Source organism: Bradyrhizobium sp. Unk1 (assembly GCF_059512345.1).
Window position 1 is genome coordinate 1 of the sequence record NZ_JCAMOP010000045.1, and the last position, 56509, is coordinate 56509.

At 64.6% G+C, this 56509-nt stretch carries 55 protein-coding genes (1 of these 55 cut by a window edge); 25 read left to right on the forward strand and 30 right to left on the reverse strand.

Annotation, left to right across the window (positions count from 1 at the left end):
* Positions 1-86: 86 nt before the first annotated feature.
* Positions 87-1160 carry a tartrate dehydrogenase gene (locus AC5ZFO_RS38595; RefSeq protein ID WP_282524730.1) on the reverse strand — a complete coding sequence of 358 codons (1074 nt, stop codon included), beginning with the start codon at positions 1158-1160 and terminating at the stop codon, positions 87-89.
* A gap of 159 nt (positions 1161-1319) precedes the next feature.
* Between AC5ZFO_RS38595 and AC5ZFO_RS38600 the strand changes: the two genes are divergently transcribed.
* Together AC5ZFO_RS38600 and AC5ZFO_RS38605 are read left to right on the forward strand one after the other, a co-directional pair.
* Positions 1320-2096, forward strand: a complete 777-nt coding sequence (locus tag AC5ZFO_RS38600; RefSeq protein WP_496123477.1) for an SDR family oxidoreductase — start codon at positions 1320-1322, stop codon at positions 2094-2096.
* Between the two features lie 114 nt (positions 2097-2210).
* Positions 2211-3629: an amidase gene (locus AC5ZFO_RS38605; RefSeq protein WP_496123478.1), complete on the forward strand. Its 1419-nt coding sequence runs from the start codon at positions 2211-2213 to the stop codon at positions 3627-3629.
* 53 nt (positions 3630-3682) lie between these two features.
* Here AC5ZFO_RS38605 and AC5ZFO_RS38610 read toward each other — a convergent pair whose 3' ends face one another.
* The 3 genes from AC5ZFO_RS38610 to AC5ZFO_RS38620 all read right to left on the reverse strand — a co-directional run bounded on the left by AC5ZFO_RS38610 (position 3683) and on the right by AC5ZFO_RS38620 (position 6361).
* Positions 3683-3865 carry a hypothetical protein gene (locus tag AC5ZFO_RS38610; protein WP_282524732.1) on the reverse strand — a complete coding sequence of 61 codons (183 nt, stop codon included), beginning with the start codon at positions 3863-3865 and terminating at the stop codon, positions 3683-3685.
* Positions 3866-4061: 196 nt separating this feature from the next.
* Positions 4062-5171, reverse strand: coding sequence for an amino acid ABC transporter permease (locus AC5ZFO_RS38615; protein WP_496123479.1), 1110 nt, complete (start codon positions 5169-5171; stop codon positions 4062-4064).
* Between the two features lie 2 nt (positions 5172-5173).
* A complete protein-coding gene (locus AC5ZFO_RS38620; RefSeq protein ID WP_071915770.1) occupies positions 5174-6361 on the reverse strand; it encodes an amino acid ABC transporter permease in 1188 nt (395 codons plus the stop codon).
* 87 nt (positions 6362-6448) lie between these two features.
* Between AC5ZFO_RS38620 and AC5ZFO_RS38625 the strand changes: the two genes are divergently transcribed.
* From AC5ZFO_RS38625 to AC5ZFO_RS38640, 4 genes are all read left to right on the forward strand, one after another.
* Positions 6449-7321 (forward strand): MurR/RpiR family transcriptional regulator, encoded by an 873-nt coding sequence (locus AC5ZFO_RS38625; protein WP_282524734.1) that lies wholly within the window; start codon positions 6449-6451, stop codon positions 7319-7321.
* A gap of 3 nt (positions 7322-7324) precedes the next feature.
* On the forward strand, positions 7325-8674 hold the full coding sequence (locus AC5ZFO_RS38630; RefSeq protein ID WP_282524735.1) for an aspartate aminotransferase family protein: 1350 nt from the start codon (positions 7325-7327) through the stop codon (positions 8672-8674).
* 12 nt (positions 8675-8686) lie between these two features.
* Positions 8687-9700 carry an amino acid ABC transporter substrate-binding protein gene (locus AC5ZFO_RS38635; protein WP_282524785.1) on the forward strand — a complete coding sequence of 338 codons (1014 nt, stop codon included), beginning with the start codon at positions 8687-8689 and terminating at the stop codon, positions 9698-9700.
* A 185-nt stretch (positions 9701-9885) separates the two neighbouring features.
* Entirely contained in the window at positions 9886-10524 is a 639-nt protein-coding gene (locus AC5ZFO_RS38640; protein ID WP_282524736.1) for an aspartate/glutamate racemase family protein, read from the forward strand.
* Here the strand turns inward: AC5ZFO_RS38640 and AC5ZFO_RS38645 are convergent.
* Positions 10521-11168 carry a TetR/AcrR family transcriptional regulator gene (locus AC5ZFO_RS38645; RefSeq protein ID WP_282524737.1) on the reverse strand — a complete coding sequence of 216 codons (648 nt, stop codon included), beginning with the start codon at positions 11166-11168 and terminating at the stop codon, positions 10521-10523. The two genes, AC5ZFO_RS38640 and AC5ZFO_RS38645, sit on opposite strands and share 4 nt — an antisense overlap.
* A gap of 152 nt (positions 11169-11320) precedes the next feature.
* On the opposite strand from AC5ZFO_RS38645, the gene AC5ZFO_RS38650 reads away from it, so the two are divergent.
* The 5 genes from AC5ZFO_RS38650 to AC5ZFO_RS38670 are packed head-to-tail and all read left to right on the forward strand — an operon-like array spanning position 11321 to position 16080.
* Entirely contained in the window at positions 11321-11530 is a 210-nt protein-coding gene (locus AC5ZFO_RS38650) for a ferredoxin (RefSeq protein ID WP_007607931.1), read from the forward strand.
* A gap of 59 nt (positions 11531-11589) precedes the next feature.
* Entirely contained in the window at positions 11590-12810 is a 1221-nt protein-coding gene (locus AC5ZFO_RS38655) for a cytochrome P450 (protein WP_282524738.1), read from the forward strand.
* Positions 12811-12842: 32 nt separating this feature from the next.
* Positions 12843-14165 carry an MFS transporter gene (locus tag AC5ZFO_RS38660; protein WP_282524739.1) on the forward strand — a complete coding sequence of 441 codons (1323 nt, stop codon included), beginning with the start codon at positions 12843-12845 and terminating at the stop codon, positions 14163-14165.
* A gap of 3 nt (positions 14166-14168) precedes the next feature.
* On the forward strand, positions 14169-14831 hold the full coding sequence (locus AC5ZFO_RS38665) for a sulfite oxidase-like oxidoreductase (RefSeq protein WP_282524740.1): 663 nt from the start codon (positions 14169-14171) through the stop codon (positions 14829-14831).
* A gap of 25 nt (positions 14832-14856) precedes the next feature.
* On the forward strand, positions 14857-16080 hold the full coding sequence (locus AC5ZFO_RS38670; RefSeq protein ID WP_282524741.1) for a bifunctional alpha/beta hydrolase/OsmC family protein: 1224 nt from the start codon (positions 14857-14859) through the stop codon (positions 16078-16080).
* A 61-nt stretch (positions 16081-16141) separates the two neighbouring features.
* Here AC5ZFO_RS38670 and pdxR read toward each other — a convergent pair whose 3' ends face one another.
* Positions 16142-17587, reverse strand: coding sequence for a MocR-like pyridoxine biosynthesis transcription factor PdxR (gene pdxR / locus AC5ZFO_RS38675; RefSeq protein WP_496123480.1), 1446 nt, complete (start codon positions 17585-17587; stop codon positions 16142-16144).
* An 82-nt stretch (positions 17588-17669) separates the two neighbouring features.
* Here pdxR and AC5ZFO_RS38680 point away from each other — a divergent pair, with 82 nt between their 5' ends.
* On the forward strand, positions 17670-18584 hold the full coding sequence (locus tag AC5ZFO_RS38680) for a DMT family transporter (RefSeq protein WP_496123481.1): 915 nt from the start codon (positions 17670-17672) through the stop codon (positions 18582-18584).
* Here AC5ZFO_RS38680 and AC5ZFO_RS38685 read toward each other — a convergent pair.
* The 16 genes from AC5ZFO_RS38685 to AC5ZFO_RS38760 form a co-directional block, all read right to left on the reverse strand.
* Positions 18563-19618 (reverse strand): YeeE/YedE family protein, encoded by a 1056-nt coding sequence (locus tag AC5ZFO_RS38685; RefSeq protein WP_282524744.1) that lies wholly within the window; start codon positions 19616-19618, stop codon positions 18563-18565. The two genes, AC5ZFO_RS38680 and AC5ZFO_RS38685, sit on opposite strands and share 22 nt — an antisense overlap.
* Before the next feature lie 121 nt (positions 19619-19739).
* On the reverse strand, positions 19740-20744 hold the full coding sequence (locus tag AC5ZFO_RS38690; protein ID WP_496123482.1) for a quinone oxidoreductase family protein: 1005 nt from the start codon (positions 20742-20744) through the stop codon (positions 19740-19742).
* A 51-nt stretch (positions 20745-20795) separates the two neighbouring features.
* A complete protein-coding gene (paaK, locus tag AC5ZFO_RS38695) occupies positions 20796-22127 on the reverse strand; it encodes a phenylacetate--CoA ligase PaaK (RefSeq protein ID WP_282524746.1) in 1332 nt (443 codons plus the stop codon).
* Positions 22128-22167: 40 nt separating this feature from the next.
* A complete protein-coding gene (paaI, locus tag AC5ZFO_RS38700; protein ID WP_282524747.1) occupies positions 22168-22617 on the reverse strand; it encodes a hydroxyphenylacetyl-CoA thioesterase PaaI in 450 nt (149 codons plus the stop codon).
* Positions 22618-22672: 55 nt separating this feature from the next.
* Complete coding sequence (gene paaE, locus AC5ZFO_RS38705; RefSeq protein ID WP_282524748.1) at positions 22673-23755, reverse strand: 1,2-phenylacetyl-CoA epoxidase subunit PaaE; 1083 nt, start codon at positions 23753-23755, stop codon at positions 22673-22675.
* A gap of 2 nt (positions 23756-23757) precedes the next feature.
* On the reverse strand, positions 23758-24261 hold the full coding sequence (paaD, locus tag AC5ZFO_RS38710) for a 1,2-phenylacetyl-CoA epoxidase subunit PaaD (RefSeq protein WP_282524749.1): 504 nt from the start codon (positions 24259-24261) through the stop codon (positions 23758-23760).
* Positions 24255-25031 (reverse strand): 1,2-phenylacetyl-CoA epoxidase subunit PaaC, encoded by a 777-nt coding sequence (gene paaC / locus AC5ZFO_RS38715; RefSeq protein WP_282524750.1) that lies wholly within the window; start codon positions 25029-25031, stop codon positions 24255-24257. The genes paaD and paaC overlap by 7 nt, the downstream gene beginning before the upstream one ends.
* Positions 25031-25318 (reverse strand): 1,2-phenylacetyl-CoA epoxidase subunit PaaB, encoded by a 288-nt coding sequence (gene paaB / locus AC5ZFO_RS38720; protein ID WP_282524751.1) that lies wholly within the window; start codon positions 25316-25318, stop codon positions 25031-25033. The genes paaC and paaB overlap by 1 nt, the downstream gene beginning before the upstream one ends.
* Positions 25319-25329: 11 nt before the next feature.
* Positions 25330-26322, reverse strand: a complete 993-nt coding sequence (paaA, locus tag AC5ZFO_RS38725; protein WP_282524752.1) for a 1,2-phenylacetyl-CoA epoxidase subunit PaaA — start codon at positions 26320-26322, stop codon at positions 25330-25332.
* Positions 26323-26398: 76 nt separating this feature from the next.
* The gene (paaX, locus tag AC5ZFO_RS38730) at positions 26399-27265 is read right to left on the reverse strand and encodes a phenylacetic acid degradation operon negative regulatory protein PaaX (RefSeq protein WP_282524753.1); all 867 of its coding nucleotides are present in this window, start codon (positions 27263-27265) and stop codon (positions 26399-26401) included.
* A 209-nt stretch (positions 27266-27474) separates the two neighbouring features.
* A complete protein-coding gene (locus tag AC5ZFO_RS38735) occupies positions 27475-28245 on the reverse strand; it encodes an esterase/lipase family protein (RefSeq protein ID WP_282524754.1) in 771 nt (256 codons plus the stop codon).
* A gap of 201 nt (positions 28246-28446) precedes the next feature.
* Positions 28447-29733 carry a DUF445 domain-containing protein gene (locus AC5ZFO_RS38740; protein ID WP_282524755.1) on the reverse strand — a complete coding sequence of 429 codons (1287 nt, stop codon included), beginning with the start codon at positions 29731-29733 and terminating at the stop codon, positions 28447-28449.
* Positions 29734-29895: 162 nt separating this feature from the next.
* The gene (locus AC5ZFO_RS38745; RefSeq protein WP_496123483.1) at positions 29896-30351 is read right to left on the reverse strand and encodes a phasin; all 456 of its coding nucleotides are present in this window, start codon (positions 30349-30351) and stop codon (positions 29896-29898) included.
* A gap of 222 nt (positions 30352-30573) precedes the next feature.
* Positions 30574-31167 carry a GNAT family N-acetyltransferase gene (locus AC5ZFO_RS38750; RefSeq protein WP_496123484.1) on the reverse strand — a complete coding sequence of 198 codons (594 nt, stop codon included), beginning with the start codon at positions 31165-31167 and terminating at the stop codon, positions 30574-30576.
* Positions 31164-32246 (reverse strand): alpha/beta fold hydrolase, encoded by a 1083-nt coding sequence (locus AC5ZFO_RS38755; RefSeq protein WP_496123485.1) that lies wholly within the window; start codon positions 32244-32246, stop codon positions 31164-31166. The genes AC5ZFO_RS38750 and AC5ZFO_RS38755 overlap by 4 nt, the downstream gene beginning before the upstream one ends.
* Complete coding sequence (locus tag AC5ZFO_RS38760) at positions 32243-32626, reverse strand: hypothetical protein (RefSeq protein ID WP_282524759.1); 384 nt, start codon at positions 32624-32626, stop codon at positions 32243-32245. Before AC5ZFO_RS38760 ends, AC5ZFO_RS38755 begins: the two co-directional genes overlap by 4 nt.
* A 168-nt stretch (positions 32627-32794) precedes the next feature.
* Here AC5ZFO_RS38760 and AC5ZFO_RS38765 point away from each other — a divergent pair, with 168 nt between their 5' ends.
* Positions 32795-33709, forward strand: a complete 915-nt coding sequence (locus tag AC5ZFO_RS38765; protein WP_282524760.1) for an alpha/beta fold hydrolase — start codon at positions 32795-32797, stop codon at positions 33707-33709.
* A gap of 13 nt (positions 33710-33722) precedes the next feature.
* Here AC5ZFO_RS38765 and AC5ZFO_RS38770 read toward each other — a convergent pair whose 3' ends face one another.
* The 6 genes from AC5ZFO_RS38770 to AC5ZFO_RS38795 form a co-directional block, all read right to left on the reverse strand.
* Complete coding sequence (locus AC5ZFO_RS38770; protein WP_282524761.1) at positions 33723-34397, reverse strand: polyamine aminopropyltransferase; 675 nt, start codon at positions 34395-34397, stop codon at positions 33723-33725.
* A 30-nt stretch (positions 34398-34427) separates the two neighbouring features.
* Positions 34428-37664 (reverse strand): bifunctional cytochrome P450/NADPH--P450 reductase, encoded by a 3237-nt coding sequence (locus tag AC5ZFO_RS38775; RefSeq protein WP_282524762.1) that lies wholly within the window; start codon positions 37662-37664, stop codon positions 34428-34430.
* Positions 37665-37796: 132 nt separating this feature from the next.
* The gene (locus AC5ZFO_RS38780) at positions 37797-38792 is read right to left on the reverse strand and encodes an alpha/beta fold hydrolase (RefSeq protein ID WP_282524763.1); all 996 of its coding nucleotides are present in this window, start codon (positions 38790-38792) and stop codon (positions 37797-37799) included.
* Positions 38793-38802: 10 nt separating this feature from the next.
* Positions 38803-40353 carry a WS/DGAT/MGAT family O-acyltransferase gene (locus AC5ZFO_RS38785; RefSeq protein WP_282524764.1) on the reverse strand — a complete coding sequence of 517 codons (1551 nt, stop codon included), beginning with the start codon at positions 40351-40353 and terminating at the stop codon, positions 38803-38805.
* 46 nt (positions 40354-40399) lie between these two features.
* Positions 40400-41200, reverse strand: a complete 801-nt coding sequence (locus tag AC5ZFO_RS38790; protein ID WP_282524765.1) for an esterase/lipase family protein — start codon at positions 41198-41200, stop codon at positions 40400-40402.
* On the reverse strand, positions 41201-41458 hold the full coding sequence (locus tag AC5ZFO_RS38795) for a DUF6489 family protein (protein WP_028146839.1): 258 nt from the start codon (positions 41456-41458) through the stop codon (positions 41201-41203).
* Between the two features lie 293 nt (positions 41459-41751).
* Here AC5ZFO_RS38795 and AC5ZFO_RS38800 point away from each other — a divergent pair, with 293 nt between their 5' ends.
* The 12 genes from AC5ZFO_RS38800 (at position 41752) to AC5ZFO_RS38855 (ending at position 55513) form a co-directional block, all read left to right on the forward strand.
* Positions 41752-43347 carry an ABC transporter substrate-binding protein gene (locus AC5ZFO_RS38800; RefSeq protein ID WP_282524766.1) on the forward strand — a complete coding sequence of 532 codons (1596 nt, stop codon included), beginning with the start codon at positions 41752-41754 and terminating at the stop codon, positions 43345-43347.
* Between the two features lie 104 nt (positions 43348-43451).
* Positions 43452-44432 (forward strand): ABC transporter permease, encoded by a 981-nt coding sequence (locus AC5ZFO_RS38805; RefSeq protein WP_282524767.1) that lies wholly within the window; start codon positions 43452-43454, stop codon positions 44430-44432.
* A 10-nt stretch (positions 44433-44442) separates the two neighbouring features.
* A complete protein-coding gene (locus tag AC5ZFO_RS38810; protein ID WP_282524768.1) occupies positions 44443-45414 on the forward strand; it encodes an ABC transporter permease in 972 nt (323 codons plus the stop codon).
* 28 nt (positions 45415-45442) lie between these two features.
* On the forward strand, positions 45443-46429 hold the full coding sequence (locus AC5ZFO_RS38815) for an ABC transporter ATP-binding protein (RefSeq protein ID WP_038942057.1): 987 nt from the start codon (positions 45443-45445) through the stop codon (positions 46427-46429).
* Positions 46426-47415, forward strand: coding sequence for an ABC transporter ATP-binding protein (locus AC5ZFO_RS38820; RefSeq protein WP_496123486.1), 990 nt, complete (start codon positions 46426-46428; stop codon positions 47413-47415). The genes AC5ZFO_RS38815 and AC5ZFO_RS38820 overlap by 4 nt, the downstream gene beginning before the upstream one ends.
* Before the next feature lie 87 nt (positions 47416-47502).
* The gene (locus AC5ZFO_RS38825) at positions 47503-49308 is read left to right on the forward strand and encodes a gamma-glutamyltransferase family protein (protein WP_496123487.1); all 1806 of its coding nucleotides are present in this window, start codon (positions 47503-47505) and stop codon (positions 49306-49308) included.
* Positions 49309-49317: 9 nt separating this feature from the next.
* On the forward strand, positions 49318-50028 hold the full coding sequence (locus AC5ZFO_RS38830) for a DUF1028 domain-containing protein (protein ID WP_282524771.1): 711 nt from the start codon (positions 49318-49320) through the stop codon (positions 50026-50028).
* Positions 50025-51014 carry an ABC transporter ATP-binding protein gene (locus tag AC5ZFO_RS38835; RefSeq protein WP_282524772.1) on the forward strand — a complete coding sequence of 330 codons (990 nt, stop codon included), beginning with the start codon at positions 50025-50027 and terminating at the stop codon, positions 51012-51014. The genes AC5ZFO_RS38830 and AC5ZFO_RS38835 overlap by 4 nt, the downstream gene beginning before the upstream one ends.
* The gene (locus AC5ZFO_RS38840) at positions 51014-52114 is read left to right on the forward strand and encodes an ABC transporter ATP-binding protein (protein ID WP_496123488.1); all 1101 of its coding nucleotides are present in this window, start codon (positions 51014-51016) and stop codon (positions 52112-52114) included. The genes AC5ZFO_RS38835 and AC5ZFO_RS38840 overlap by 1 nt, the downstream gene beginning before the upstream one ends.
* A 23-nt stretch (positions 52115-52137) precedes the next feature.
* Entirely contained in the window at positions 52138-53649 is a 1512-nt protein-coding gene (locus AC5ZFO_RS38845) for an ABC transporter substrate-binding protein (RefSeq protein WP_282524774.1), read from the forward strand.
* Between the two features lie 31 nt (positions 53650-53680).
* Positions 53681-54622 (forward strand): ABC transporter permease, encoded by a 942-nt coding sequence (locus AC5ZFO_RS38850; RefSeq protein ID WP_014496956.1) that lies wholly within the window; start codon positions 53681-53683, stop codon positions 54620-54622.
* A 3-nt stretch (positions 54623-54625) separates the two neighbouring features.
* Positions 54626-55513: an ABC transporter permease gene (locus AC5ZFO_RS38855; RefSeq protein WP_282524775.1), complete on the forward strand. Its 888-nt coding sequence runs from the start codon at positions 54626-54628 to the stop codon at positions 55511-55513.
* A 217-nt stretch (positions 55514-55730) separates the two neighbouring features.
* Here AC5ZFO_RS38855 and cnbZ read toward each other — a convergent pair whose 3' ends face one another.
* The gene (gene cnbZ, locus AC5ZFO_RS38860) at positions 55731-56477 is read right to left on the reverse strand and encodes a 2-amino-5-chloromuconate deaminase CnbZ (RefSeq protein WP_282524776.1); all 747 of its coding nucleotides are present in this window, start codon (positions 56475-56477) and stop codon (positions 55731-55733) included.
* Positions 56478-56486: 9 nt separating this feature from the next.
* On the reverse strand, positions 56487-56509 hold the final stretch of the coding sequence (locus AC5ZFO_RS38865; RefSeq protein ID WP_282524777.1) for an adenylate/guanylate cyclase domain-containing protein. 1228 nt of this gene lie beyond the right edge of the window; 23 of the gene's 1251 nt are visible here — the last part of the coding sequence; its start codon lies beyond the right edge, outside the window; it ends in the stop codon at positions 56487-56489.

The following is a 56509-nucleotide window of genomic DNA, read 5'->3' on the forward strand; positions in this document are numbered from 1 at the left end:
GCTACCCTCCAAGGCTTTGCCCGAGGGAATCACAATTGACGAATTACGCAACAGGCCCACAAGGGGAGAGGGGAAGATCTGCCGCCTCAATCCACCATATCCGCAACCGCCTTGCCGCAGGCGGTGGTGTCGGCGTTGCCGCCGAGGTCCTTCGTCCGCAGCGTGCGTTCGGCGAGCGTGCGCTCGATCGCATCGACGATCGACTTGCCGGCTTCCTTCTCGCCGAGATGCTCGAGCATCATCGCGCCGGACCAGATCGCGCCGATCGGGTTGGCGATGCCCTGCCCCGCAATGTCGGGCGCCGAGCCGTGCACCGGCTCGAACACCGAGGGGAAATCGCCCTCGGGATTGATGTTGCCTGATGGCGCGATGCCGATGGTGCCGGTGCAGGCCGGGCCGAGATCGGAGAGGATGTCGCCGAACAGATTCGAGCCGACCACGACGTCGAACCAGTCCGGATGCAGCACGAAGTTCGCGGTCAGAATGTCGATGTGGTACTTGTCCCACTTCACGCCTGGGAATTTCTTGGCCATCGCCTCCACGCGCTCGTCCCAATAGGGCATGGTGATCGAGATGCCATTGGATTTCGTCGCCGAGGTCAGGTGCTTCTTCGGCCGCGACTGTGCGAGCTCGAAAGCGAATTTCAGGATGCGGTCGACGCCGGTGCGGGTCATCACCGTCTGCTGCGTCACGAACTCGCGGTCGGTGTCCGGGAACATGCGGCCGCCGACGGAGGAATATTCACCTTCAGTGTTCTCGCGCACCACCCAGAAATCGATGTCGCCGGGCTTGCGGTTCGCCAGCGGCGACGGCACGCCGGGCATCAGCCGCACCGGGCGCAAGTTCACATACTGGTCGAACTCGCGGCGAAACTTGATCAGCGAACCCCACAGCGAGACGTGATCCGGAATCTTGGCCGGCCAGCCGACGGCGCCGAAATAGATCGCGTCATGCTTGCCGATCTTCTCTTTCCAGTCGTCGGGCATCATCTGGCCGTGCTTCTCGTAATAGTCCCAGGACGAGAAGTCGAAATGGTCGAAATGCAGGGACACCCCGTGCTTCTTCGCCGCTGCCTCCAGAACGCGCAGGCCCTCGGGCATCACTTCCTTGCCGATGCCGTCGCCGGGAATGACTGCAATCCGGTATTGTTTCTTGCTCATCGAGAACGTCCTTGGTTGGTCCGGCAGCCGCCGCCTTTTTGACCGCACTGCAATGGACCAAACTCGGCAGCAGTGCAACGCTGCACTGCAATGTTGACCGTGGCGCGGCCGAGCGCCTACTGGTTTGATCCTGATGTTCCCACCGAGCGAGTACCCTTCATGGATCTGCATCTGCGTGGCAAGCGCGTCCTGATCACAGGCGCGTCCAAAGGCATTGGCGCAGCCGCCGCCGAGGCGTTTGCCGAAGAAGGCGCAAACCTCCTGCTCGCCGCCCGCAGCGGCGACCAGCTCAAGGCGCTGGCGGACCACCTGCGCTCCGCACACCAGATCGACGCCGCGACGAGCATCGTGGACCTGCGCAAGGCCGAGGACGTGGCGCGGCTCGCGCGGGAAGCCGCCGACATCGACGTGCTCGTCAACAATGCCGGCGACATCCCCGGCGGCTCGATCGACAAGATCGACGAGGCGACCTGGCGGCACGCCTGGGAATTGAAAGTGTTCGGCTACATCAACCTGACGCGGCAGATCTACGCGCAGATGAAGGCGAAGGGCGGCGGCGTCATCGTCAATGACATCGGTGCGGCCGGCGAAAAATTCGACGCCAATTACATCTGCGGCAGCGCCGGCAACGCCGCATTGATGGCCTTCACCCGCGCGCTCGGCGGCAAGAGCCTAGCCGACAACATCCGCGTGGTCGGCATCAATCCCGGCCCGGTCGGCACTGATCGCCACGTCACCCTGCTCAAGACGCGGGCAAAGCACCAGTTCGGCGATGAGAGCCGCTACAAGGAATTCCAGAAGAGCCTGCCGCTCGGCCGTCCCGCGCATGCGCGCGAGATCGGCGATCTCATGGCGTTCCTGGCGTCTGATCGCGCCGGATATACGTCGGGGGTGATCTACACCGTCGATGGCGGCATCAGCGCCGGATGGGGCTAAGTATCTCCGTCATTGCGAGCGCAGCGAAGCAATCCAGGAACGCATCCGCGGTACCAGTCTGGACTGCTTCGCTGCGCTCGCAATGACGACACAATAATCACAGGAGTAAAATAGTTGTCTCAAGACCTGATCCGCGAAACCGCCTGCGCCGTCGTCGACAAGCTGCGCTCCGGCGACGTCTCGCCGCTCGAACTGCTGGATGTGGTGGAGAAGCGCATCGGTGAGGTCGACGGCAAGGTCAACGCGCTGCCGACACTGTGCTTCGATCGCGCGCGGGACAACGCCAAGACGCTGATGCAGAAGCCGGCCGGCGCGCGCGGGCTGCTCGCGGGCCTGCCGGTGCCGATCAAGGATCTCACTGACGTCGCCGGCGTGCTGAACACGCAGGGTTCGCCGATCTTCAGGGACAATGTGCCCAAGCAGTCCGATCTCATGGTCGAGAACCTCGAAGGCAATGGCGCGGTCGTCTACGCCAAGTCGAACACACCGGAATTCGGCGCCGGCGCCAACACGTTCAACGAAGTGTTCGGCGCGACGCTCAATCCCTGGGATACGACGAAGTCTGCGGCCGGCTCCTCCGGCGGCGCGGCGGTGGCGCTGGCCACCGGCATGGCCTGGCTCGCCCAGGGCTCCGACATGGGCGGCAGCTTGCGCAGCCCCGCGGCCTTCTGCGGCGTGGTCGGCATGCGGCCGAGCATCGGGCGCGTCGCACATACGTCCAAATCGGCGATCGACCGCAATCTCGGCGTGGTGGGACCGATGGCACGCAACGTCGAGGATCTTGCGCTGCTGTTGGATGCCATGAGCGGCGACTATGCAGACGACCCGCTCTCGCTGCCCGCACCTGCGACCTCGTTCCTGTCGGCGGCGCAGTCAGGCAAGAAGCCGAAGCGCATCGCCTATTCGCCCGATCTCGGCATCACGCCGGTCGATCCCGAGGTCAAGGCGATCACGCGCAAGGCCGCGGAACGCTTTGCGGAGGCTGGCGCGATCGTGGAGGAAGCGCATCCGGACTGGCGCGAGGCGCATGAATGCTTCCACGTCCTGCGCGCCTTCGATTTCGCGATCACCAAGGCCAATCTGCTGCGGACCAAGCGCGACCTCCTGAAGCCCGAGGTGATCTGGAACATCGAGGAAGGCCTCAAGCTCACCGTCGAGCAGCTCGCGCGCGCCGAGGCGCAACGCGTCGGCATGACCGCGCGCGCGATCGAGTTCTTCAAAAACTACGACCTGCTGTTGACGCCGACCACGATCGTGCCGCCCTTCCCGATCGAGCACCGCTATGTCGCCGAATGCGCCGGCAAGAAGTTCGAGAACTATGTCGAATGGCTCGGCATCGTCTACGCCATCACGCTCGCCTGCTGCCCGTCGCTGTCGCTGCCCTGCGGCTTCACGGCGTCTGGCCTCCCGGTCGGCGTACAGGTCGTCGGTGCCCCGCGCGCGGATGCGCAGGTGATCGCCGGCGCGAAGGTGTTGGAGGATATTCTGGGTCTGCGCGGCTCCACGCCGATCGATCCCAAGGTGAAGGCATAACGCGAGCCGCACCGGCGGGGACTTGACCGTCCCCGCCGTGCGCCGGTCAGACCCTAGTCGTTCGCTTTCGGCCCGCCGTGATACTGATGCGCATCGTATCCGGCCTCATCCGTTGGAGCGGCGAAGGCGAAGGAGTTCGGATGCGTTTCCGACATCTGGACGGTGGCCGCCGAAGCCATGTGCGAGTGATTCATTGCCTCGTGGGCAGAGGCGGCGGAGCAAAGCGCGACCAGCATGGCCGACGCTGCGAGAACTGATTTTATCATGATGTGACGTGCCTCTTGTGAGTGCCACCAGCAAATTGCAGATGGATCTCGCCGCGTAGGATTGCCAGTTTGAATCCAGGCACGCGTTATAGGCGCGGCATAAGCATTTCGCGCTCGAGTATAGGCTTCCAGCGCTTCTGGCCCGCTCCCGCGGCGGAGAAGCTGCCTACCTCGAGGCGGTATTCGCCTCCAGGCCGCGACTGTACCGCGACATCGCGAAGCAAAAGACAAAGTAGATCGCGGCGACGAAGATGTAGACCTCGACCGAGAATTGCTGCCAGGCTGGATCGATGATCGCGGTCTTGGCCGTCGTCAGCAGGTCGAAGATGCCGATGATCAGGACCAGGCTGGTGTCCTTGAAGAAGGCGATGAAGGTGTTGACCAGCGGCGGGATGACGTGGCGGATCGCCTGCGGCAGCACGATCAGGCGATGCTTGCGCCAGTAGGACAGCCCCAGCGCATCGGCGGCCTCATATTGCCCGCGCGGCACGGCCTGGAGCCCACCACGGATGACTTCGGCAAGATACGCGCCCGCGAACAGGATGATGGCGATCTGCGCGCGCAGCAGCTTGTCGATATTGAAGCCACTCGGCATGAACAGCGGAAACATCACGCTCGCCATGAACAACAGGCTCACCAGCGGCACGCCGCGGATCAGTTCGACGTAGAGCACCGAGAGCGAGCGGATCGCCGGCAGCTTTGAACGCCGGCCGAGCGCAACGAGGATGCCGAGCGGGAAACCAAAGGCCAATCCAAACGTCGCCAGGATCAACGTCACCGGCAAGCCACCCCAACGGTCCTGCGAGACGAAGGAGAACCCGAACACCCCGCCCCACATCAGCACGCTGATCAACGCCAGCGCGCCGATCCAGATATAGGCCAGCTCGCGCCGCCACAGGGCGCGGCGGGTGGAGAGATAGAACAGCGCGATGAACAGCACAACCGACAGCGCCGGCCGCCACTGTTCGTCGAACGGATAGGTGCCGAACAGGATGAAGCGATACTTTTCGGGGATGATCGCCCAACAGGCGCCAAGGCCCCGCACCGCCTTGCAGGCGCTGGAGTCGTTTGCCGGCGTGAGCCAGACCGCGTTCGCGATGCCCCACTGCACGAAGCTGAAGATGCCCTTGGCGAGGATCGCCAGCAACACGACCGAAAGAATGGCGTTCGGGATCGACGAGAACAAATTGGTACGGAGCCAGCGCAGCACCGGGTTGCCCATCTGCGGGCGGCGGGCAGCGCGCGGGGCGTCCGGAATGTCGGTGATCGCCGTCATGATCAGCGCTCCACCAGCGCGATGCGCGAATTGTACCAGTTCATGAAGAAGCTGATGCCGAGGCTGATGGTCAAGAACACCGCCATGATCAGCGCGATCGCCTCGATCGCCTGCCCGGTCTGGTTCAGCGTGGTGTTAGCGACTGAGACCACGTCCTGGTAGCCGATCGCGACCGCGAGCGAGGAGTTCTTGGTCAAATTGAGATACTGGCTCGTCATCGGCGGCACGATGACGCGCAGCGCCTGCGGCAGGATGATCTGCCGCAGCATGAAGCTGCGGCGCAAGCCTAGCGCATTGGCGGCATCCCATTGTCCGCGCGGCACGGACTGGATGCCGCTGCGCACGATCTCGGCGATGAAGGCCGAGGTGTAGGTCACGAGCGCGATCAGCAGCGCGAAATATTCCGGCGCGAGCGTCAGCCCGCCGACGAAGTTGAAGCCGCGCAGCTCCGGCCATTCGATCTTCCAGGACACACCAAGCGCCACGGACATCGCCGCCGGCAGCGCGACGATGAGGCCAACCGCAAAGGGCCACGCCGGCCGCGGCTTGCCGTCGCGCATCTGCTGCGCGATCAGCCATCGCCTGATGAGATAGAACACGGCAAGCCCGAGCACGGCTGTACCGAGCACCCAGAGCTGCGGCGAGCCGACCGGAATCGCCGGCAGGATCAGGCCGCGATTGGACAGGAACACGCCCTCGACCGGCCGCCAGGCCGCACGCGCGGCCGGCAGCGCCTGCATCAACACGTACCAGAACAGAAGCTGCAGCAGCAGCGGGATGTCGCGGAGCGTTTCGACATAGACGGCGGCGAGCCGCGACAACAGCCAGTTGGCGGAGAGACGCGAAATGCCGATCAGCGTGCCCAGGATCGTCGCGAGCACGATGCCGATCACGGCGACGCGCAAGGTGTTGGCGATGCCGACGACGAAGGCCCACAGATACGTGTCCCTCGGATTATAAGAGAGCAGGCTGTCGGCGATCGGCATGCCGGCTTCGCGGCCGAGGAAAGCAAAGCCGGTCGTGATGCGGCGGGCCGAGAGATTGGTGACGGTGTTGGACCAGAGGAAGGCGACAACCCCAAGCACGATTCCGACGACGAGCACCTGCCAGAACAGGCCTTGCAGCTCTCGGCGGCCAAATCCGCCGAAGAAGCGACGGCGGGGCGGCGGTCTTGGACTGTCTGAAGTCACAGCACAAAAATCCTTCTGGCGAGCAACGATTTCCGGCGGCGCACGTCAACTGTTGCACCAATCCGAAAAGCGTGCAACAAATGTTTCATGGCCGAGCCCGCGAAATCCTCGCCCTTGAGCGAACTGCGCATTGCGTTGCCATCGCTCCCCCTGCGCCTGCAGGAGGTCGGCCGCTTCGTCGCCGCCAATGACTACGACGCCACCACCCGTTCGATGCGCGATCTCGCCGCCGAGGCCGGCGCCGACCCGGCCGCATTTACGCGGCTTGCCAAGGCGATCGGCTATTCCGGCTGGGACCAATTGCGCGCGGCGCTCACCGAAGCGCGGCGGCCGTCGCAGATCTCACCTTTCTCCGGCCGCGCCAAGAGCCGCCGTCACGGCCCGAACGCCGATGTCGCGCTGGTCACCGACAAGCTCGAGGCCGAGGGCGCCGGCCTTTTGCGCATTCCGGCCCAGCCGATTGCGGATGCCGCCCGCGCGCTGCACGACGCCAAGCGGATCTGGATTGCCGGTTACCGAAGCTGCCGGAGCGTCGCGGAGCTCTTGAACTACGAGCTCCGGCTGTTCCGTCCCGAACAGGTGCAACTCGTCGGCGCATCCGGCCCCGACGATCTCGATCTGGGCGCCTTTCGTCCCGGCGAGGCCGTCATCGTCATCGGCTTCCTGCCCTACACGCATGCGAGCGTCCGTGTTGCGCAGGCCGCCCATCGTGCCGGCACAGCGCTGATCGCGATCGCGGACAGCCTCTCGGCGCCGATGGCCGAAGGCGCCGACCACGTGCTGCTGTTTGAGGCGGCCTCGTCCCCCGGCTTCTTCCCGAGCCTCACCGGCGCCATCGCGATTGCGCAATCGCTCGCGGCGGTAACATTCTCGCTCGGCGGCACGACCGCAAAGAAGCGCCTGGAAACCACCGAGGCGCGGCTCGCCGCGGCCTCCACTTACGTCCCAGAGAAAGGTTGACCCATGGCCGCTCGCACCAGCCGCGTGCTGCACCGTTCGTTGCGCGAAACGCCGCCCAAGGCGATCGGCGGCGAAGGCGTCTATCTCTTCGCCGAGGACGGGCGGCGCGTGATCGACGCCTCCGGCGGCGCAGCCGTCTCCTGCCTCGGCCATCAGCATCCGCGCGTGATCGCGGCGATGGCAAAACAGGCCGCGACGCTGGCCTATGCGCACACCGCCTTCTTCTCCTCCGAGCCGGCCGAGGCGCTGGCCGAGACGCTGGTCGGGCACGAACCCGGCGGTCTCGCCTACGCCTATTTCGTCAGCGGCGGATCGGAGGCGATCGAAGCCAGCATCAAGCTCGCGCGGCAATATTTCATCGAGCGCGGCGAGCCGCAGCGGCAGCACTTCATTGCGCGGCGGCAGAGCTATCACGGCAACACGCTCGGCGCGCTAGCCGCCGGTGGCAATGCCTGGCGGCGCGCGCCCTATGCGCCCCTGCTGTCCGGGGCCTTCAGCCATGTGACGCCGGCCTTTGCCTATCACGAGAAGCACCAGGGCGAATCCGATGCGCAGTTCGTGGCGCGACTGGCCGCTGAGCTCGAAGCCGAATTTCAGCGGCTTGGCCCCGACACCGTCGCCGCGTTCCTCGCCGAGCCCGTCGTCGGTGCCACCGCCGGTGCGGTGACGGCACCGGACGGCTACTTCAAAGCCGTGCGTGACATCTGCGACCGACATGGCGCGCTGCTCATCCTCGACGAAGTCATGAGCGGCATGGGCCGCACCGGCACGACGCACGCCTGGGAGCAGGAGGGCGTTGCTCCTGATATCCAGGCGATCGCAAAGGGCCTCGGCGGCGGCTACCAGCCGATCGGCGCGATGCTCGCGAGTGGTAGGATTATCGACACCATCCGCGCCGGATCGGGCGCGTTCCAGCATGGCCACACTTATCTCGCGCATCCCCTCGCCTGCGCGGCCGCGCTCGCGGTGCAGGACGTCATACGCGAAGACCGCCTGCTCGACCGCGTCAAGGAGCGTGGCAAGCAGCTCGAGCAGCGCCTGACCGAGCGCTTCGGCAATCACCGCCATGTCGGCGATATCAGAGGCCGCGGCCTGTTCTGGGCGATCGAGCTCGTCGCCGACCGCGCCAGCCGCACCTCGTTCGATCCCGCGCTCAAGCTGAACCAGAAGATCAAGGCGGAGGCCTTCGCCAACGGGCTCGGCTGCTATCCCGGCGGCGGCACCGTGGACGGCGTCCGTGGCGACCATGTGCTGCTGGCGCCGCCCTACATCGCTTCGGCTGACGAGATCGACCTGATCGTCGACAAGCTCGGCACGGCCGTCGACAACGTGTTGCGTAGTGTCAATCACTGAGGGGAGAGTCATATCATGAGGAAAGTGGTTATCGCGGCGAGCATGCTCGCGGCATCGACGGTTGCCGCGTCGGCGGCGACGCTCGACACGGTGAAGAGCCGCGGCACGCTGATCTGCGGCGTCAGCGCCGGCTTTGCCGGCTTCTCCGCGCCGGACTCGCAGGGCAATTACAAGGGTCTCGACGTCGATTATTGTCGCGCGCTCGCAGCCGGCGTGCTCGGCGACGCCAGCAAGGTGCGCTACGTCTCGCTGACCGCGCAGAATCGCTTCACCGCGCTGCAATCGGGTGAGATCGACGTACTCTACCGCAACTCGACCCAGACCTATCTGCGTGGCGTGACGCTGGGCCTGCGCCAGGGTCCGATCAACTTCTACGACGGCCAGGGTTTTGTCGTGAAGAAGGACCTCGGCGTCAAGGAGCTGAAGGACCTCAAGGGCGCCACGGTCTGCGTCGCGCAGGGCACCACGCATGAAGTCACGCTCGGCGACTACGGCCGCGCCAACGGCATCGACTGGAAGCCGCTGGTGTTCGACCGCGTCGACACCATGTACCAGACCTTCTTCGGCGGCCGCTGCGATGCCATGACCCAGGATGCCTCCGCGCTCGCTGGCGCCGTGACGACCGCGGCGCCGAATCCCGCCGATTACGTCGTGCTGCCGCAGACCATCAGCAAGGAGCCGCTCGGGCCCTTCACCCGCAATGGCGACGAAGTCTGGAGCGACATCATCACCTGGTTGCATTACGGCCTGATCGAGGCCGAGGAGCTCGGCGTCGCGCAAGGCAATGTCGATGAGATGGCGAAGTCACAGACGCCGGCGGTCCAGCGCCTGCTGGGTGCCTCCGGCGACCTCGGCTCGCGGCTCGGTCTCGACAACAAATGGCTGGTGACAGTGATCAAGGCCACCGGCAATTACGGCGAAATCTACGAGCGCAATGTCGGCAAGGCGAGCCCGCTCAAGCTCGACCGCGGCCTCAACGGCCTCTGGAGCAAGGGCGGCTTGATGTACGCGGTGCCGTTCAAGTAAACGGTGCTTCACCTCTCCCCGCGCATGTCCGCCGAAGCTTTAGCGAAGGCGGATGCGGGGAGAGGTCGGATTGCGATCCGGGTTAGGGGGAGTCTCCTCGAATCCCGCTTTCACCTTTGGTACGGATAGAGCCCCTCACCCCGACCCTCTCCCCGTAAGAACGGGGCGAGGGAGAAGAGACACCGATGCGCATCGCCCTGATCCACGCCCTCAAGCATTCCATCGCCCCGATCGAGGCCGCGTTCGCGAAGGCGTGGCCGGAGGCGCGGCTGATGAACCTGCTCGACGACAGCCTGTCGGCGGATCTGGCCTGCGACGGCGTGCTCAACGATGCCATGACCGAGCGCTTCCTCGCGCTCGGCGACTATGCGGTAGCCACTGGAGCGAACGGAATCCTGTTCACCTGCTCGGCCTTCGGCCCCTGCATCGAGGCCGTCGCGCGCGCACATGCGACGATGCCCGTGCTGAAGCCGAACGAGGCGATGATCGAGCAGGCCGTGAACATGGGCAAGCGGATTGGCCTGCTCTCGACCTTCCCGCCGACACTGGCCTCGATGCCACCGGAGTTTCCGGCCTCGGCCCAGGTCGTGCCGAAACTCGCCGAGGGCGCGCTGGCGGCGCTCGATCGCGGCGATCGCGCCATGCACGACAGGGTGATCGTCGAGGCTTCAAAGGACTTGCGCGATTGTGACGTCATTGCGCTCGCGCAATTCAGCATCGCCGCAACCGCGCCGCTGGTCGCCGAAGCCACCGGCCGCCCGGTCGTGACGACCCCGGACAGCGCGGTCGACAAGCTGATGAGGCTGCTGAAAGCGAAGGCCTAGGCGCCGGACTTTTTCCGACGTCGCGCATCCTTGATCGCAGCAGCGAGCGCGGCCTTCGTTTCGTTCACAAAGTCCTCGACCAGTTCCTCGCGCGTGGCATGCGCGGCCTCGCCGGTGAAGAGGCCCTGTTCGGCCAGCATCACCACGCCATGCAACGCCGCCCAGATCTTGAGCGCTTGCCGCTCGCGCAAAAAGCCGACCGCCGGCGCCTCGAGGGCTTCGATCACCAGCGCGAACGTCTCGCGCGTGGCATCGTGCAGCTCGCTGCCCTTTGCCGCGCATGACACGGTGCGGGAGGCGAACATCAGGCGATAGATGCCGTTGCGGCGCAGACCGAAATCGAGCATCGCCTGCGCCAGCCGCGACAGTTTCGATTGCTTCGACGGCTTCGCCATCGCCTCGCGCAGAAGTGCACTGAGCTGCCGGAACGCCTCCGCCGTCACCGCCGTTAGCAGCGCATCACGGTCGGCAAAATGCCGATACGGCGCCGGCTGCGAGACGCCGAGCTGTTTGGCAAGCGCCTTGATGCTGATCGCCTCGGCGCCGCCCTGCTCCGCCTCGCGCAGCGCGGCCTTGATCAAGGCGTCACGGAGATCGCCATGGTGGTAGGTATTCTCCGGCTTACGGACGAGTTGTGAACGCATGTTACGTCAAGCCTATAAGTTTGCGCTTGACAGGGGAAGCCCGCCGCGAATGTAATAGGATATAACTTAAAGCGGCGGCAAATGCCGCCGATAAAACTCACATGAGGAACGCGCGGCCTTCGGGTCCCGCGCACACGACCGAGGAAGCCGCCATGACAGAGCGACTGAGGGTTCACGTCGATCCCGACAAATGCCAGGGCCACGCACGCTGCAAGGCGCTTGCACCGGAGCTGTTCGAGCTCGACGAATACGGCAACGCCCATGAGGCCGGGGACGGCACCGTGCCGCCCGGCCTCGAAGACAAGGCCTGGCTCGCCAAATCCAACTGCCCGGAAATTGCGATCGATGTGATCGAGGAGTAGCGCGGCTCCTGCCCGCTTGCGTGCTTTCAGCGAACACGAGCCCCAAAGGGATTTCCCGTATGTCCGACGTCAGCCAGCCCGCCGCCCATCCCCCCGTGACCGACTGGGTCCATGATTTCGACCACACCGATCCGCAATGGACGGACGATCCCTTCCCGATCTGGGAGGAGCTGCGTGCCGCGAGCCCGGTCGTGCACACCGACCGTTTTCTCGGCTGCTACATGCCGACGACCTACGAGGCCGTGCGCGAGATCGCCAACGACACCGAGCATTTCTCCTCGCGCCGCATCATCGTCCGTGACGTCCGGCCGGAGATTTCCAGGAACGCGGCGCCGCCGATCACCTCCGATCCGCCCGTGCACAAGCCGGCCAAGCAATTGCTGCTGCCGCCGTTCACGCCGGATGCGATGAAGAAGCTCGAGCCCCGCATGCGCGCGATCTGCAACGAGCTGATCGACGGCTTCATCGCCGACGGCCAGGTGGATGCCGCGGCGCGCTACAGCAAATACATCCCTGTGCGCGCGATCGCCCACATGCTCGGCATTCCCGAGTCTGACAGCGATCTCTTCATCAACTGGATCCATATGATCCTGGAGCTCGGCATCAAGGACGAGAATATGCTGCTCCAGGCCGTGCACGAGATGAGCGACTATTTCAGGACCCATATCGAGGAGCGCAGATCGAAGCCGACCGGCGATCTGATTTCCTATCTGATGAATGCCAAGGACAAGGAAGGCCAGCCGCTGGAAGAGTCCCATGTGCTGGGTTCGCTGCGGCTGCTCCTGATCGCCGGCATCGACACCACCTGGAGTGCGATCGGCTCCTCGCTCTGGCATCTCGCCCGTACGCCGGCCGACCGCGAACGGCTGATCGCCGAGCCCGGGCTGATCCCGACCGCCGTGGAGGAGCTGCTGCGGGCTTATTCGCCGGTGACCATGGCCCGCGAGGTGGTCAAGGAGACCACGATCTCGGGCTGCCCGGTCAAGGCGGGCAACATGGTGCTGCTGTCGTTCCCGGCCGCCAACCGCGACCCCAAGATGTTTCCGGACGCTGACAAAGTCGTGATCGACCGCCGCGAGAACCGCCATGCCGCCTTCGGCCTCGGCGTCCACCGCTGCGTCGGTTCCAACCTTGCACGCATGGAGATGCAGATTGCGCTGGAGGAATGGCTGAAGCGGATCCCCGACTTCGCCCTCGATCCGGCAGGCACGGTGACCTGGTCACAGGGCACGGTGAGAGGCCCCCGCCAGTTGCCATTTCTGCTCGGAAAGGCGATGTAGGCCTTTCCAAGACCAAAGGAGAGAGGCCGGACGTGACAGAGCAAGCAACCCTACCGGCCTCTGACCACATCGACATCGCCGACGCCGAACGGCGGATCAAGATGATCCTCATCGGCTCGATCGGCAACCTCGTCGAATGGTACGATTTCTACGCCTATACGGCGTTCGCGCTCTATTTCGCTCCGGCCTTCTTCCCTGGCAGTGACCCCGTCGTCCAGCAATTGAACGTCGCCGTGGTGTTCGCGGCGACCTTCCTGATGCGCCCGCTGGGCGGCTGGTTGTTCGGCTATATCGCCGACCATTTCGGGCGCCGGATCTCGCTGACGCTGTCGGTCGTCTTCATGTGCTTCGGCTCGCTGATCATCGCGCTGACGCCGACCTATGCCACGATCGGCTTCGCCGCACCTGTGATCCTGGCACTCGCCCGCGTGATCGAGGGCCTGAGCCTCGGCGGCGAATATGGTGCCAGCGCCACTTACCTGAGCGAGGTCGCCGATCCCAAGCATCGCGGTTTCTATTCGAGCTTTCAATACGTCACCCTCATCGGCGGCCAGCTCACCGCGATCATCGTGCTGCTGCTCCTGCAAAAGGTCTTCCTCACGCCGGAGGAGCTGAAGGCCTGGGGCTGGCGCATCCCGTTTGCGATCGGCGCGGCGCTGGCGATCTTTGCCGCGGTGATGCGGCGCAATCTGCAGGAGACCGAGGCCTTCGAGGAGGCCAAGAAGATGGTGAAGCCGACCGGCTCGCTGGCCAATCTGCTACGCTACCCGCGCGAATTGCTACTGGTGGTCGGCCTCACGGCCGGCGGCACCGCGGCGTTCTACACCTTCACCACCTACATGCAGACCTTCGTCAAGCTCTCGGTCGGGCTGACCGAGGACCAGACCACTTTCGTGATCTTCGGCACGCTGATCTTCGCAACCATCCTCCAGCCCATCTACGGCGCGATCTCCGACAAGATCGGGCGCAAGCCGTTGCTGATCTTCTTCGGTGTCGCCGGTACGCTCGCGACCGTGCCGCTGCTGATGACGCTGAAGGAGACCAAGTCGCCTTTCATGGCCTTCATCCTGATCTGCTGCGCCTGGCTGTTCGTCGCCGGTTACACCTCGATCAACGCCGTAGTGAAGGCCGAGCTGTTCCCGACCAATGTCCGCGCCCTCGGCGTCGGCCTGCCCTACGCCATCACGGTCTCGATCTTCGGCGGCACGGCGCCGGCGATAGCGCTCTATTTCAAGAGCATCGGGCACGAGGAGTGGTTCTACTACTATCTCGCCGGCGTCATCTGCCTGTCGCTGATCATCTATTCCACCATGCGTGACACCAAGCACGCCTCCGCGATGCATCGCCACGAGTAGCTCATGGCCGACGACAACGAGCCGCCCGACAGCAAGCTGACGCGCACCAAGGAGAAATGGGCGCGCGAAGGCCGCTTCCTCACCGGCCGCGTTACGCGACCGGAGGATCAGCGGCTGCCGCCGGGCCAGCATCTCACCAAGGACTGGCCGGTGCTCGATCTCGGAGTCGTGCCGCCGGTTTCGCGTGAGCGCTGGCGGCTCGACGTTTACGGTGCGATCGAGACCCCTGTGTTCTGGACCTTTGCCGAATTCGCGGCGCAGAAGCAGGCGCAGATCACCTCCGACATTCACTGCGTGACCACCTGGTCGCGCTACGACAATGAGTGGGAAGGCCTCGCCACGCGCGAGCTGCTTGCGGCTTGCCAGCCGCGCGAGGACGCCCGCTTCGTGGTCCTGCATTCCCATGACGGCTACACCACCAACCTCACGCTGGAAGACTTTGCCGCCGAGGACGCGCTGCTCGCCCACAGCTGGTCGGGTCAGCCGCTGACCGAAGAGCACGGCGGCCCGGTACGGCTCGTCGTGCCGCATCTGTATTTCTGGAAGAGCGCCAAATGGCTTCAGGCCATCGAATTCCTGACCAAGGACGCGCCGGGCTTCTGGGAAGTCCGCGGCTATCATAGCCGCGGCGATCCCTGGGCCGAGCAGCGTTATTCAGCCGATTAGGTTCAAGCAAGGACGGGGGAAGCCCATGCCGACCGAACGCTTTCAATTCACCGGCGAAGGTGGCCATCAACTAGCCGCCGCGCTGGAGCTGCCCGATAGCGAGCCCGCAGCCTACGCGCTGTTCGCGCACTGCTTCACCTGTGGCAAGGACACGCTGGCAGCAAAACGCATCTCGGTCGCGCTTGCAGCCAAAGGCATCGCGGTGCTGCGCTTCGACTTCACCGGACTCGGCTCCAGTGAGGGCGATTTTGCCAATTCGACGTTCTCCTCCAACGTCGCCGATCTCGTGCGCGCGGCCGATCATCTGCGCAAGGTCCGCACGGCGCCGTCGATCCTGATCGGCCACAGCCTCGGCGGTGCCGCGATCCTCGCCGCCGCCGGAAGGATTCCGGAAGCCAAGGCTGTCGTGACCATCGCGGCGCCGTCCGATCCCGCTCACGTCACCGGTCTGTTCAGCGAGCAACTCGACAGCATCCGCGCGCAGGGTGAGGTCGAGGTCTCGCTTGCGGGGCGCCCGTTCCGCATCAAGCGCGAATTCCTCGACGATATCGCCGAGCACGAACTGATGAAGGACATCACCGGCCTGCACAAGGCCCTGCTGGTGATGCAATCACCTGTCGACGATACCGTCGGGATCGACAATGCGACGAAGATCTTCGTTGCGGCCAGGCATCCCAAGAGCTTCGTCTCGCTCGACCACGCCGATCATCTCCTGACCAAGCCGGCCGACGCGCTCTACGCGGCCGACGTGATCGCGGCCTGGGCCAGCCGCTACATCGACATCGCAGAGCCTGCGAAGGCCACGGATGTCGCTGAGGAGCCGCGCAGGGTCGTGGTGCAGGAGACCCGTAAGAGCAAATTCAACCAGACCATTACGGTCGGGCCGCATCATCTAGTGGCGGACGAGCCGATTGCGGCCGGCGGCGAGGATGCCGGCCCCGGCCCCTATGACTTCCTGCTGGCCGGCCTTGGTGCCTGCACCTCCATGACCATGCGCCTCTATGCCGATCGCAAATCGCTGCCGCTCGATCGCGTCACGGTCACGCTGAAGCACTCCAAGATCTACGCCAAGGACTGCGCGGAGTGCGAGACGCGCGATGGCATGCTCGACCAGATCGAGCGCGACATCGCGATCGACGGCGCGCTCGATGCGGAGCAGCGCAGGAAGCTGATGGAGATCGCCGACAAGTGTCCGGTGCACCGGACGCTGACCTCGGAGATACGCATCGTGACGAAGGCCGTGGACTAGCGCGTTATTGTTTAAGCATGATCTTTTCGGAAAACCGCTTCACACTTTTCCGGATCATGCTCTAGAAGCACGACGCCATCGTCCGCACCGCCGTGCTGATCTCATTCTCGCGCCAGGCCGCGAAGCCGAGCAGCAGGCCTTGGTCGCGTGGACGGCCGAGCGCCAGGCTGGACAGGGCCCGTGTTTCGACGCCTGCCTCGACCAGCCGTTGCACCGCCGCCCGATCGGTGCGACCGCGCTTGAGGCGGGCGACAAGCTGGATGCCGCCCGAGGGCACTTCGGCGGAGAGAACTTCGCCCAGATGGCGCTCCAGTCCCTCGACGAGGTGATCGCGGCGCGCGTGATAGAGCCGCCGCATCCGGCGCAGATGCGCGAGAAAATGCCCGTCGGCGATGAACTCCGCCAGCGCTTCCTGGATGTGGCTGGAGGCGATCAGCCCGATGTGCCGCTGTGCGATCTCCAGGGTGCCGACCAGCCCTGGTGGCGCGACGACATAGCCGAGCCGGATATCCGACGTCATCGCCTTCGAAAACGTTCCGACATAGAACACGCGGCCATGGGCATCGAGCCCCTGCAAGGCCGGCACCGGCCGGCTGTCATAATGGAATTCGCCGTCGTAATCGTCTTCGACGACCCAGGTCTCGCCTGGCCTGCTCATGCCCAAGAATTCGGTGCGGCGCGCGAGCGACATCAACCGCCCGGTCGGGTGCTGGTGCGATGGCGTCATGAAGATGAGCTTTGGCGCGGCCATGCCGGGCATCCGCTGCATGCCCTGCTCGTCCAGCTTCATCCCCATCACGCGCGCGCCGGAGGCACGAAAGGCTGCCGCAGCACCGGGATAGCCGGGATCCTCGACCCAGACGTCGTCGCCGGGCGTGATGAGAGCGGCCGCAATCAGGGTCAGCGCGGCCTGCGCGGTCGGCAGGATCAGGATCTGGTCTGCGGTGGCGCGGACGCCCCTGCTGGCGGCCAGATAATGCGCCAGCGCCTGGCGCAGACGCGTCCGGTTGACCGGTCCAAGCTCGCGCTTGGCTGCGCGCACCGCGCTGCGGCGCAGGCAGCGGGCCCACACTTCGTGCGGAAACTCCCGCGCATCTCCATGCCCCGGACGCAGGGGTTTTAGCGGCGCCTGATAGGACATCGGCCAGTCGGTCTGCTTGAGCTTCGACGCCCAGGGCGAGAGCCGCGGCTTACCAGAGCGGACGCTCGGTGCGACGGCGCCCGTCCCTTCGTTACGGCCGCCGTCGACCGTGACCATGGGACGACGACCGTGCGACGCCTCCAGATATCCCTCGGCGGCGAGCTGCTCGAAAGCATAAGTGACGGTGTTGCGCGAGACGCCGAGATCGCCCGCAAGCCGGCGGCTCGACGGCAGCGCACGGCCTTTGCCGAGTCGACCGGTCGCGATCAGGTCTCGCAGCTGGCTCGTCAGTTGCGCCGTCAACCCCTCGTCGTCGGTCCGCTTCAACTCGATCAGGGCGGAGATCACACCTTCCGAAACTGGCACCTTGTTCCTTTCCAATCTGGCACTTTTTCAGGTGCCAATCCGGATGCTATGCGCCGGACTGGACTGCTTCAAGGATTTTGCGATGAACTCCCTCTCCTCCCGCGCGGCCGTCGGCCTGTTCCTCATCGTTGTGCTGGCCTGGGGCGTGAACTGGTCGGTGACGAAGCAACTCGTCCAGTTCCTTCCGCCACTATGGACTTCGGCAATCAGGAGCTGGATCGCGCTGGCCGGATTGTTCGTGATCCTCGGGCTGAGCAACAATCTGGTGATCCCGGAGCGGCGCGACATTCCCGTGATCCTGAGCGTCGCGCTGCTGCACATGACGGTGTTCTCGGTTCTGGTTGCGGCCGGTGTGCGCTTCCTGCCCGCGAGCAAGGCCATCGTGCTCGGCTACACCACGCCGCTCTGGGTCGCGATCGCCGCGCCCTTACTGGGGAAGGATACGCTGACGGCGCCCAAGCTCGCCGGCGCCTTGCTCGGGCTGATCGGCCTTGCCGTGATCCTGAACCCCACGTCGATCGATTGGACCAATACCAACGTCCTGCTGGGGGCCGGCATGGTCGTCCTGGCCGCGATGTCCTGGGCCGCGAACATCATCTATATGAGCGCGCATCGCTGGATTGCATCGCCGCTCCAGCTCCTGATCTGGCAGGTGCTCGTGGCAACCGTTGTGTTGACCGGATCGGCGGTGGTCACGGATGGCCTGCCGCACGCGGAATGGTCGTGGAAGCTCGTGCTGCTGTTCCTGTATTCGGGGCTGATCGGAACGGCGCTGGCCTATTGGGCGATGTCAATGGTCAACAAGAGCATCTCGGCCCTGACAACGTCGCTCGGCACCACCGGGACCCCGCTCGTTGGCATCGCCAGCGCGGCGATCCTGCTGGGTGAGCCGATCGACATGAGCCTTGCTGTCGCGGCCGGACTGATCGTCACCGGCATCGGTCTTGCGACGCTGGGCGACCAGCTGCTGCGCGGTCAGGCCACCGCGAGCGGCTGAACCCGCAGTGCACCGCGCAGGCCGGCCGTCGTGCCGAGCAGCATGCCGGCGACCGCAACGAAGGAGCCCAGAGCGAGCGTCGACACGCCCGTGAGCCCCTGCCCGATCGAGCAGCCGAACGCCATCACACCGCCGATCCCCATCAGCGCCGCGCCGCCGGCCGAGCGCAGCATGTGGCGCGGCGAGGAATAACCTTCGAGGTGAAAGCGGCCCGCAGCGAGCGCGGTGACAAGGCTGCCGGCGAGAACACCGGCCACGGTGGCGATGCCGAAGTTGAGCGTCAGGCCGGTCGAGAGCATGGCGTATTGCAGGCTATCTGCGATCGGCGCGATGAAGGTGAGTGAGGTCACCGGGACGGGATTGAAATCGTCGGCGCCGAGATAGCCGGTGACGAACCAGCCGCAGGCGACCAGAAGGCCGACGACGACGCCGGCCGCAATCTGGCCGGGCGAACGCCGGAATGCCGGGTGTGCGAACGCAAACAGGATCAGCGCAACGACGATTAGGGCAGCGCCCAGCGCGCGCGAGACCGCTTCACCGGGACCGAGCGTCGCCAACAGTGACGGCAGCGAATTGGCGTTGACGGTCGTTTGCGAGGCCTGGACCAGGGCTATGCGGGCCGGCGCGATCAGGCCCTTGAGTGTCATCTGCGCGGCGATGGCGAGCACGATCACGACGACGAAGGAGCGGAGATTGCCGCGGCCGAGCATCACCAGCGCCCGCGAGCCACAGCCGTTCGACAGCACCATGCCGTAGCCGAACAACAGGCCGCCGAGGAACAGCACCGGCACCGAGAAGGATTGTTGCAGATAGATCGACTTGCCGAGATCGACCATGCCGCTACCGGCAAGGAACTGGCTCGCAGCAACCGCAACAGCAATCGCCATCGCAAAGGTCCGCACCAGCCGCCCGTCTCCCTCGGCCAGCCAACCGCGTATGCTGCTCATCAGGCAGAACCCGCTGAGGAGCCCGACGGCGCCATAGATGAGCCCGATGACGAGGCCGGCGAGGATGACAAGTTGGGTGGAATCCATTTTTGGTTCTCAGGTCTCTCGCCATTCTCCGTCATTGCGAGGAGCGAAGCGACGAAGCAATCCAGACTGTCTCCGCGGATACATTTCTGGATTGCTTCGCTGCGCTCGCAATGACGGTGTGTTAAGGCTTCAGGATCACGCGATCCCGCGACGAACCGGCGACCGCGACATAGGCCTCCTTGGCGCGCTCCAGCGGATAGACGGCATTCGGCTTGATCGGGAACGGCTTCAGGTGCCCGCTCGCAAAGCCGGGGCCGAGGTCGCGCAGCACCGCGCCGGTTGCGGCCGAGGACAGCCCGAGCGTGTCGATGCCGACATAGGTGTGTTGCCCGCGGTAGAATTCGAGAATGTTGAACTGCACGATGCGGTCGATCGCGGCGATCAGGATCTGGCGGCCGCGCAATCCGAGCGACTTGTGCGCGGCCTGGAAATAGGGATCGCCGACCGTGTTGAAGACGATGTCGGCCCCCTTGCCGCCGGTCACTTCGCGCACACGCGTGGCGACATCGGTCGCCGAGGAGTCAATCACCTCGATCGGTGCGTTGGCATGGCCCTCAGAGGCTTCCGCCTTGCGCACTACGCCGATGACGCGCGCGCCCTGCCAGGTCGCGATCTGGACCGCGGCCTGACCGACCTTGCCGTTGACGCCGAACACCAGCACGGTTTCGCCGGGCTTTGGAACGCCGGCGCGGCGAAAGCCTTCCATCGCGGTGACGAAGGGCACACCGATGCCGGCAGCCTCCTCCCAGGACACCGTCTTCGGCTTCTCCACCACGGCGTCCGCTTCGACGACGAGATGGCTGGCGTGGGTGCCGTCGCGGCGGATGCCGAGATCGCCGGAGGAGCCGAACACCTCGCGGCCGATCGTATCGGCCGGCCCGTCGATCACCACACCGGCATAATCGCGGCCGGGCGTGCGGGGGAAGACCGCATAGGGCATCAGCCCGGTCGCAGCCTTCACATCGGAGGGGTTGACGGCGGCGGCCCTTATCTCGATCAGGAGATCTTTCGGACCGCGCGTGAGCATATGACGCTCGATCAGCGGCGCGATCGCCGCAGCATTATCGGCCTTGGCATTGAAGCGGACGCAGCGCGCTTCGACGGTTTTGCGATCGGCGGATGACATCGAAAGACCCACGATTTCTCGCGGGCCTTGTCGCCTTTGGGACCGGCCAAGTCAATCCTTCGGCCGCTTGTCGTAGAGGCGCTTGGCCTTGCCCAGCGAGCGCTCCAGCGTGGCCGGCGCGACCACGCGCACCTGGGAACTGATGCCGATGGTGTTCTTGATGTGGGTCGAGATGCGGTCGGCGTGATCGACGAGACCCCTTCCGTCCCAGCTTTCCGGCCGCGCCTCGGCAATGATGGTCAGCTCGTCCATGCGGCCTTCGCGGGTGAGTTCAAGAATGAAATGCCCGCCGCACCAATCAGTCGCGAGCAATACCTCCTCGATCTGGGTCGGGAACAGATTGACGCCGCGCAGGATGATCATGTCGTCCGAACGGCCCGTCACCTTCTCCATGCGCCGCATGCCCGGCCGCGCCGTGCCCGGCAGCAGCCGCGTCAGGTCACGGGTACGATAACGGATCACCGGGAAGGCTTCCTTGGTGAGCGAGGTGAAGACCAGTTCACCCTTCGCGCCGTCCGGCAGCACCGCGCCAGTCTCCGGGTCGATCACCTCGGGATAAAAATGGTCCTCCCAAATGTGCAGGCCGTCCTTGGTCTCGATGCATTCCTGCGCGACGCCGGGGCCGATCACCTCCGAGAGGCCATAGATGTCGGTCGCGTCCATGTCGAAGGCGTCCTCGATCTCGCCGCGCATCGCATTGGTCCAGGGCTCGGCGCCGAAGATGCCGACCTTGAGCGAGCATTGGCGCGGGTCGAGCTTCTGACGCTTGAACTCGTCGAGGATCGCCAGCATGTAGCTCGGCGTCACCGTGATGATGTCAGGCCGGAAGTCGTTGATGAGCTGCACCTGCCGCTCGGTCATGCCGCCGGAGATCGGCACCACGGTGCAACCAAGTTTCTCGGCGCCATAGTGCACGCCCAATCCGCCGGTAAACAGGCCGTAGCCATAGGCGTTGTGAATGATCATGCCGGTGCGGCCGCCGGCGGCGCGAATCGAGCGCGCCATGACCTCCGACCAGGTGTCGATGTCGCGTTGCGTATAGCCCACCACGATCGGCTTGCCTGTGGTGCCGGAGGACGCATGCACGCGCACCAGCTTTTCACGCGGCACGGCGAACATGTTGAAGGGATAATTGTCGCGCAGATCCGTCTTCACCGTGAACGGGAATTTCGCGAGATCGGAGAGTTCGCGAAAGTCGGACGGATGCACGCCGGCCTTCTCGAAGGCCTGGCGGTAATGTGCGACGTTGTCGTAGGCGTGCTTCAGCGACCAGGCCAGCCGCTGCGTTTGCAGCGCCATGATCTCGTCACGTGACGCGCGCTCATGCGCGTCCATCTCGGCACGATAGGCGCTGCCACCTTCCTTGAGCCTCGTCAGAGCCATCCTCGTTTCCCTACATTGGTTGGTTCTTTTTATTGGACTCTTACTGTTCTTGCGTCGGCAGCCACGTGCCGGGAATGACGCGCGAATGCCCCCGGAATTCCGCGATGACGGTGTCGCCCGCTGTCACGCGCACGTCGTAGATGCCTGAGCGTCCGCCACGGCTGACCTCGCGCGCTTTTGCAACGAGGCGGTCACCAAGCCTGCCCGGCTTGATGAAGGTGATCTGGCCCTGTGCCGCCACGACACGTTCATTGTGCGAATTGCAGGCAAAGGCGAAGGCGGAATCGGCCAGCGTGAAGATGAAGCCGCCATGGGCGATGCGCTGGCCGTTGACCATGTCCGGCCGCACATTCATCGCCAGCGTCGCGAAGCCCGGACCGATCTCGACGATCTCCATGCCGAGACCCTTGGAGGCATCGTCCTCCGCCCACATGGCGTCGGCACAGGCGCGGGCAATATCCTCGGGCGACAGGTTGGCTTTGACGTTCACGCGCTTCTCCCGGCCAAATGTTTGGCCACAATGCTCTGCTGCCCGGCCATAACTGTCAAACGTGATCGTAATCGACCACGACCCGCTCCGACGATGGCTTCGCCTGGCAGGTCAGGACGAAGCCGGCCTTCAACTCCCAGGGCTCCAGCGAATAGTTGATGTCCATCGGCGCCTCGCCCTCGACCAGCTTGGCGCGGCAGGTCGAGCACATGCCGCCCTTGCAGGCGAAGGGCAGATCGACGCCGGCGCGCAGCGCGGCATCGAGGATCGCTTCGTCCTCGGCAACCGGCACGTCGCGACGCTTGCCGTCGATGATCAGGGAGGCGATCGCCTTCGGCGGCGCGTCGGGCGCAACGATCTTCTTCGGTCGCGGCTTGCCGCCGAATTCGGAGACGAAGCGCTCTACGTGGATGCGCTCGTCCGCGATACCGAGATCGCGGCAGGTCGCCTCGATCTCCTCGCTCATGCCAAGGGGGCCACAGATGAAGACATGATCGACACTCGCGGCAGGTACCAGGGAGCGCAGCAGCACCCGCACCTTGTCGCCGTCCAGCCGGCCATGCAGGATCGGGATGTCCTGCTCCTCGCCGGAGATGACGTGGAAGATCGAGAGGCGATCGATGAAGCGATCCTTGAGCTCCTCGAGCGCCTCCAGGAACATGATGTTGTCGGTCGCACGATTGCCGTAGAACAGGAAGAAGCGGCTGCCCGGCTCCCGCGCGAGCACGCCCTTGACGATCGACAGGATCGGCGTGATGCCGGAGCCTGCGGCAAAGCCGACATGGATGCGTCCACTATCCGCCGGCGGGATCACGCCGAAGCGTCCGGTCGGCGTCATGACGTCGAGTTCGTCGCCGCATTTGAGTTCATCCGCCGCCCAGCTCGAAAATGCTCCGCCGTCAATCTTCTTCACGGCAATGCGGATCTCGCCATCGTCAGGACCCGAGCAGATCGAATAGGAGCGCCGGACTTCCTCGCCATCCAGCATGGTGCGGAGCGTAAGGTACTGGCCGGGCGCGAAAGCGTAATCGCCCGCGAGTTCGCCGGGGACCGCAAAGGTCATCGACACGGCGTCGGCCGCCTCGCGGCGGAGGTCGTTGACGGTCAGGCGATGAAAGCGCGGTGCGGCTGCGGACATGATCAATGACACTTGAAATAATCGAAGGGTTCGCGGCAGGCCTTGCAGCGCCACAGCGCCTTGCAGGAGGTCGAGCCGAATTCGGACAGCAGCTCGGTCTTGTCAGAGCCGCATTGCGGGCACGCGACGGCTTGCTCGCCGAACAGCGCGCGGCGCGAGCTCGACGCTTGCGGTGGCGCGATGCCGTAGGCGTGCAGCTTGCGGCGCCCCTCCTCGCTCATCCAGTCGGTGGTCCAGGCCGGCGACAGCACGGTGCGGACCTTCGGACGATGGAAGCCGGCGCGCTCCAGCGCGACCTCGATTTCGAGCGCGATCATGTTCATGGCCGGACAGCCCGAGTAGGTCGGGGTGATCGCGACCTCGACATGATCGCCGTCGAGCACGACATCACGGAGCACGCCGAGATCGGCGATGGTCAGCACCGGGATTTCGGGGTCAACGACGCTCGAAGCGGCATCCCAGGCGCGCCGGCGCAGCTCACTGTCGCGTTCAAGCACCGTCACCATGTCTGCCCCGGGAAGGTGCGCTGCATCGATTGCAGCTCGGACAGGAGATGGCCCAGATGCTCGCTGTGCCGGCCGGACCGGCCGCCCTGCTGCATCCAGTCGTTTTGCGGCAGCGTGAGTGTTGCTTCGCTGATGACATCCGAGAGCGTCGTCAGCCAGCGACCGCGCAAGCTGCCGGGATCAATCGCGATACCGGCATGGATCAGGGCACGTTCTCCGTCATCGACGGCGAACATCTCACCGGTGAAGGCCCATAGGTGATCGATCGCGGCCTGCACCCTGGCGTGACTCTCACCGGTGCCGTCGCCGAGCCGAATGATCCATTCCGAGGCGTGGCGCAAATGATAAGCGCTCTCCTTCTCGGACTTGGCGGCAATGGCCGCAAGCGTCGGATCACGCGAGGCCATCATCGCCCGCCAATAAAGGTCGGCGAAGGCGGAATAGAAGAACTGCCGCACCAGGGTCTGGGCAAAGTCGCCATTCGGCTGCTCGACCAGCAGAAGGTTGCGGTACTGCCTGACGTCGCGCAAATAGGCGAGCTTGTCCTCGTCGTTGTCCTTGCCTTCGGCCTTGGCGGCGTAAGTGTAGAGCTCACGCGCCTGGCCGATGAGGTCGAGCGCGATGTTGGAGAGCGCCATGTCCTCTTCCAGCATCGGCGCATGCCCACACCATTCCGACAGGCGATGACCGAGAATCAGCGCATCGTCGGCGCGGCGCAGCGCGTAGAGCACCAGCGGCGTTTCCGCGACCTGGATGTTGGCCACAAGCATCACATGTGCCCCACTTCCTCGGGCACCTCATAGAAGGTCGGATGCCGGTAGATCTTTGTTTCCGCCGGCTCGAACATCATGCCCTTCTCGGCGGGATCGCTTGCGGTGATCGCGGTGGACGGCACGACCCAGATCGACAGGCCCTCACCGCGGCGGGTGTAGATGTCGCGCGCGGCCTGCAGCGCCATGGTGGCGTCGTTCGCATGCAGAGAGCCGACATGCTTGTGCGCGAGCCCGTTGCGGCTGCGAATGAAGACTTCCCACAGCGGCGTGTTCGGCGTGGCCATTTTTGATCTCCCTATTCCGCGGCTTGTGCGGTCTGACGCTGCGCGCGCTTTGCGGCATAGCTAGCTGCCGCCTCGCGCACCCAGGCGCCCTCATCGTGCGACCTGCGGCGCGCGGCAAGCCGATCGCGGTTGCAGGGGCCGTTGCCGGCGAGCACCTGCTTGAATTCGGTCCAGTCGATCTCGCTGTAGCGCCAGTGCCCTTCGGCATCCTGCGTCATGCCGGGATCGGGGATGGCAAGGCCGAGATATTGCGCCTGGGGCACGGTGGCATCGACGAACTTCTGGCGCAGCTCGTCATTGGAGAAGCGCTTGATCTTCCACTTGGTCGACGTGTCGCTGTGCTGGCTCGTCGCATCGGGCGGACCGAACATCATCAGCACCGGCCACCACCAGCGGTTCAGCGCATCCTGCGCCATCGCCTTCTGCTCATCCGAGCCGCGGCACAGCGTCAGCATGATCTCGTAGCCCTGGCGCTGGTGGAAGGACTCCTCCTTGCAGACGCGGATCATCGCGCGTGCATAAGGGCCGTAGGAGCAGCGACACAGCGGGATCTGGTTCATGATCGCGGCGCCGTCGACCAGCCAGCCGATGGTACCGATGTCGGCCCAGGTCAGCGTCGGATAGTTGAAGATCGAGGAATATTTGGCCTTGCCGGCAAGCATGGCGTCGACCAGCTCCTCGCGCGACGTGCCGAGCGTCTCGGCGGCGGCGTAGAGATAGAGCCCGTGGCCGCATTCGTCCTGCACCTTGGCCAGCAGCGCCGCCTTGCGGCGCAGGGTCGGCGCGCGCGTGATCCAGTTGCCTTCGGGCAGCATGCCGACGATTTCGGAATGGGCGTGCTGGGAGATCTGGCGGGTGAGCGTCTTGCGATAGGCCGCCGGCATCCAGTCGTTCGGCTCGATGCGCTCCTCCGCATCGATGCGGGCCTGGAACTGCGCAGCTCTTCCTGCTTCCTCAAGACCGCGATCGTCGGTCTCGGCCGTGTTCAGCGCCTGGGTATACATGCGCATCCTCCCGTTTTATTGGGAGGCAATATATAACAAGAATTACATCATGCAAGATATTTCTGTAACATGTAAATCAGGCCTCGAATCTCCGCTCCAGGAGCTTTCGAGCCGGCGGCAGCGGCCCCTTCTCATTGGTTCCATGGCTATCAAGCCATTGTTCCGACGGCGCAAGCAGCGCGCGATAGACCTCGCCGCAGAGTTCACGTGCGGCCCTGCCGGGCCAATCGCCCGGCAGCAGGCTCTCGGGCAGCAGCGGATCGCGCAACACGACGCGGCGGTAATAGTGGATCAGCAGGATGCGCGCGGTGAAGGCATCGGCCTCGGACAGATCCGCACCGCGCGCGATAGCGGCACGGAGCGGCTCGAACGTCTTCATGAATTTCAGATAGGCGTCGGCGGTGCGGTCCAGCGGCCAGCTCGCGCTGAGCAGACGGCGGCCGCTGTCATCCTCCGCCGAGACTTCGAGGCGGATCGCTCCGGCAGCCTCGTCCGGCACCGGCACGCCTGATGGCGCGACCCACACGCCGGGCAGCGGACTGCCGAAGCCGGCGTTGCGCAGCGCCTCGCGCGAGACGTCGCGATCCTCGCCGTTGCCGATCAGGAGCAGCTCGAAGCGCCCGGTCCAGTCCGGCGATGGCGGATCGTAGATGTGGCGCGTGGCGGCCTCGAAGGTCTGACTTCCCTTGTCGGCCAGGCGATAAAAACTGTTACGGCCAACCTTTTCGCGCATCAGCCAGCCATCGGCAGCAAGGCGCGACATCGCAGTGCGCACCACGCCGGCATCGATGTCCAGCCTCTCGAAGAACTCCAACAGCGTGCCGAGCCACACCGAACCTCCGCGCGGCACGATGGCGTCGCCAAACACGGTGATGACGATGGAGCCCGTGCGTGACGGCTCACGCTTGAGCTGGTCGATGATGCGGGACAATGGATGCGCCATCCGCGAGGCATAGCGCGTTTGATGCGGGCGCGACAATGGACGGGGGCGACGCTTCCTCTTCTCCTTCTCCCCGCTTGCGGGGAGAAGGTCGGGATGAGGGGGAGCCTCCGCGCATTCGGTGAGAGTTGGACTCGTGGAGACTCCCCCTCACCCGGAATTTGCTCTTCGCAAATTCCGGCCTCTCCCCGCAGGCGGGGAGAGGCGAAGCATCACCGATGCGGATCGGGATAGACCATGCTGCGCCAGCCGCTGCGGTTGAACGGCTGCCACTGGCCTTCCTTCTGCGCGAGGCGGTCGGCGACCGCGTAGACGGCGGCGGGATGATGGCCCATGCCGCAATGGCTGCTCTCGACCTCGATGCTCTCGGTCTGCGCGCCCGTCTGCTCCATACAGCCCTGCCAGGCGCAGACGCCGTCGGTGCGGCTGAAGATGGCGGTGGTCGGCACCGGCGGCGGGACGGCGAGCTCGCCGCCGAACTGCGGATCGACCTCGTCGGACTTCCGCCCGCTCGCCCATTCATAGACGCGCCAGGCATTGGTCGAACGGGGATCGCCCGCGAAGGGGCTGCCGAGCGTGATCACCTGGCGCACGCGCGCCGGCATCATCTTGGCGAGCTGGCGCGCATAAAGGCCGCCGAGGCTCCAGCCGACCAGGCTGATCTTGCGGCCATGCTTGTCGCTGAGCTCGTGCACGAGATCGACCATCGCATGCTGCACGCCCTCGCGCAGGCCGTAGTTGCGGCCCTGGCGCCAGCCGCTTGCCGCATAGCCCTTGCTGGTCAGGAACGAGCGCAGCGCGCGCGTCGACGCGTCGGAGGCCACGAGGCCCGGGAACACCAGCACCGGATGCCCATCGCCGCGGGGCGAGAGGCTCAGCAGCGGCAGCGCGCCGAGGAACGCGCCGAACTCGTGGATCGCGCGCCCTTCCAGGAACATCAGGGTACGGGACGGCGGACGCAGAGTCTGGGCAGTAGCGGTCATCAATGGTCCCCTGGGAAGAATTGCTGAAAAGGCTACCGGTTGCGATGCCGGCAAATGGGTACAAATTCCAACAGTCCGGCTTCTTGAACGTTCCGCAACGCAGCATGAATCAGCTAGGCGGCCGGTTCCGGACATTCAAGCGGGTGAAGCCCAAGGCGACAATAGGCCCGCGCGTGAATGCCAGCGTCCGTGACGCAAAAGTCACAACCATCGAAGCAGGAATTCTACGGAGTAGAGCGCAAGACCTGCGAGCCCGCCGATCAGCGAACCGTTGAAGCGGATGTATTGCAGGTCGCGGCCGATATTGATTTCAATCAGCGAAATCAGCTGCGCCATATCCCACGCCTTGACCTGGTCGGAAATGAAGGTCGAGACGCCGCTTTTCTGATCCGCAACGAAGCTGCGCAGCACCGCCACCAGACCCTTGTTGATCTCGCCGCGGAGCTCGGCATCGCCGGCGAGCGCCTCGCCCGCGGAGACGAACATGCCGGCGAGATGATGCTGCAGCACCTGGGTCTCGCCGCTCGCACTGCGCTCGATGAACGAACGCGTGTTGGTCCAGACGGTGCGGGCGAGATCGGCAAGCTCCGGCCGCGCCAGCAGGTCGCGCTTCAAGCTGTCGATACGATCGATATAGGCTTGGTCGGTGCCGAGCCGGTCGACGAAGCTCAGCACCATACGATCGAACTCGCCGCGGAACGGATGCTTGGGATCACTGCGCACCTCGTTGAAGAATGCGGTGGCGGAGGCCACGATCTTGTTCACCAGAAATTTGTCGGCGCGATAGAGATTGAGCAGGGTCGGCAACTCCGCGCGCACCTTCTCGCGGATCATCGCCATCGTCTCTTTCTGGTTCAGCGTCTCGTGCATCACGCGCAGGAGATCATCGAACAGGATCTGATGCCGCCCTTCCGCGACGAAGCCGCGCAGCGTACCGGCCGCGAGCGGCGCAAGGTCGATCGCCTGCAGCTGCGAGGACATGCGGCGAATGATGAAGGTCATCAGACCTGAGCTTTCCGTCGCGGAGACGGCCTCCGGCAGCAGGCGCAACGCGAAACGCGCGAGATCATCGCTGCGCTTGCGGTCGCGCAGCCAATCGGCGACGAAAGAGCCGAAATCGATCTCCCTCAGCTTGGCCTCGACCGGGCCGGCCTCGAGGAAATGCACCTGGATGAACTCGCCGAGCTTGTCGGCGATGCGGGCCTGATTGCTCTGGATGATCGCGGTGTGCGGGATCGGCAGGCCGAGCGGCCGCTTGAACAGCGCGACCACCGCGTACCAGTCGGCAAGCCCGCCGATGGTCGCAGCTTCCGCGAAGGCCGCGATGAAGCCGAACACGGGATGCACTGGCAGAAGCCATTTCGCGACGACGAACAGGGCAAGCGTCGAGGCCAGCACCAGCGTCGCCAGTGCTTTCACGCGGCGAAGCTCCGCCGCGCGTTCGGCGTCACCAGGGCTGTCGAATGAGAAAGTGGCGGGCGGGGTCATCACTGCATCACCCTACTCGTCATTGCGAGTGAAGCGAAGCAATCCAGAGTCTTTCCACCGAGACGGGCTGGATTGCTTCGCTTCACTCGCAATGACGGCAGCGCAAAAACAAAGGCCCGCCGAAGCGGGCCTCAAATTTCAGTTTGTACTCAGGATGCCGTATCAGGCGGTCTTGGTGTAGACCTTGGAAAAATTGTCCTGAGCGGACTTCGCACCGTTGGCGGCGAGCTTGCCGACATAGTCGGCGGTCGCCTTGGCGCGCGAGACGAAGACTTCGCCGCGGGCGCGGAGCAGGCTCGACTGGATCTCGACGGCTTCGCTGATCGACTTGGCGGACGCGAGCTTGTCGATGCCCGAGAAGAACGCCTCGGCGTCCTCGTAGATCGCCTGCTGGATGTTGCGGCTGATCTTGCCGGCCTCGGTGACGGACTCGGTCACCGCGTTCTCGACGGCGGCGGTCACGCGCTCGGAGCCAGCGAACACCTCGGCAGCACGGTCCTTGGCGGTGTTGGCAGACTTCATGACGAACTCGCGGGCGGCCTCGGGAACTTCCAGGTTCTGGATGTTCTTGAAAGCGTCCTTGAAGCCTTCGAAGGCAGTGTTGGTTTCGGTGGTCATGGGGTTCTCTCCATCCTCATTGGGTTGAGCTATGGGCTCACCCCGTCCTCATTGGCCCGGGGCACGGCTTATATGACATAATTAATGGTGCGATGCAATATTCGTATTGCACTGCGATATCACGAAATCGTGAACAGCCTTAATGGGAGGCAATCTGGCGCCTCCCTGGCCAGACGGGTTCCCGGAAAACGCACCGGCGGCCCCTAATGCTGGACGGCGCCTTTAGTGCTGGACGGCGCCTGGCAGCCCGTAAGCCTCCATCTGGGCCTGGACCTGCGCAATATTGTGCCCGAGCACGACGATGTCGTGGGTCTTGCCGTCGACGTCCCGGACATGGTCCCGCAGCAGCGCCTCGGCCTTGAAGCCGAGGCTCTCGAAAAGGGCGATCGCCGCCTGCTGGTCGACTGTCATCTGGACCGAAAGCTTTTCCAGGCCGGCGCCGAGCGCGAGCGCAAAGGTCTCCTGCGACAGCGCCCGCCCCACTCCCTTCCCGCGCACGTCGAGGGAAACAACCATCCGGATCTCGCCGACATGGGGCGACCAGGAATGCGGATCGCGCACCAGCGTGCCACAGCCGACGACCTTGGCGTCCCTGACTGCGAGCAGGCTGGTAATCGCGCCGCGCTCGATCTCCTTGACCCAGGCCGAGAGCACCTTCGGCTCGCTGATGTTGCGCGGCAGGAACAACAGATCATGGGTCGGCAGGCCCTTGCCGAACGCGAGCATCGCGGCCTCGTCCGCAGGCGACATCAGGCGGATGTCGATATCGCCGGCGTCGGTCTTGACCTGACGCGGATAGGAACGCTGCTCACTCATGTCGATCTCTTCCCCAGCCAGGTATCCAGTTTCGGCCACAGCCGTTTCACAGCGTTGGCGCCGGCAACAAGCGAGACGTGACCGCCCTTCAGCATCACCTCTTCCTTGTCATCGGACCCGATCTTCGCGATCAGGTGCTTTGCGGCGTCATACGGCACGATGTGATCGTGCTCGGCGACCGCATGCAGGAACGGCACCTTGATGTCTTCGAGCTTCGCCGCGCGGCCGCCGACCGACATGGTGTCGTTGAACAGCTTGTTGTCCCACATCAGGTCCTTGGTGATGGCGCGGAAATACTCGCCCGCAAGCGGCAGCGTGTCGGTCGCCCAGCGGTCGAACATGCGGTACGACTTCACGAACTCGTCGTTCCAGATGTTTTCCCAGAGCTGGATCTGGCTCACCGTGCGCGAGGCCGGGCGCAGCATCTCGAACGAGGACAGGATCATTTCCGGCGGCACGTTGCCGACGCTGTCGACGAGACGGTCGACGTCGAAATAGCGGCGGTCGGAAAAATTTGAGAACAGCTTCATCTCGCGAAAGTCGATCGGCGTGGTGAAGCAGATCAAATTCTTCATCGGCCCGTCCTTGTGGATCGAGCCGTAGAGCAGCGACAGCACGCCGCCGAAGCAATAGCCGATCACGGAGACGTCCTGCTCGCCGGAATCCGCTTGCACGCGGCGGACGCAGTCCGGGATGAAGTCAAGGACGTAGTCCTCCATGCGCAGGCTCTTCTCCTCGGGCCGCGGCGCGCTCCAGTCCAGCATGTAGACGTCGTAGCCGCGCTTGAGCAGGAATTCGATGAAGCTCTGGCCAGGCACGAGATCGAGGATGTAGCCGCGATTGGTGGTCGCCATCACGATCAAGACCGGCACGCGGTAGATCTCGTCGGACATCGGTCGGTAGTGATAGAGGCTCATGGTGCCGCGCGAATGCAGCACGTCCTTTGGCGTCGAGCCGAGCGAAGGGCCCGAAGTCGAGAAATATTCGACGCCCTTGATGCTGCGCTGGATTGCGCGCTGCACCTCGGACTGGATGCGATCCGGGATCGATGCGAAATCTAGTCCGGTGGCTGCATTCATGTCTGCTCTCCGCCCTCGGACGGCGGACGCTTTGTGCGCGGCGGTCGCAATGCCGTATCGGAGCCCTGAGACACGCCGGAACCTGCCGCCATCTGGGTCAGCAGCCACTTGATCTCACCGATCTGGCCTTCGATGGCTTGCAACCTTTCGGCAAGGCCAGTGACCTGATCGCGGCTGGGCAGGTTCATGGAGACCAGATATTTTTCCATGAGCTCGCCGAGTTGCTTCTGAGCACCTGCAGCAACCCCTCCCGCGCGGTTCATCGCCTGTGAAAATTCGGGCGACGACATGGCCTGGTTGGCGAAGGAGTTGAACCCCTTCTCCATCTCACCCATCATCTTCTGCCACATGGCGACCGGGTCATTGGTCTTGTCGGTCATCGGCGTCCTCCTGGTATCGAGAGCTGCGATGCCCTTCTTTTTTCGCCATACCACACCGTTGCGCGGTGCCGGTCAACCGCCAAGCAGCGGGTGCGCTAATACGCACGCCGCTTCTTTGCGGCGGGAAACCGTGCGATACAGCATCGATCAGCAGGAGGGAACGCGCCCGTGACCACCCATCAGCCACCCCAGACCATCCGCGCCAACGGCATCGACATCTGCTACGAGATTTTTGGCAACGACAATGCCGAGCCGCTGCTGTTGATCATGGGGCTCGGGGCGCAGATGATCCACTGGGACGATGCGTTCTGCGAGCAGCTCGCCGTGCATGGCTTTCGCGTGATCCGCTTCGACAATCGCGACATCGGCAAGTCGAGCCATCTGACGGGCGGCAAACGCCTGACGCCGATCGAGCTGTTGAAGCTGCGCTTCCTCAGGATTCCCGTCGCCGCAACCTACAAGCTGATCGACATGGCGAAGGACACGGTCGGCCTGATGGATGCGCTCGGCATCAAGTCCGCGCATCTGGTTGGTGCCTCCATGGGCGGCATGATCGCGCAGGAGGTGACGCTGTCGTTTCCCGAGCGCGTGCGCTCGCTCACCTCGATCATGTCGACGACAGGCAATCCGCGCGTGCCGCCGCCGACACGCGAGGCCTCTGCAATGCTGATGGCACCGCCGCCGCGCAGCAAGGAGGAGTTCATCGTCCGCTTCGGCGAGACCTGGAAGGTGCTGCGCGCCGGGTCCTTTCCGGAAGAGGAAGCGCTCGACCCCGATCGTGCCGAGCGCGTGTTCGTACGCGGCCTCAATCCGGCCGGCGTCGGCCGGCAGCTCCGCGCCGTGCTCGCCTCCGGCAGCCGCAAGGAGCGGCTGCATGGCGTGAAAACGCCGACGCTGGTCATTCACGGCACCGTCGATCCGCTGGTGCGGCCCGAAGGCGGCAAGGACACCGCAGAGTCGATTCCCGGCGCAAAGCTGTTGATGATCGACGGCATGGGCCATGCGCTGCCGATGCGCTTCTGGCCCGAGATCATCCGCGCCATCGACAAGCACGCCCATGGGGCGGCGGCGCAGGCAGCATAGTCAAAAAGGCGACTTAAGCCTTCCTAGCCATCCAGATCACATGGCGCGCGCCACCGCCTCTGCCGGTGGCGCGAACATTGACTTCGTTGACGTCGAAGCCGGCGCTGCCGAGGCGCTTGGTGAAGGCCGGGTTGGGTCCCGACGACCAGACGGCGAGCACGCCGCCCGGACGCAGCGCCGCCTTCGCCGCCTTCAACCCGCTCGCATCGTAGAGTGCGTCATTGCCCTTCCGGGTCAGCCCCTCCGGCCCGTTGTCGACGTCGAGAAGAATGGCGTCGAAGACCGACCGCTGTGCGCGGATGATCTCGCCAACATCAGTCTCCCGGATGCTCACCCTGCCATCATCGAGACTGTCGCCAAAGACCTCGGCCATCGGGCCGCGCGCCCAGGCGACCACCGCCGGCACGAGCTCGGAGACCACGATCTTGGCCTTGCTTCCCAGCACGGTGAGCGCCGCGCGCAGCGTAAAGCCCATGCCGAGACCACCGATGAGCACAACGGGCTTTGCGACCGTCTCGATCTGCTTCGCTGCCAGCGTTGCGAGCGCGGCCTCAGAGCCCGACAGGCGGTTGTTCATCAGCTCGTTGGTGCCGAGCTTGATGGAGAACTCCTTGCCCCGCCGCATCAGGCGGAGCTCCTCGTCGGAGCCGGGGATTTTTGCGGTGTCGATCTTTTCCCAGGGAATCATGGGAGAGCTTTAGCACGATCGGACGAACAATCACCCTCCCGCCCAGACGTCCAGCACATAGCGGTTCTTCGCGCCCATCTCCTCGATCCAGCGCGCAGCCGTGGCGGCGTCGCTGCCGCTCTTCTCGCGATGGATCGCAACGAGAGCGGCCTTCACGTCGGGCTCCATCCTGCTGCCATCGCCGCAGACATAGATGATCGCGCCCTGCTCGATCAGCGGCCAGACCCTGTCCTTCTGCGCGGCAAGCATGTGCTGCACATAGGTCTTCGGTCCATCTGCACGCGAGAACGCCGTGAAGAGCTCGGTGATGCCGCTTGCCGCCAGCCCCTTCAGCTCCTCCGCGTAGAGAAAATCCTGGTCGGGATGGCGGCAGCCGAAGAACAGCATGGCCGGACCGAGGGCGGCTCCTTTCGTCTTGCGCGCGGCGCGCTCCTGGAGAAAGCCGCGGAACGGCGCCAGTCCGGTGCCCGGGCCGATCATGATGATCGGCACGGATGACTCATCCGGGAGCCGGAAGCCGGCCTTGGTCTCGCGCACGGTGGCATAGATCGCATCGCCCGCGCGCCGGTTGGAGAGATAATTCGAGCAGATGCCCTTGTAGACTCCGCGTCCGGAGGCGGCCGGCCCTTCGACCACGCCGACCGTGACGCTGCACCGCGCCGGGTCCACCGACGGCGAGGACGAAATCGAATAGTAGCGCGGCGCCAGCAGCGAGAGCATTTCCAGGTAAACGTGGAACGGCAACTCGCAGGCCGGATATTCGAGCAGCATGTCGAACACCGATTTGCGCCTGACCAGAATCTCGGTGCGATAACGCTCGAGCGGCTCGGCCTCCTCGCCAACGAAGGCCAGCAGCTTGGGCTTGGTGACCGGGCAGCGGGTGTGCTCGGCCATGATCTGGATCTGCTTCCGTGTCGCCACCTGCTGCAGCTCGACGAACTCGCTGAGCAGGCGTCCGACCGAGACGGCATTGCCGACCGGCAGCTGCGCGCGCCGGCCTTCGGCGACCTGAAGCCTGATCTGGTCCGCCGGCAGGAAGCCGAAGCGGCGGGCGACCGAATCCACCAGCGTCGGATCATTGCGCGGGACCACGCTCAGATGATCGCCGACGCGGTAAGTGATGTTGGACGGCAGCTGCACCTCGATATGGCGCGTCGAACGCTCGGACGGATTGGCGCCGGACTTGTTCTGAAGCTCGTCATTGACCAGCACCTTCATCGCGACAGCACCGCCCTGCGCGACGATGGTGTTGACGGCGGTCACAGCCACCGGCTCGATCGCATAGAGCGGATCGTCCTCCGCGGTGCGGGTAAAATTCCAGTCGATACCGAATTCCTTGGTGGCGACCTGCGCGGCCGCCGGGAACCATTTCTGGAACTGGCCGTCGAGATCGCTGCGCGCATCGCCCTCGCCGCGCGGATAGACCGCGCGCGCACCACGCTTCGACAATTGCTCGTCGATGAAGCGCGGCACCGATTGATAGGTCGCCGCCCAATCGCTGTTGCCGCAGCCGAACACGGCGTAGCGCACATTGGCAAAGGCATCCTTCGGCAGATCGTCGCCGAGCCATTTGACGAATTGCGTCGCATTGTCAGGCGGCGCGCCGTTATATGAGGCGCAGATGATCAGCACGCCGCCCTCGTGCGGCAGCTTGCCGACGTAATCGTCGAGCGGCCCGAGATGCACGGCAAAGCCGTTGATCTCGGCAAGGTCGGCCATGCGCGTCGCGAGTTCCTCGGCCGTGCCGAGGTTGGAGCCGTACAGCACCAGCATCGGCGTATTGTGGCCGGGCCGCGTCGTCGGCTGACGCGGTGCTCTCGGCGCTGAAACTGCAGCTGCGATCGGCCCGCCATAAGCACCGCGCTCGCGATCGGCGCGCGGACGTACCTTGATCTTGAAGCCTTCCGGCTTCATCGTCAGCGTTTCTTTCAGATGCATCTGATAGCGCTGATGGTCGATCAGCTTGAAGCGCTGGAGGATCATGCCGAGCGCGAGTGCCGCCTCGTGCATCGCAAAACCGCGTCCGATGCAGGCGCGCTGGCCGTTGCCAAACGGCTTCCAGGCATTAACCGGCCGCTTGGCCTCCGCCTCGCGGCTGAAATTCTCGGGATCGAAGGCGTCGGGATTCGGTCCCCAGACCGAGGGATCGCGATGCAGCGCCGTCACCAGGATGGTGATGAAGGTGCCCTTCCTGAGCCTGTACTTGCCGCCGCCGATGGTCTCGTCGTTCAGCGGCGAGATGCCATAGGCCGGCGCCGGCGGCCACAGCCGCAGAGCTTCCTTGAGTATCTGCGTGATGTAGGTGAGCTGCGTCACCTGCTGGTAGGTCGGCTTGGCATTGACATCGGGGCCGAAGACGCGGTCGACCTCGTCATAGGCCTTCTTGAGAATGTCCGGGTGCTTGAGCAGAGCGTAGAGCGTGTAGGACAGCAGGCCGCTGGTGGTCTCGTGGCCCGCGATCAGGAACGTGTTGATCTGGTAGCGGATGTTGATGTCGTCGAGCTGCTCGCCGGTCGAGCGGTCGACGCCGGTCATCATCGCGGCGAGCATGTCCTTCTTGTCGTCGATCCCTTCCGCGCTCTTGCGGCGCTCGGCGATGATCTCGTCGACCATCTTGTTCATGAAGGCGACGTCCTCGGCGAGCGTCTTCCGGCGCTTCTGCATCCAAAACTGCTCGAGCGGAAGGCCGCGCGTCATCATGATGGTTTCGAGCGAGCGAACCAGCGACTCGACGAAGGGATGGTAGTCGCGCCGGTAGAACGAGTTGAAGCGGTACTCGAAGCCGCACAGGCCGATCGTGTCCAGCGTCAGCGCGGTCATGTCATGGACGACGTCGATCTCGTCGTCGGCGTTGAGCCGTTCCCATTTGTTGACGAGCTGCTCGGCGATATCGACCATGCTCGGGTGATAGGACTGCATGGCGCGGTTGCCGAACGGCTGGAGCAGGATGTTGTGCGCCTTGCTCCAGTTCGGCTCGCGGGTGTCGGCCGTGAACAAGCCGTCGCCGCCGACCGCGCGCACGCGGCGCAGCGCGCCGCGCACCGTCTTGTCGAAGCGCTTCTCGTCGGAGAGCTCCTCGACGAGATCGTGGCCGGAGACGACGACGATCGGCGAGCCCATCATGTCGAGCCAGAAGATCGGCCCGAGCTCCTTGGCAAGCCGGGTCAGGTGCTGCACCGGCGCGGCCGAATCCAGCGACAGCATGTTGCCGACCACTGGCTTGGTCGGCGGCTGCGGAATCGGGTCCAGACGGTTCTTGGATGACATTGAAATGTAGTCCCCCCTGCCTCAATGTCGTCATTGCGAGCGAAGCGAAGCAATCCAGAATATATCCCCGGAAGCAGTCTGGATTGCTTCGTCGCTTCGCTCCTCGCAATGACGAGTTCGCAACGACGAGCGCTAGCCAAACCGCTTTCTACGCCATTCGATCAGCTTGGCGCTGACCTCTTCCGGCTTCTCCTGCTGCGTCCAATGGCCGCTGTCGCGGACCAGATATTTTTCGAGATCGGGAATGAGCTTGTCCATGCCATCGGCGGAAGACGGCGGCAGCACCGCGTCGTTCTCGGCCATGATCATCAGCGACGGCACGCGCACCGTATGATCGAGCCCTTCGGCGCGAATCCAGTTGCGCGACATGTTGCGGTACCAGTTGATGCCGCCGGTGAAGCCCGTTCTGGTGAAATTGTCGACGAACACCTTTTTCTCTTCCGGCGACAGGATCGGCGTGCGCGGATCGTGCTTCGCGTCGTAAGCCGCAATCATCTGCGGAAACGCCAGATTGACCCGCGGCGAAGCACCCACGCCGGCAATCACTTCCTCTGCCGGCGCATCGGGCGGGCGCGGCGCCGGCTTGCGCATGAATGCATCGAATGTCTGCTCGACGCGACTGCCGAAGATCCTGTCGGGTTCATGCGCCGGATCCTGGAACTGCACGATGTACATCTTGTCGCCGAAGCGAGCGCGCAGCAGCTCGATCGGATCGACCCAGGCACGGTTGGTATGAGGCGTGTTGATGCCGACCACCCCCGCAACCCGGTCGATGTGCCGCAGCGGCATCTGCCAGACGATGAAGCCGCCCCAGTCGTGACCGACGAAGATGGCCTTGTCGATCTGGAGATGATCGAGGAGCCCGACGAGGTCGCCGGTCAGATGTTCGATGTCGTAGGCCTCGACCGGCTCGGGCCGGTCGGTCGCGCCATAGCCGCGCTGGTCCGGCGCGATCACCCGGATGCCGGCCTCGCTCAGCGCCTTGATCTGGTGACGCCAGGAGAATGCGAGTTCCGGCCAGCCGTGGCACAGCACGATCGGCGGCTTGTCGCTGACCGGGCCCGCCTCGTAGTAGCCCATACGGATTCCGTTCGTCTGCACGAACTTGAGCGGTGGCATTTCAATCATCGCACTATTCCTACTCTGCGGCGCCCTTGACGTCGGCCGCCGGCGGCGCGTAGGCCGCCTCCAGCGCGGCAAACTCCTCCGGCAGCATGTCGCACATCACCTGCACGTGCGGAATGATGTTGGCGCCGACGATGAAGCCGAAGTCGAGCTGGTCGCGATAGCTCTGCACGGTGATGTTGAGCGCCTGCCCATGCGTCGAGATCGACACCGGGAAGATGTGCAACAGCTCCGCGCCGGCGGCATAGAGCGTCTGCCGCGGCCCCGGCACGTTGGACACCGTGATGTTGGCCGCCGGCGGCAGCACGTCCGACAGGTTCGAGCGGCTGTAGAGCAGCGCCAGAACCTGCACCATCATCGGCGCACCCAGCATCGAGATGTTGGAAATCTGCGGCATCAGGGCCCGCAACGGATGCGACATCTCCTTGGACTTGGTCGACTGCGCGATGATCGCCTCCAGCCGCGCCTTGGGATCGTCGATATTGGTCGCGATCGAGCAGATCATGCCGAACACCTGGTTGTTGGCCTCGGTGTTGCCTTCCTCGCGCAGCGAGATCGGCACGGCGGCGGTCAGCGATTTCGCCGGCAGCGTGCCATATTGCTGGAGGTAGCGCCGGACCACGCCGGAGGCGAGCGCCAGCACCACGTCGTTGAGCTTGCCGCCGGCCTGCTTGGCGAGCGCCTTTGAACGCGACAGCGAGATCGAGACGCCGGCAAAGCTGCGTTCCGAGGAAATCGTCTTGTTCAGCATGGTCGGCGGCGACACCATGCTGGCGAGGCTTTCCCGGGATTTCGGATCGGAGATTTTGCCGAGCACGTCGGAGACGCTCTTGACCATGGTCGGGATGTTGCCGGCGAAGCGCACCGCGCTCTCGATCTGGTACATCGCATTGTCGAACAGGATCGAGCCGATGTCGCTCTTGCCGGTGCGCGGCAGTTGCAGGTTCTTCGCGGCCGCCGAGGCATCGAGCGGCTGGTTGAAGAGCTGCTGATAGGAATCGAGCAGGTTGGCGGCGATGTCGCGCGGCTCCTGTCCGGGCTTAGCTCCCGCCGTCGGCGGATCGACCTTCCGGGGGGTGGGCGAGATATCGTAGATCATGTTGGTCAGCGCCGCCCCGGCGCCGCCGTCGATGGCGGCATGGTGCATCTTGGAATAGAGCCCGACCTCGTTGTCCTTCATGCCTTCGAACACGTAGAACTCCCAGAGCGGCCGGGCGCGGTTCAAGAGCTTGGCGTGCATCCAGCCGACGATGCGCTCGAGCGTGGCGCGGTCGCGCGGCTGCGGCAGGCTGGCACGGAAGATGTGGCGGTCGATGTCGAACTGGTCGTCCTCGACCCAGGAGGGATGATCGATATCGAGCGGCGCCTTCTCCAGCCGCGCCTTCAGGATCGGCGCGATGTGCAGGCGCGAGACGATCATCGCCTTGAAGTCTTCGAAGAAGTCGCCCTTGTAGTCGTCAGGCAGGCGAAAAATCGCCATGCTGCCGACATGCATCGGCATCTCCGGCGTTTCCAGATAGAGAAATGATGCGTCCAGCGACGACAGCTTCTTACCGTCAGCCATAGTTCCCTCCGCTAATTTTGACGGGCGCCTTTGCCGGCGCTTCTCGTCAGGCCGATACTGCCCGTTCCGGCGGGGCATATGCAATGGCAAACGGCCCAGCCCGGTCGAACGGCCAGAATTCCCCCTCCGGTTGCGACAGGCGGTCCGCCACGGCCCACAGCGCCGCGGGGTTCACGCCGAGCCCGATATGGCTCGCCAGGTGAACCTCGATGTTCTCGGCGCGGTCGGAGGGGCGCAACAAGCAGGTTCGCCAGTTCACGACACCGTCGGCGCGCGAATAGATCGACGTCGCCGGCATCGGCAGATCGCCGGCGATCGCCTCGCGCAGTTCGGCAAAATCCTCGACACGATCGCCGGACAACGCTTCGTAGAGCCGCGTGGCGTTGGTCGCCCGCACGTCGTTGGCAAACGGGCTGCCGAGCGTGACGACGTAACGGACCATCTCGGGCGCCTGGAGCGCGAGATCGCGGGCGTAGACGCCGCCGAGACTCCAACCGACCAGGCTGACCTTGCGTCCGCTCGTGGCGTGGATTTCGGCAAGGCGCGTGCGCAAGGCCTCCCTCATCCGCCCCAGCCCACCGAGATTGCGCCCCATCCGCCAGGCATGCGCCTCATAGCCGAGCTCGCTGAGATAGCGCCGCATCGGCACCATGGAGAGATCGCTGGCGAGAAAGCCCGGCAGCGCCAGCACCGGATGGCCGTCGCCTCTGGGTGCGCGCATCAGGAGCGGCGACAGCATCAGGCTGGCGTTGAATTCGAAAAGTCCACGGGCTTCGGCCAGCAGCAGGCCGAGGCTCGGCGGACGAAGCCGGCCCGACGCCTGCGGCTCGTCCGGCCCGGGCGACATTTATTTCTTCTTGTCGCCGCTGCGCGGGCTGCCGAGACCGGCCATGGTGACGAACATGTCCTGAAACCGCTCGGCGATCTTGGGATCGAAGGTGAACCAGCTCTGGATCAGCGATTCCGGCGAGACTTTCTCGATATTGCTCAAAACCTGCTGCTGCAGCTTGTCCATCACCGCCGTCTGCATCGGCGACACGTCGGGCAAACCGAAGAACTGGCGGGCCTCGAGGGGGGTACAGTCGATTTCGATGTTAACTTTCATGTCCCCTCCAGATGAGATTCGAGCGGCCTGTCGCAGTATCACCGCGAGACGGTGTGCAACGCAAGCGACCTGAGACAGGTGGCCGGGCACCGGCCTCCACGATCGGCAGATATGGTCAATCAAAATCCGCCTCGCGGTCCGATTGTCGGTCAGCATTGCTGCACAGCGGCGCAACTTGGCGCGTTCCTTGCTGGAATGGCGCTTGCACGGGTCGAGAACTCTGGGCAACATGGTTCAACCGCCCGCCGAACAATCAAAAAATCACCGGCGCGGCAGAGTGGAGAGGGTCAAGAATGTCAGTCGGTCGAAGTCTGTTTGCGGCGACGCTCGCCGGTACGCTTGCGTTGACGGTCTCGTCGGCGTCGAGCCAGACGCTACGCTATGCCAACCAGGGTGACCTGAAGTCGCTCGATCCCTATACCCTCAACGAGAGCACCACTCACGCCCATCTCGGTCACGTCTATCAAGGCCTCACCGCGCGCGACAAGAACCTCAAGATCATCCCGGCGCTGGCGGAGAGCTGGGAAACTCCGGAGCCGACCCGCTGGCGCTTCCATTTGCGCAAGGGCGTGAAGTTCCACAACGGCGACCCCTTCACCGCCGACGACGTGGTGTTCTCCGCAGATCGCGTCCGCAAGAAGGGGTCGAATATGCAGACCCGCCTTGCCCCCGACGTCAAGGTGGTCAAGGTCGACGACTACACCGTCGATTTCGTCCTGCCCTCGCCCAATCCCATCCTGCATAACGCGTGGGATGTCTGGTACATCATGGACAAGAAATGGGCCGAGGAGAACAACGTCGTCGATCCGACGCCGGTGGCGGCGACCACGCCGAGCTACGCCTCGCTCCACGAGAACGGCACCGGTCCCTTCGTCATCGAGAGCCATCAGCCCGGCGTGAAGACCTTGTTCAAGGCCAATCCAAATTACTGGGGCAAGGTCGAAGGTAACCTGAAGGAGATCATCTTCACCCCGATCGCCTCCGACGCCACCCGCGTCGCCGCGCTGCTGTCGGGCGAAGTCGACGTCATCGAGCCGGTGCCGATCCAGGACATCTCCCGCGTCGATTCGAGCCCGAACGCCCAGGTGCTGAAGGGGGCGGAGCTGCGCACCATCTTCATCGGCTTCGATCAGGTCCGCGACGAGTTGCTCTACTCCAGCATCAAGGGCAAGAACCCATTCAAGGACATCCGCGTCCGCGAGGCCTTCTACAAGGCGATCGACATCGAGCTGATCAAGACGCGCGTGATGCGCGGGCTGGCGACGCCGTCGGCGTTGATGATCGCTCCGGAATTGTTCCTGCTGTCCAAGGAGTTCACCCGGCCGAAATTCGACCCTGATGGCGCCAAGAAGCTCCTGACCGAGGCCGGGTACCCCGACGGCTTCGAGGTCACCATGGATTGCCCGAACGATCGTTACGTCAACGATGCCGCGATCTGCCAAGCCGTCGTCGGCATGCTCGCCCGCATCGGCGTCAAGATCAATCTGCTGGCGCAGCCGAAGGCGCAATACTTCGCCAAGGTGTTGAAGCAGGGCGGCTACCAGACCTCGTTCTACATGCTGGGCTGGACGCCGAGCACGATGGACTCCCACAACGTGCTCTATGACATTATGGGCTGCCGCGACGATGCGAAATCCTCGCGCGGTGAAGCCAATCTCGGCGGGTACTGCAACAAGGAGTTCGACGCCATCACCGACAAGGTGCTGGTCGAAACCGACACCGCCAAGCGCAACCAGCTGATCAAGCAGGCCTACGAGATCGGCAACAAGGACTGGTCCTACATCCCGCTGCACCAGCAGGCGCTGGCCTGGGGCGTATCGAAGAAGGTTAACCTGCCGCAGCGCGCCGACAATCTAGTCATGTTCCACTGGGCGACCAAGAAGGAATAGCGTCGGTTGAACACGAGGTCCCGGCAGCGTCAGGCTTCCGGGACCTTTCCTTTTCCGGCTGACAACGGCGTCAGCCAAACGCACACCCAAGGACGGTGGAAGGCATGCTCGCTTTCACTCTTCGCCGCGCCGTTCAGGCCATCGGCGTCATGTTCGCCGTCGGCATCATCGCGTTCTCGATGTTCCGCTTCGCCGGCGACCCGGTCAACCAGATCGTCTCGATCGATACGTCGGCGGCCGAACGCGAAGCCGTGCGCAAATCGCTCGGCCTCGATGATCCCGTACCGGTGCAGTTCGTCCGCTATTTCGGCAACGCCGCGCAGTTCAAATTCGGCGTCTCCTATCAATTCCGCCAGCCGGTCTCGGCGCTGTTGATGGAGCGCATGCCGGCGACGCTGGAACTTGCGATCTGCGCGACCGTATTCGCAATGGTGTTCGGCATCCTGATGGGCGTCTATTCGGCGCTTAAGCGCGACACCGTGCTCGCCAAATTATTCCAGGCGGTTTCGCTGATCGGCATCTCGTTGCCGACTTTCCTGATCGGCATTCTCCTGATCTATCTGTTCGCGGTGACATTGGGCTGGTTGCCCTCATTCGGTCGCGGCGAGGTGGTCAAGCTCGGCTGGTGGACGACGGGGCTGCTCACGCTGTCGGGCCTGAAGGCGCTGATCATGCCCTCGATCACGCTCGGCCTGTTCCAGATGACCCTGATCATGCGGCTGGTGCGCGCGGAGATGCTGGAAGTGCTTCGGACCGACTATATTCGCTTCGCTCGGGCCCGCGGGCTGACCACCCGCGCCGTCCATTTCGGCCACGCGCTGAAGAACACGCTCATTCCCGTCATCACGGTGGCCGGACTGCAGTTTGGCTCGGTTATTGCATTTTCGATCATCACCGAAACTGTATTCCAATGGCCCGGCATGGGACTTCTGTTCGTGCAGGCCGTGCAAAACGTCGATATCCCGATTATGGCCGCCTACCTGCTGATGGTCTCTCTGATTTTCGTCACCATCAATCTGGTGGTCGACATCCTCTACACCGTGGTCGATCCGCGCCTGCGCTCGACCATCGGCCGCGCCGCATAAGGCAGCCTCAATGTCCGATGCAGTCGCCTCAAATTCCGACAAGCAGAGCACGCTGCCGACGCATGCCGCCCGCAGCTGGCTCAGTCGCGCGCTCGACAGTGACATCTTCTATTCGTTCCGCCGCTCCAAGCTGACCATGGTGGCGGCGGCCATTACCGTGCTGTTCTTCCTGCTCGCGATCTTTGCATCCGCGCTTGCGGTGCAGAACCCGTTCGATCCGGCGCAGCTGCAATTGATGAACTCGCGGATCTCACCGCTCTGGACCGCCGACGGCCAGAGTCCGTTCCTGCTCGGCACCGACGAGCAGGGCCGCGACGTGTTCTCCGCCATCCTCTATGGCTTGCGCATCTCGCTCGCCGTCGGCGTCGCCGGCGTGGTCTTCGCCGGCGCGCTCGGAATCGCGCTCGGCCTGATCGCCGGCTATTTCGGGGGCGCGGTCGACGGCGTGATCATGCGGATCGCCGACGTGCAGCTCACCTTCCCGGCCATTCTGATCGCGCTACTGGTCAACGGCATCGCGAAATCGATCCTCGGCAACCGGCTGGATGCCAACAGCATGCTGGTGGTGCTGGTGATCTCGATCGGGCTCAGTTTCTGGGTCGGATATGCCCGGACGGTACGCGGTTCCGTGATGGTCGAGAAGAACAAGGACTACGTGGCCGCAGCGCAGCTGATCGGCCTGCCCGCGCCGAAGATCATGCTGCGGCACGTGCTGCCCAACACGATGGGACCGATCCTGGTCATCGCCACCATCAACCTCGCACTCGCCATCATCACCGAGGCGACGCTGTCGTTCCTCGGCGTCGGCCTGCCCGACACGATGCCGTCGCTCGGCACGCTGATCCGGATCGGCAACAATTACCTTTTCGCCGGCGAATGGTGGATCGTCGCCTTCCCCGGACTCGCGCTTGCCGCGCTGATCCTGTCGATCAACCTGCTCGGCGACTGGCTGCGCGATGCGCTCAACCCGAAACTTCGATGAGCAAAGCTTCGATGAAAACGCCTCGCCCATGACCGAACCCGTACTCTCCGTGCGCAATCTCCAGGTCGAGTTCGCCTCCCGCCGCGGCACGCTGCGCGCGATCGACGGCGTCTCGTTCGACATCGCCAAGGGCGAGGTGCTCGGCGTGGTCGGCGAATCCGGCGCCGGCAAGTCCGTCACCGGCCTGGCGGTGATCGGCCTGATCGATCCGCCCGGCCGCATCGCCGGCGGCGAGATTCGTCTCGCCGGCCAGCGCATCGACAATCTGCCCGCCGAGGAGATACGCCGCATCCGGGGAAAACGGATCGGCATGATCTTCCAGGATCCCCTCACCTCGCTCAATCCGCTCTACCGCGTCGGCGACCAGATCATCGAGACGATCAAAACCCACCTGAACCTGTCCGAGACGGCCGCGCGCCGCCGCGCCATCGACCTGCTCGCCGAAGTCGGCATTCCCGCACCGGAAAAGCGCATCGACGGCTATCCCCACGAATTCTCCGGCGGTATGCGCCAGCGCGTCGTGATTGCGCTGGCGATCTGCGCCGAGCCAGAGCTGATCATCGCGGACGAGCCAACCACCGCGCTCGATGTCTCCGTGCAGGCCCAGATCATCTCGCTGATCAAGCGGCTCGGCCGCGACCACGGCACCGCCGTGATGTTGGTGACCCACGACATGGGCGTGATCGCGGAGACCTCCGATCGCGTCGCGGTGATGTATGCCGGCCGCGTCGCCGAGATCGGCCCGGTCCAGGACGTTGTCAGGAATCCGCTGCACCCTTACGCCAAGGGCCTGATGGGCGCGATTCCGACGCTTGCCGGGGACGACAAGCGCCTGGTGCAGATCCCCGGCTCCATGCCGCGCCTGTCGGCGATCCCGCGCGGCTGCTCGTTCAATCCGCGCTGCGCCTTCGCCTTCGATCGCTGCCGGGTTGAACGGCCGGAGCCACTATCGCGCGGCACACAGTCCGTTGCCTGCCATCTCTACGACACCGTGCCTGCGGAGAGCGCGGCATGAGCACGCCTTTCGTCCAGGCCACAAATCTGCGCCGCGTCTTCGACGTCTCAAAACCCTGGCTCAACCGCATACTCGAATGCGGGCATCTCGAATATCTCAAGGCTGTCGATCACGTTAGCTTCGACATCAGGAAGGGCGAGACCTTTGCGCTGGTCGGCGAGTCCGGCTCGGGCAAGACCACGGTGGCGCGGATGGTCGTCGGCCTGCTGCCGCCGAGTTCCGGCAACGTGCTGATCGACGGCGTTTCGATGACCGATCCGCGGCAGGCGCAGGCGCGCCGGAAGCTGCGCCGCCGCATCCAGATGATCTTCCAGGACCCCTATGCGAGCCTGAACCCGCGCTTCCGGGTCGATGCCATCATCTCCGAGCCGATCCGCGCTTTCGACCTGATCCAGGGTGAGCGCGATATCCAGGCGCGCGTCGGCGAACTGCTCAGCCTTGTCGGGCTGCATCCCGACGACCGGTTGAAATTTCCACACGAATTCTCCGGCGGCCAGCGTCAGCGTATCGCGATCGCGCGAGCGCTCGCCTCCGATGCGGAGTTCATCGTCTGCGACGAGCCGACCTCGGCGCTCGACGTCTCCGTGCAGGCGCAGATCCTGAACCTGATGCGCGACCTCCAGGATAAATTCGGCCTGACCTACATGTTCATCAGCCACAACCTCGCCGTGGTCCGCCACATGGCGAGCCGCGTCGGCGTGATGTATCTCGGCCGCATCGTCGAGATCGCGGAGGGACGCGAGCTGTTCGCCCGACCGCGCATGCCCTATACCAAGATGCTGCTGGGCGCCGTGCCCGATCTCGCAATGTCGGGCCGCCAGCGTATTCCGGTGAAGGGCGAGATCCCGAATCCGATCCATCCGCCGCCCGGCTGCGCCTTCAATCCGCGCTGCCCGCTGGCATTCGATCTCTGCCGCAAGGAAGCCCCCGAACTGATCGCAGGCGTCGCCTGCCATGCGGTGAACACCGCGCCGGTCCCGGCGTGACGCGCGCGTGCCATGCGGTCCACGCATTGGCGGCACGGCATTGCCTGTGATCAATTGCGCGCGCGACAAATAAGGTAGCGAAATCCCATGGCCAGCAACGTCAATCCCGATCCCTTCACGACGCGCCCCGAGATCGAGGGCACGTTCGGGGTCGTCGCCACCACACACTGGATCGCGACCGCGGTCGGCATGGCCATCCTGGAAAAGGGCGGCAATGCCTTCGATGCCGGCGTCGCCACCGCGTTCACGCTCCAGATCGTGGAACCGCATTTGAACGGCCCGGGCGGAGACGTGCCCATCATCGTGCATGACGTCAAACGCGCACGCACCGAGGTGATCTGCGGCCAGGGCCCGGCGCCGGCGCGCGCCACCATCGCGCACTACAAGAGCGAAGGCCTCGACATGGTGCCCGGCACCGGCCTGCTCGCGGCCTGCGTCCCCGGCACGTTCGAATCCTGGATGATGCTGCTGCGCGACTACGGCACGATGCGCGTGCGCGACGTGCTGGAGCCGGCGATCTCCTACGCGCGTGACGGCTATCCGCTGGTCGAGCGCGCCTGCGCCACGATCCAGACCGTCGAGCAGCTTTTCCGCAAGCATTGGCCGACCTCGGCCGCGGTCTATCTGCCCAATGGTGAAGTGCCGAGGCCCGGCACGCTCTTCACCAACAAGACGCTGGCTGCGACCTACGCCCGCATTCTCAGCGAAGCCGAGAGCGGCGGCGGTGGCCGCGACGCCGAGATCGAGCGCGCGCGAAAGGCCTGGTCGCAAGGTTTCGTTGCGGAGGCCATCGACAAGTTCTGCCGCACCCAAGAGGTGATGGATGTCAGCGGCTCGCCGCATCGCGGCGTGCTCTCTGCCGACGACATGGCGCGCTGGCAGCCGACGATCGAGGCACCGCTCACTTACGACTATGGCCGCTACACCGTCTGCAAGGCCGGCGTCTGGAGCCAGGGTCCGGTGACACTCCAGCAGCTCGCGCTGCTCAAGGGCTTTGCGCTCGACGGGCTCGATCCGACCGGGCCGGAATTCATCCATCTCCAGATCGAATGCGCCAAGCTCGCCTTCGCCGACCGCGAAAAATTCTACGGCGATCCCAAGTTCAGCGAGATCCCGATCGCGACGCTGCTGTCGGACGCCTATAACAACGAACGTCGCAAGCTGGTGACCGAGAAAGCTTCGCTCGACCTTCGGCCCGGCACGGTCGAGGGTCTTGGCGGTGTGGTCAAGCTGCGCCGCGCCGAAGGACAGCGCGAGGCCGTCGGCGCACTCGGCGCCGGCGAACCAACCGTAGGCCGCTTCGGCGAGGTGCGCGGCGACACCGTGCATTTCGACATCATCGACAAGGCCGGCAACATGGTGTCGTCGACGCCGTCGGGCGGCTGGCTGCAATCCTCGCCGATCATTCCCGAGCTCGGTTTTTGCCTCGGCAGCCGCGCACAAATGTTCGATCTGGAGGAGAACCAGCCGAGTTCGCTCGCGCCGGGCAAGCGGCCGCGCACGACGCTGTCGCCGACCATGGCGCTACGCGACGGCGAGCCGTATCTGGCCTGGGGCTCGCCCGGCGGCGACCAGCAGGATCAGTGGATCACGCAGTTCTTCCTGCGCCACGTCCATTGCAACCTCAATCTCCAGGAAGCGATCGACGCACCGGCCTGGCACTCCGAGCATTTTCCGATCTCGTTCTGGCCGCGCACCGCGCGCCCCGGCGTGCTCGTGGTCGAGAACCGCGTGGCGAAGGCGACGATCGAGACCCTTCGCGAGCGCGGACACATTGTCGAGGTCGGCCCCGACTGGTCGGAAGGCCGCCTCACCGCGGCCTCGCGTGTCGGGGTGCGCCGCCGCGCCGCCGCCAACCCGCGCGGCATGCAGGGCTACGCCGCAGGGCGCTGAAGGCAGCACATGACCTGGTCGATCATCGCGCGCGATCCTGCCACCGGCCAGTTCGGCATCGCGGTAGCGACCCGTTTCTTCGCCGTCGGCGCGCGCGTGCCCTATGTCGCGGCCGGTCTCGGCGCCATCGCGACCCAGGCCTTCGTCAATCCCTATTACGGCATCGACGGCGTCAAACTGCTGCGCGAGGGCCTGAACGCGCATGACGTTCTCGCCACCCTGCTCGCGACCGACGACGGCCGCGAGAGCCGCCAGATCCACATCATGGACGCCAGCGGCGCGATCGCCGCGCATACCGGGCGCGACTGCGTCGACTGGTGCGGGCACATCGCCGGCAGCGGTTTCTCCATCGCCGGCAACATGCTGGCCGGCGCCGACGTGCTCGACGAGACGGCGAAGACCTATATCGCCAATGACAGCCTGCCCTTCCCGCGCCGCCTGCTTGCCGCCATGCGCGCGGGCGAGGCCGCCGGCGGCGACAAGCGCGGCAAGCAATCCGCTGCGCTCCTAATCCACGGCGAGGAGGAATGGCCGGCGCTGGACATTCGCGCCGACGATCATTCCGATCCGCTGGGCGAGCTCGAACGGCTGGAGCGCGTCAGTCAAGAACTCTGGGTGCATTTCCGCACCTCCATGCCGACGCGGCAGAACCCGGCAGGCAACACCGATCGCAGCGTCATCGACGCCAGCATCGCTGCGAGCCGAGCAAGGCAATCATGAGCGCAAGCCCTCTCATCGAGATCAAGGATCTGCGCATCCGCTTCCACGGCGACGACGGCCGCGTGACCCACGCCGTCGACAGCGTCGATCTCAGCGTCGCCAATGGCGCGACGCTCGGCCTCGTCGGCGAATCCGGTTGCGGCAAGAGCGTAACGTCGCTGGCGATCATGGGATTGCTGCCGAAGCAAAGCGCGGAAATTACCGGCGCGATCCGCTTCGACGGCTTCGACCTGTTGAAGACTCCTGACCAGACATTGCGCGACCTCCGCGGCAACCGGCTGGCGATGATTTTTCAGGAGCCTATGACGTCGCTCAACCCGAGCTTCACCATCGGCGACCAGATCATCGAGACCATTCTGCGCCACCGCGGCGGCTCCCGGCGCAGCGCGCGCGAGCGGGCCATCGAGCTCTTGCGCCGCGTCCACATCCCCTCGCCGGAGCGTCGCATCGACGAATATCCGCACAAGCTCTCCGGCGGCATGCGCCAGCGCGTGATGATCGCGATGGCGCTGGCCTGCGATCCGCGGCTCCTGATCGCGGACGAGCCGACCACCGCGCTCGACGTCACCCTGCAGGCGCAGATTTTGGAGCTGATGCGCGAATTGAAGGCGGCGAGCGGCGCCGCCATCATCCTGATCACCCACGATCTCGGTGTGGTCGCCGAAGTCTGCGACGAGGTCGCGGTGATGTATGCCGGCGAGATCGTCGAGCGCGCGCCGGTCGACGAGCTGTTCGCGATGCCGCAGCATCCCTACACCGTCGGCCTGCTGGGCTCGATCCCGCGGCTCGACCACCGCGCCGAGCAGCTTGCCACGATCGAGGGCATGGTGCCGAACATGGCGCAGCCACCCGCCGGCTGCCGATTCAGTGCGCGCTGCCCCTTCGTGCTGGACGCCTGCACCGAGGCGCCACCACCGCTGGTCGAGGTCAGCCCCGGCCACCTCTCGCGCTGCATCCGCGCGCCGCTCGAACTTCTGGTGTCGTGATGGCTCTCCTCGAGGTCGAAGGCCTGGTCAAGCATTTTGTCGCCGGGCGGTCGCTGTTCGGCCGGGCACTGGGGCATGTCAAAGCGGTCGATGGCGTCAGCTTCTCTCTCGACGCCGGCAAGACGCTGGCCCTGGTCGGCGAATCCGGGTGCGGCAAATCCACCGTCAGTCGCCTGGTGCTGCGGCTGATCGAGCCGGATGCAGGCACGGTGCGTTTCGCCGGCCGTGACCTGCTCTCGCTGGACGCCGGCGCGCTCCGCGCCTTCCGCCGCGAAGCGCAGATCATCTTCCAGGACCCCTACGCCTCGCTCAATCCGCGCATGACGGTCGGCCAGATTCTCACCGAGCCGCTGGCGCTGCACGATCTGGTACCGCCGGCGCAACGGCGCGAGCGCGTCGCGGAAATCCTGCGGCTGGTCGGCCTCGAGCCGCGGCTCGAGCGGCGCTATCCGCACGAGTTCTCCGGCGGCCAGCGTCAGCGCATCGCCATTGCCCGCGCGCTCGCGGTCGAGCCGAAATTGATCATCTGCGACGAGCCGGTCTCGGCGCTGGACGTCTCGATCCGTTCGCAAATCCTGAACCTGCTGCGCGAGCTGCAGGATCGGCTTGGGCTGGCCTATATCTTCGTCTCGCACGATCTCGCCGTGGTCAAGCACATCGCCGACCATGTCGCGGTGATGAACCTCGGCCAGATCGTCGAGACCGCCGAGGCCGATGCGCTGTTTGCAGCGCCCCGCCACCCCTACAGCCGTGCGCTGCTGTCCGCGATCCCCGTGCCTAAACCGCTGGCAAAGCGCAGCCGGATTGTGCTGCAGGGAGAGATCCCGAGCGCGCTCAGCCCGCCGCCGGGTTGCCGCTTCCACACCCGCTGCCCCTACGTGGTCGACCGCTGCCGCAGTGAAATGCCGCAGCTGGTGCCGGATGGCATCGGACATGCAACGGCCTGTCACCGAACGTCGGAACTGCCGTCCTCCGCGGCGATCGTCCCGTCCGACGGCGGCTTCTCGCCGGTCCTTGAAAAATTGGTCGCCGCCTTCAGCGGCGGCCCGGAAGCAGTCCGCGGCAGCGGGGTTAGTCCATTGGGAACGGACCCGGCATAGCCGCAAAACAGAGGTTGAGAGCGATGAGTTTCATGCGTTTGACAATCCTGGCGTCGGCTGTGCTGACGTCGCTCATGGGCGCAGCCCAGGCTCAGACCACGCTTCGCATCGGCATCGCCGAAGACCCCGACATCCTCGATCCCAGCATCGGCCGCACCTATGTCGGCCGCATCGTCTTCTCCGCCTTCTGCGACAAGCTGTTCGACATCGACGAGAAGCTCAACATCGTGCCGCAGCTCGCGCTGTCCTACGAGACTTCGGCCGACGGCAAGGAGATGACGATCAAGCTCCGGCCCAACGTCAAATTCCACGATGGCGAACCGCTGGACGCGGAAGCCGCAAAGTTCTCGCTCGAGCGGCACATGACGCTGCCGACCTCGTTCCGGAAGTCCGAGCTTGCCAGCGTCGACCATGTCGAGGTGGTCGATCCCCTGACCATCAAGCTGGTGCTCAAGACCCCCTACTCGCCCCTGATCGCCCAGCTCACCGACCGCTCCGGCATGATGGTGTCGCCGAAGGCGGCCAAGGAAGCCGGCGACAAGTTCGGCCTGCATCCGGTCTGCGCCGGCCCCTACAAATTCGTCGAGCGTGTCCAGCAGGACCGCATGGTGTTCGAGAAGTTTGCCGACTACTGGAACAAGGACAACATCCATATCGACCGCGTCGTGTTCCTGCCGATCGTCGACGCGACGGTGCGGCTTGCGAACCTGAAGTCGGGCGGGCTCGATCTGATCGAGCGCGTGCTCGCCACCGACATCAAGGACGTGCGCGCCGATTCCCGTCTCGTGCTGTCGACCGCGCCGGAGCTCGGCTATCTCGGCTTGACCGTCAATATCGGCAACGACAAGACCAAGGGGCCGCTGAGCCAGTCCGCAAAAGTCCGTCAGGCGCTGGACCTGTCGATCGATCGCGAAGCCCTCAACCAGGTCGTCTTCAACGGCGAGTTCACGCCCGGCAATCAGTGGGTCAGCCCGAAGCATCCCTATTACCAGAAAGCGTTCCCGGTTCGCGGTCGCGACATCGCGAAGGCCAAGGCGCTGCTGAAGGAAGCTGGCGTCACCGCGCCGGTGACGGTGGATTACATGATCCCCAAGGGCGCGGAGAACGAAGCCGTCGCCCAGGTCGTCCAGTCGATGGCCGCCGAAGCGGGCTTCGACATCAAGATCCGCGCGGTCGAGTTCGCCACGACCTTCAAGCAGGCCCAGGCAGGCGAGTTCCAGATCTTCCAGATCAACTGGAGCGGCCGCATCGATCCTGACGGCAATTCCTACATCTTCATGCGCAGCAAGGCGCCGCAAAACGACGGCGTGTACGCGAACCCCGAGGCCGACAAGTTGATGGAAGATGGACGCATGACGTCCAACGTCGAGGAGCGCAAGGCGATCTATGAAAAGCTGACCAAGATCCTGCTCGACGATTTGCCGATCATCTACATCTATCACCGCACACTGCTCATCGCACACACGACCAAGCTTCAAGGCTACAAGCAGATGCCCGATGGGCTGGTGCGCGTAGTCGGATTGAAGTTCAAGTGATCACGGCAGCGGTTGGGACGCGCGTGGAACCATGCTGAATTTCCTCGCCCACCGCATCGCGCAGATCGTGCCGACACTGTTCTTCGTGTCGGTGCTGATCTTCTCACTCCAGCAATTGCTGCCGGGCGATCCCGCGCTGGTGATGGCCGGCGAGGAACGCGATCCGGCCGTGATCGAGCAGATCCGCCAGCAGTACAAGCTCGATCAGCCGATCCCCGTGCAGTACGTCTATTGGCTCAAGGGCGTTCTCTCAGGCAATTTCGGCGAGTCTTTGCGCAACAAGATGCCGGTGCGCGAGCTGATCGCACAGAAACTGCCGGTGACGCTCCAGCTCGGCTCGATGGCGATCCTGATCGCGTTCCTCATCGGCATTCCCGCCGGCATCATCTCCGCGGTGAAGAAGGGCACGGTTTGGGACTATGGCGCCAATCTGTTCGCGCTGTGGGGAATCTCGACGCCGAATTTCTGGCTCGGAATCCTCATGATCTTCCTGTTCTCGATTCACTTGGGCTGGCTGCCGGCCTCAGGCTATGTGCCGCTCACCGAGAACTGGCGCGCGAGCCTGGCCGCCACCATCATGCCGGCCTTCGTGCTCGGCAACGCAATTTCGGCGGTCCTGATGCGGCACACGCGCAGCGCCATGCTCCAGGTTCTGGAGAGCGACTATGTCCGCACCGCGCGCGCGAAAGGTCTCTCCGAGCGCTCGGTGATCCTCAAGCATGCGATGCGCAACGCGCTGACGCCGATCATCACCCTCGGTGCGCTCGAGCTCGGCACGCTGTTGTCGGGCGCGGTGCTGACCGAACAGATCTTCTCCATCCCCGGCTTTGGCAAGCTGATCGTGGATGCCGTATTCAACCGTGACTATGCTGTGGTGCAGGGCGTGGTTCTGGTGACGGCCACAGTCTACATCACGCTGAATCTCGTTGCCGACGTCGCCTATGTCCTCGTCAATCCGCGGCTGAGGGGCTAGGCGATGACCGACGCAGCACTGCCAGTCGGTCCCGCCACGCAGGCCTACGAGCTGGACAGCCCGGCCCGCCGCGCGCGGCGGCGCCTGTTCAAGCGCAAGGCTGCGGTCTTCGGGCTTGTCGTGATCACGGCTTTCATCCTGCTTGCGGCCCTTGCCCCGCTGGTCGTGCCCTATGATCCCATTGCAACGAGCTGGAGCCTGGTGCGCAAGCCGCCCACCGCGGCACACTGGTTCGGCACCGACGATCTCGGCCGCGACATCCTGAGCCGCGTCGTCTACGGCGCGCGGGCCTCGCTGATGGCGGGTCTGATCTCGGTCGCGATCGCGCTCGGGATCGGTGTCCCTCTTGGTCTCCTCGCCGGCTATCGCGGCGGATTTGTTGACGCGCTGATCAGCCGGATCACCGATGCAATGTTGGCCTGCCCGTTCCTGATCCTCGCGATCGCACTGGCTGCCTTCCTCGGTCCCAGCCTCGGCAACGCCATGATCGCGATCGGCATCTCGGCAACGCCGATCTTCATCCGTCTGACGCGCGGGCAGGTCTTGAGCGTCAAGGCCGAAGACTATGTCGAGGCGGCGCGCGCGCTCGGCAATCCGCCGTGGCGGATCGCGTTCTCGCACATCCTGCCGAACATCCTGCCGGCGCTATTGGTGCAGGCGACACTGTCGATCGCCGCCGCCATCATTGCCGAAGCGGCGCTATCGTTCCTCGGCCTCGGCCAGCAGCCGCCGGCGCCGTCCTGGGGCAGCATGCTCAACGCGGCGCAGCGCTTCCTGACCCAGGCGCCGTGGATGGCGATCTGGCCGGGCCTTGCGATCTTCCTCGTCGTGCTCTCGCTGAACCTCCTCGGCGACGGCCTGCGCGACGCGCTCGACCCGCGCCAGCGCTAAGGCCTGATGGGATGAGCCTCGACCCGCGCCCCGACGTAGGTGCGTTCCCTCCCCCTTGCGGGGGAGGGTTAGGGAGAGGGGTAGCCCAGGAAAAGGTGCCGGTTGCTGATGACGCGCCGAGGCCGACGCGCAAAGGATAGAATCCCCGTGTGGCCCCCCTCCCTGCCCCTCCCCCGCAAGGGGGGAGGGAACGGAGAGAGCGCCGCTGTCGAGGACCTCAAATCACGGTCTCGCGCATCACGCGGCGGCAATCCATCTCGTATTCGAGGTCCACCACCGGCGGACGGGCGAAGTGCCAGGTCAGGCCGGAGCGCAACGCGCCGCGGCGGACCAGTTCGTCGACCAGCGCGTGATGGAAATCGTGCACGGAATAGGCCTGCACGCCAGTGGTGTCCTTCCAGCCGAAGCCGAAGGCCGTCATCCGGTTCTCCATCTGCGACGTCGTGGTGAACCGCACCTTCTCGCGGAGGCCCTCCGGACTGAGGTCGCGGTAGCGCACGGTGCGCTCGACATAGGTGCCGCCGCCCTCGCGCGCCTCGGCGCCACCGGCAATCACGAAGCTTGGTGCCTTCGAGGTTGTCGGACGCGTGAAGGAGAAGGCATAGAACGACGGCTCGGACGGCGGATCGAACTCCGGACAGACATTGCTGCGCGCCACCGGATTGGTGGTGCCGTCGAAGATGCCCCATTCCGACAGCGTCTTCACATAATGCAGGTTGAATGCGCGAAAGCCTTCCTCGCTGAAGGCCGCCGGTGAGCGCAACTCGCAGGCGCAGAACGCCGTCAGCGGACGCCCTGCTTCCTGGATATACTTCGCCGCGAGCGCAAATCCCTCGGCCAGCGGCACCATGCGGTCGAACCGAACCCGCTCGATCTCGTAGCCGTCGTCAGCGGCGGCACCGGCCGAATACTGGAACACGGACGGAATGAAACGATAGTTGCCGGCGGAGAAATCACCAATCATGTCGAACTCCTAATCCAGTTTCATGCGGATAC

Coding starts and splice junctions, on each gene's coding strand:
- AC5ZFO_RS38595 (WP_282524730.1), bottom strand. CDS start 1,160: ATGAGCAAGAAACAATACCGGATTGCAGTCATTCCCGGCGACGGCATC.
- AC5ZFO_RS38600 (WP_496123477.1), top strand. CDS start 1,320: ATGGATCTGCATCTGCGTGGCAAGCGCGTCCTGATCACAGGCGCGTCC.
- AC5ZFO_RS38610 (WP_282524732.1), bottom strand. CDS start 3,865: ATGCTGGTCGCGCTTTGCTCCGCCGCCTCTGCCCACGAGGCAATGAAT.
- AC5ZFO_RS38615 (WP_496123479.1), bottom strand. CDS start 5,171: ATGACGGCGATCACCGACATTCCGGACGCCCCGCGCGCTGCCCGCCGC.
- AC5ZFO_RS38625 (WP_282524734.1), top strand. CDS start 6,449: ATGGCCGAGCCCGCGAAATCCTCGCCCTTGAGCGAACTGCGCATTGCG.
- AC5ZFO_RS38630 (WP_282524735.1), top strand. CDS start 7,325: ATGGCCGCTCGCACCAGCCGCGTGCTGCACCGTTCGTTGCGCGAAACG.
- AC5ZFO_RS38640 (WP_282524736.1), top strand. CDS start 9,886: ATGCGCATCGCCCTGATCCACGCCCTCAAGCATTCCATCGCCCCGATC.
- AC5ZFO_RS38645 (WP_282524737.1), bottom strand. CDS start 11,168: ATGCGTTCACAACTCGTCCGTAAGCCGGAGAATACCTACCACCATGGC.
- AC5ZFO_RS38650 (WP_007607931.1), top strand. CDS start 11,321: ATGACAGAGCGACTGAGGGTTCACGTCGATCCCGACAAATGCCAGGGC.
- AC5ZFO_RS38655 (WP_282524738.1), top strand. CDS start 11,590: ATGTCCGACGTCAGCCAGCCCGCCGCCCATCCCCCCGTGACCGACTGG.
- AC5ZFO_RS38665 (WP_282524740.1), top strand. CDS start 14,169: ATGGCCGACGACAACGAGCCGCCCGACAGCAAGCTGACGCGCACCAAG.
- AC5ZFO_RS38670 (WP_282524741.1), top strand. CDS start 14,857: ATGCCGACCGAACGCTTTCAATTCACCGGCGAAGGTGGCCATCAACTA.
- AC5ZFO_RS38680 (WP_496123481.1), top strand. CDS start 17,670: ATGAACTCCCTCTCCTCCCGCGCGGCCGTCGGCCTGTTCCTCATCGTT.
- AC5ZFO_RS38685 (WP_282524744.1), bottom strand. CDS start 19,618: ATGGATTCCACCCAACTTGTCATCCTCGCCGGCCTCGTCATCGGGCTC.
- AC5ZFO_RS38690 (WP_496123482.1), bottom strand. CDS start 20,744: ATGTCATCCGCCGATCGCAAAACCGTCGAAGCGCGCTGCGTCCGCTTC.
- paaK (WP_282524746.1), bottom strand. CDS start 22,127: ATGGCTCTGACGAGGCTCAAGGAAGGTGGCAGCGCCTATCGTGCCGAG.
- paaE (WP_282524748.1), bottom strand. CDS start 23,755: ATGTCCGCAGCCGCACCGCGCTTTCATCGCCTGACCGTCAACGACCTC.
- paaD (WP_282524749.1), bottom strand. CDS start 24,261: ATGGTGACGGTGCTTGAACGCGACAGTGAGCTGCGCCGGCGCGCCTGG.
- paaC (WP_282524750.1), bottom strand. CDS start 25,031: ATGCTTGTGGCCAACATCCAGGTCGCGGAAACGCCGCTGGTGCTCTAC.
- paaB (WP_282524751.1), bottom strand. CDS start 25,318: ATGGCCACGCCGAACACGCCGCTGTGGGAAGTCTTCATTCGCAGCCGC.
- paaA (WP_282524752.1), bottom strand. CDS start 26,322: ATGTATACCCAGGCGCTGAACACGGCCGAGACCGACGATCGCGGTCTT.
- paaX (WP_282524753.1), bottom strand. CDS start 27,265: ATGGCGCATCCATTGTCCCGCATCATCGACCAGCTCAAGCGTGAGCCG.
- AC5ZFO_RS38735 (WP_282524754.1), bottom strand. CDS start 28,245: ATGACCGCTACTGCCCAGACTCTGCGTCCGCCGTCCCGTACCCTGATG.
- AC5ZFO_RS38740 (WP_282524755.1), bottom strand. CDS start 29,733: ATGACCCCGCCCGCCACTTTCTCATTCGACAGCCCTGGTGACGCCGAA.
- AC5ZFO_RS38745 (WP_496123483.1), bottom strand. CDS start 30,351: ATGACCACCGAAACCAACACTGCCTTCGAAGGCTTCAAGGACGCTTTC.
- AC5ZFO_RS38750 (WP_496123484.1), bottom strand. CDS start 31,167: ATGAGTGAGCAGCGTTCCTATCCGCGTCAGGTCAAGACCGACGCCGGC.
- AC5ZFO_RS38755 (WP_496123485.1), bottom strand. CDS start 32,246: ATGAATGCAGCCACCGGACTAGATTTCGCATCGATCCCGGATCGCATC.
- AC5ZFO_RS38760 (WP_282524759.1), bottom strand. CDS start 32,626: ATGACCGACAAGACCAATGACCCGGTCGCCATGTGGCAGAAGATGATG.
- AC5ZFO_RS38770 (WP_282524761.1), bottom strand. CDS start 34,397: ATGATTCCCTGGGAAAAGATCGACACCGCAAAAATCCCCGGCTCCGAC.
- AC5ZFO_RS38775 (WP_282524762.1), bottom strand. CDS start 37,664: ATGTCATCCAAGAACCGTCTGGACCCGATTCCGCAGCCGCCGACCAAG.
- AC5ZFO_RS38780 (WP_282524763.1), bottom strand. CDS start 38,792: ATGATTGAAATGCCACCGCTCAAGTTCGTGCAGACGAACGGAATCCGT.
- AC5ZFO_RS38785 (WP_282524764.1), bottom strand. CDS start 40,353: ATGGCTGACGGTAAGAAGCTGTCGTCGCTGGACGCATCATTTCTCTAT.
- AC5ZFO_RS38790 (WP_282524765.1), bottom strand. CDS start 41,200: ATGTCGCCCGGGCCGGACGAGCCGCAGGCGTCGGGCCGGCTTCGTCCG.
- AC5ZFO_RS38795 (WP_028146839.1), bottom strand. CDS start 41,458: ATGAAAGTTAACATCGAAATCGACTGTACCCCCCTCGAGGCCCGCCAG.
- AC5ZFO_RS38800 (WP_282524766.1), top strand. CDS start 41,752: ATGTCAGTCGGTCGAAGTCTGTTTGCGGCGACGCTCGCCGGTACGCTT.
- AC5ZFO_RS38805 (WP_282524767.1), top strand. CDS start 43,452: ATGCTCGCTTTCACTCTTCGCCGCGCCGTTCAGGCCATCGGCGTCATG.
- AC5ZFO_RS38810 (WP_282524768.1), top strand. CDS start 44,443: ATGTCCGATGCAGTCGCCTCAAATTCCGACAAGCAGAGCACGCTGCCG.
- AC5ZFO_RS38815 (WP_038942057.1), top strand. CDS start 45,443: ATGACCGAACCCGTACTCTCCGTGCGCAATCTCCAGGTCGAGTTCGCC.
- AC5ZFO_RS38820 (WP_496123486.1), top strand. CDS start 46,426: ATGAGCACGCCTTTCGTCCAGGCCACAAATCTGCGCCGCGTCTTCGAC.
- AC5ZFO_RS38825 (WP_496123487.1), top strand. CDS start 47,503: ATGGCCAGCAACGTCAATCCCGATCCCTTCACGACGCGCCCCGAGATC.
- AC5ZFO_RS38830 (WP_282524771.1), top strand. CDS start 49,318: ATGACCTGGTCGATCATCGCGCGCGATCCTGCCACCGGCCAGTTCGGC.
- AC5ZFO_RS38835 (WP_282524772.1), top strand. CDS start 50,025: ATGAGCGCAAGCCCTCTCATCGAGATCAAGGATCTGCGCATCCGCTTC.
- AC5ZFO_RS38840 (WP_496123488.1), top strand. CDS start 51,014: ATGGCTCTCCTCGAGGTCGAAGGCCTGGTCAAGCATTTTGTCGCCGGG.
- AC5ZFO_RS38845 (WP_282524774.1), top strand. CDS start 52,138: ATGAGTTTCATGCGTTTGACAATCCTGGCGTCGGCTGTGCTGACGTCG.
- AC5ZFO_RS38850 (WP_014496956.1), top strand. CDS start 53,681: ATGCTGAATTTCCTCGCCCACCGCATCGCGCAGATCGTGCCGACACTG.
- AC5ZFO_RS38855 (WP_282524775.1), top strand. CDS start 54,626: ATGACCGACGCAGCACTGCCAGTCGGTCCCGCCACGCAGGCCTACGAG.
- cnbZ (WP_282524776.1), bottom strand. CDS start 56,477: ATGATTGGTGATTTCTCCGCCGGCAACTATCGTTTCATTCCGTCCGTG.